44 protein-coding genes, 2 riboswitches and 1 other annotated feature (1 of these 47 only partly in view) are annotated in these 48,708 nt (G+C 47.9%); all 44 genes read right to left on the bottom strand.

The window, feature by feature from the left end; translation table 11 throughout:
- Positions 1 to 98: 98 nt before the first annotated feature.
- Positions 99 to 587: a precorrin-2 dehydrogenase/sirohydrochlorin ferrochelatase family protein gene (locus AC1RRX_RS06805; protein WP_108724978.1), complete on the bottom strand. Its 489-nt coding sequence runs from the start codon at positions 585 to 587 to the stop codon at positions 99 to 101.
- Positions 568 to 1,353: a sirohydrochlorin chelatase gene (locus AC1RRX_RS06800; RefSeq protein WP_144463958.1), complete on the bottom strand. Its 786-nt coding sequence runs from the start codon at positions 1,351 to 1,353 to the stop codon at positions 568 to 570. Before AC1RRX_RS06800 ends, AC1RRX_RS06805 begins: the two co-directional genes overlap by 20 nt.
- Positions 1,354 to 2,127 (bottom strand): uroporphyrinogen-III C-methyltransferase, encoded by a 774-nt coding sequence (gene cobA / locus AC1RRX_RS06795; RefSeq protein WP_007409740.1) that lies wholly within the window; start codon positions 2,125 to 2,127, stop codon positions 1,354 to 1,356.
- A gap of 124 nt (positions 2,128 to 2,251) precedes the next feature.
- On the bottom strand, positions 2,252 to 2,845 hold the full coding sequence (cysC, locus tag AC1RRX_RS06790; protein ID WP_007611313.1) for an adenylyl-sulfate kinase: 594 nt from the start codon (positions 2,843 to 2,845) through the stop codon (positions 2,252 to 2,254).
- Positions 2,846 to 2,858: 13 nt separating this feature from the next.
- Positions 2,859 to 4,007, bottom strand: a complete 1,149-nt coding sequence (gene sat, locus AC1RRX_RS06785) for a sulfate adenylyltransferase (protein ID WP_144463959.1) — start codon at positions 4,005 to 4,007, stop codon at positions 2,859 to 2,861.
- 48 nt (positions 4,008 to 4,055) lie between these two features.
- Positions 4,056 to 5,120, bottom strand: coding sequence for a sulfate permease (gene cysP / locus AC1RRX_RS06780; protein ID WP_045207385.1), 1,065 nt, complete (start codon positions 5,118 to 5,120; stop codon positions 4,056 to 4,058).
- A 12-nt stretch (positions 5,121 to 5,132) separates the two neighbouring features.
- Positions 5,133 to 5,834 carry a phosphoadenylyl-sulfate reductase gene (locus AC1RRX_RS06775; RefSeq protein ID WP_003154369.1) on the bottom strand — a complete coding sequence of 234 codons (702 nt, stop codon included), beginning with the start codon at positions 5,832 to 5,834 and terminating at the stop codon, positions 5,133 to 5,135.
- 127 nt (positions 5,835 to 5,961) lie between these two features.
- Positions 5,962 to 6,066: riboswitch (SAM riboswitch) on the bottom strand.
- Positions 6,067 to 6,167: 101 nt separating this feature from the next.
- Positions 6,168 to 6,800, bottom strand: a complete 633-nt coding sequence (pyrE, locus tag AC1RRX_RS06770) for an orotate phosphoribosyltransferase (RefSeq protein WP_007409735.1) — start codon at positions 6,798 to 6,800, stop codon at positions 6,168 to 6,170.
- Complete coding sequence (gene pyrF, locus AC1RRX_RS06765) at positions 6,797 to 7,516, bottom strand: orotidine-5'-phosphate decarboxylase (protein WP_007409734.1); 720 nt, start codon at positions 7,514 to 7,516, stop codon at positions 6,797 to 6,799. The genes pyrE and pyrF overlap by 4 nt, the downstream gene beginning before the upstream one ends.
- Entirely contained in the window at positions 7,485 to 8,420 is a 936-nt protein-coding gene (locus AC1RRX_RS06760; protein ID WP_007409733.1) for a dihydroorotate dehydrogenase, read from the bottom strand. Before AC1RRX_RS06760 ends, pyrF begins: the two co-directional genes overlap by 32 nt.
- A complete protein-coding gene (locus AC1RRX_RS06755) occupies positions 8,420 to 9,190 on the bottom strand; it encodes a dihydroorotate dehydrogenase electron transfer subunit (RefSeq protein ID WP_020955796.1) in 771 nt (256 codons plus the stop codon). The genes AC1RRX_RS06760 and AC1RRX_RS06755 overlap by 1 nt, the downstream gene beginning before the upstream one ends.
- The gene (gene carB, locus AC1RRX_RS06750) at positions 9,187 to 12,402 is read right to left on the bottom strand and encodes a carbamoyl-phosphate synthase (glutamine-hydrolyzing) large subunit (protein WP_144463960.1); all 3,216 of its coding nucleotides are present in this window, start codon (positions 12,400 to 12,402) and stop codon (positions 9,187 to 9,189) included. The genes AC1RRX_RS06755 and carB overlap by 4 nt, the downstream gene beginning before the upstream one ends.
- Positions 12,387 to 13,481, bottom strand: a complete 1,095-nt coding sequence (locus AC1RRX_RS06745; protein WP_094032421.1) for a carbamoyl phosphate synthase small subunit — start codon at positions 13,479 to 13,481, stop codon at positions 12,387 to 12,389. Before AC1RRX_RS06745 ends, carB begins: the two co-directional genes overlap by 16 nt.
- Positions 13,478 to 14,764, bottom strand: coding sequence for a dihydroorotase (gene pyrC, locus AC1RRX_RS06740; protein ID WP_007409729.1), 1,287 nt, complete (start codon positions 14,762 to 14,764; stop codon positions 13,478 to 13,480). Before pyrC ends, AC1RRX_RS06745 begins: the two co-directional genes overlap by 4 nt.
- Complete coding sequence (locus AC1RRX_RS06735) at positions 14,748 to 15,662, bottom strand: aspartate carbamoyltransferase catalytic subunit (RefSeq protein WP_061890587.1); 915 nt, start codon at positions 15,660 to 15,662, stop codon at positions 14,748 to 14,750. Before AC1RRX_RS06735 ends, pyrC begins: the two co-directional genes overlap by 17 nt.
- A 142-nt stretch (positions 15,663 to 15,804) precedes the next feature.
- Positions 15,805 to 17,115 carry a uracil permease PyrP gene (pyrP, locus tag AC1RRX_RS06730; protein ID WP_007409727.1) on the bottom strand — a complete coding sequence of 437 codons (1,311 nt, stop codon included), beginning with the start codon at positions 17,113 to 17,115 and terminating at the stop codon, positions 15,805 to 15,807.
- A gap of 154 nt (positions 17,116 to 17,269) precedes the next feature.
- On the bottom strand, positions 17,270 to 17,815 hold the full coding sequence (pyrR, locus tag AC1RRX_RS06725; RefSeq protein WP_003154392.1) for a bifunctional pyrimidine operon transcriptional regulator/uracil phosphoribosyltransferase: 546 nt from the start codon (positions 17,813 to 17,815) through the stop codon (positions 17,270 to 17,272).
- Between the two features lie 188 nt (positions 17,816 to 18,003).
- Positions 18,004 to 18,918 carry an RluA family pseudouridine synthase gene (locus AC1RRX_RS06720; protein WP_020955794.1) on the bottom strand — a complete coding sequence of 305 codons (915 nt, stop codon included), beginning with the start codon at positions 18,916 to 18,918 and terminating at the stop codon, positions 18,004 to 18,006.
- A gap of 1 nt (position 18,919) precedes the next feature.
- Positions 18,920 to 19,381, bottom strand: coding sequence for a signal peptidase II (gene lspA / locus AC1RRX_RS06715; RefSeq protein ID WP_144463961.1), 462 nt, complete (start codon positions 19,379 to 19,381; stop codon positions 18,920 to 18,922).
- A gap of 101 nt (positions 19,382 to 19,482) precedes the next feature.
- A complete protein-coding gene (locus tag AC1RRX_RS06710; protein ID WP_007409725.1) occupies positions 19,483 to 19,854 on the bottom strand; it encodes a TraR/DksA family transcriptional regulator in 372 nt (123 codons plus the stop codon).
- 149 nt (positions 19,855 to 20,003) lie between these two features.
- Positions 20,004 to 22,769: an isoleucine--tRNA ligase gene (ileS, locus tag AC1RRX_RS06705; protein WP_144463962.1), complete on the bottom strand. Its 2,766-nt coding sequence runs from the start codon at positions 22,767 to 22,769 to the stop codon at positions 20,004 to 20,006.
- A gap of 52 nt (positions 22,770 to 22,821) precedes the next feature.
- Positions 22,822 to 23,050: a binding site (T-box leader), on the bottom strand.
- A gap of 61 nt (positions 23,051 to 23,111) precedes the next feature.
- A complete protein-coding gene (gene divIVA / locus AC1RRX_RS06700) occupies positions 23,112 to 23,606 on the bottom strand; it encodes a septum site-determining protein DivIVA (protein ID WP_003154406.1) in 495 nt (164 codons plus the stop codon).
- A gap of 94 nt (positions 23,607 to 23,700) precedes the next feature.
- Positions 23,701 to 24,471 carry a YlmH family RNA-binding protein gene (locus AC1RRX_RS06695; protein WP_007409722.1) on the bottom strand — a complete coding sequence of 257 codons (771 nt, stop codon included), beginning with the start codon at positions 24,469 to 24,471 and terminating at the stop codon, positions 23,701 to 23,703.
- 61 nt (positions 24,472 to 24,532) lie between these two features.
- Positions 24,533 to 24,811 (bottom strand): YggT family protein, encoded by a 279-nt coding sequence (locus AC1RRX_RS06690; RefSeq protein ID WP_003154408.1) that lies wholly within the window; start codon positions 24,809 to 24,811, stop codon positions 24,533 to 24,535.
- Positions 24,812 to 24,817: 6 nt separating this feature from the next.
- A complete protein-coding gene (gene sepF / locus AC1RRX_RS06685; protein WP_007409719.1) occupies positions 24,818 to 25,276 on the bottom strand; it encodes a cell division protein SepF in 459 nt (152 codons plus the stop codon).
- Positions 25,273 to 25,965 (bottom strand): YggS family pyridoxal phosphate-dependent enzyme, encoded by a 693-nt coding sequence (locus AC1RRX_RS06680; protein WP_012117511.1) that lies wholly within the window; start codon positions 25,963 to 25,965, stop codon positions 25,273 to 25,275. Before AC1RRX_RS06680 ends, sepF begins: the two co-directional genes overlap by 4 nt.
- 4 nt (positions 25,966 to 25,969) lie before the next feature.
- Positions 25,970 to 26,806 (bottom strand): peptidoglycan editing factor PgeF, encoded by an 837-nt coding sequence (gene pgeF / locus AC1RRX_RS06675; RefSeq protein WP_260854630.1) that lies wholly within the window; start codon positions 26,804 to 26,806, stop codon positions 25,970 to 25,972.
- Positions 26,807 to 26,960: 154 nt separating this feature from the next.
- Complete coding sequence (locus AC1RRX_RS06670; RefSeq protein WP_003154415.1) at positions 26,961 to 27,212, bottom strand: YlmC/YmxH family sporulation protein; 252 nt, start codon at positions 27,210 to 27,212, stop codon at positions 26,961 to 26,963.
- A gap of 60 nt (positions 27,213 to 27,272) precedes the next feature.
- A complete protein-coding gene (locus tag AC1RRX_RS06665) occupies positions 27,273 to 28,553 on the bottom strand; it encodes an acetylornithine deacetylase (RefSeq protein ID WP_144463963.1) in 1,281 nt (426 codons plus the stop codon).
- 76 nt (positions 28,554 to 28,629) lie between these two features.
- A riboswitch (TPP riboswitch) is annotated at positions 28,630 to 28,734 on the bottom strand.
- Between the two features lie 4 nt (positions 28,735 to 28,738).
- Positions 28,739 to 29,536: an ABC transporter ATP-binding protein gene (locus AC1RRX_RS06660; RefSeq protein ID WP_021493715.1), complete on the bottom strand. Its 798-nt coding sequence runs from the start codon at positions 29,534 to 29,536 to the stop codon at positions 28,739 to 28,741.
- A gap of 128 nt (positions 29,537 to 29,664) precedes the next feature.
- The gene (gene sigG, locus AC1RRX_RS06655; protein ID WP_003154420.1) at positions 29,665 to 30,447 is read right to left on the bottom strand and encodes an RNA polymerase sporulation sigma factor SigG; all 783 of its coding nucleotides are present in this window, start codon (positions 30,445 to 30,447) and stop codon (positions 29,665 to 29,667) included.
- A gap of 140 nt (positions 30,448 to 30,587) precedes the next feature.
- Positions 30,588 to 31,307 carry an RNA polymerase sporulation sigma factor SigE gene (gene sigE / locus AC1RRX_RS06650; protein WP_007409714.1) on the bottom strand — a complete coding sequence of 240 codons (720 nt, stop codon included), beginning with the start codon at positions 31,305 to 31,307 and terminating at the stop codon, positions 30,588 to 30,590.
- Between the two features lie 57 nt (positions 31,308 to 31,364).
- Positions 31,365 to 32,294, bottom strand: a complete 930-nt coding sequence (gene spoIIGA / locus AC1RRX_RS06645) for a sigma-E processing peptidase SpoIIGA (protein WP_042635174.1) — start codon at positions 32,292 to 32,294, stop codon at positions 31,365 to 31,367.
- A 216-nt stretch (positions 32,295 to 32,510) separates the two neighbouring features.
- A complete protein-coding gene (locus AC1RRX_RS06640; RefSeq protein ID WP_144463964.1) occupies positions 32,511 to 36,806 on the bottom strand; it encodes a S8 family peptidase in 4,296 nt (1,431 codons plus the stop codon).
- 273 nt (positions 36,807 to 37,079) lie between these two features.
- Positions 37,080 to 38,228, bottom strand: a complete 1,149-nt coding sequence (gene ftsZ, locus AC1RRX_RS06635) for a cell division protein FtsZ (RefSeq protein WP_003154424.1) — start codon at positions 38,226 to 38,228, stop codon at positions 37,080 to 37,082.
- A gap of 35 nt (positions 38,229 to 38,263) precedes the next feature.
- On the bottom strand, positions 38,264 to 39,577 hold the full coding sequence (gene ftsA / locus AC1RRX_RS06630; protein ID WP_003154425.1) for a cell division protein FtsA: 1,314 nt from the start codon (positions 39,575 to 39,577) through the stop codon (positions 38,264 to 38,266).
- Between the two features lie 549 nt (positions 39,578 to 40,126).
- Positions 40,127 to 40,915 (bottom strand): cell division protein FtsQ/DivIB, encoded by a 789-nt coding sequence (locus tag AC1RRX_RS06625; RefSeq protein WP_020955788.1) that lies wholly within the window; start codon positions 40,913 to 40,915, stop codon positions 40,127 to 40,129.
- A 128-nt stretch (positions 40,916 to 41,043) separates the two neighbouring features.
- Positions 41,044 to 41,955 carry a UDP-N-acetylmuramate dehydrogenase gene (gene murB / locus AC1RRX_RS06620; protein ID WP_007409709.1) on the bottom strand — a complete coding sequence of 304 codons (912 nt, stop codon included), beginning with the start codon at positions 41,953 to 41,955 and terminating at the stop codon, positions 41,044 to 41,046.
- A gap of 25 nt (positions 41,956 to 41,980) precedes the next feature.
- A complete protein-coding gene (gene murG / locus AC1RRX_RS06615; protein ID WP_144463965.1) occupies positions 41,981 to 43,072 on the bottom strand; it encodes an undecaprenyldiphospho-muramoylpentapeptide beta-N-acetylglucosaminyltransferase in 1,092 nt (363 codons plus the stop codon).
- Positions 43,073 to 43,188: 116 nt separating this feature from the next.
- Entirely contained in the window at positions 43,189 to 44,289 is a 1,101-nt protein-coding gene (spoVE, locus tag AC1RRX_RS06610) for a stage V sporulation protein E (RefSeq protein WP_003154430.1), read from the bottom strand.
- A 58-nt stretch (positions 44,290 to 44,347) separates the two neighbouring features.
- The gene (gene murD, locus AC1RRX_RS06605) at positions 44,348 to 45,703 is read right to left on the bottom strand and encodes a UDP-N-acetylmuramoyl-L-alanine--D-glutamate ligase (protein WP_044801393.1); all 1,356 of its coding nucleotides are present in this window, start codon (positions 45,701 to 45,703) and stop codon (positions 44,348 to 44,350) included.
- Positions 45,704 to 46,678, bottom strand: coding sequence for a phospho-N-acetylmuramoyl-pentapeptide-transferase (mraY, locus tag AC1RRX_RS06600; RefSeq protein WP_007409707.1), 975 nt, complete (start codon positions 46,676 to 46,678; stop codon positions 45,704 to 45,706).
- Positions 46,679 to 46,785: 107 nt separating this feature from the next.
- A complete protein-coding gene (locus AC1RRX_RS06595; protein WP_003154436.1) occupies positions 46,786 to 48,258 on the bottom strand; it encodes a UDP-N-acetylmuramoyl-L-alanyl-D-glutamate--2,6-diaminopimelate ligase in 1,473 nt (490 codons plus the stop codon).
- 195 nt (positions 48,259 to 48,453) lie between these two features.
- A protein-coding gene (locus AC1RRX_RS06590; RefSeq protein ID WP_007409706.1) for a stage V sporulation protein D crosses the window boundary here: on the bottom strand, positions 48,454 to 48,708 show its 3' end. It continues 1,665 nt past the right edge of the window; only the last 255 of its 1,920 coding nucleotides appear in the window; its start codon lies off the right edge, out of view; it ends in the stop codon at positions 48,454 to 48,456.

Raw genomic sequence — 48,708 nt, 5'->3', positions numbered from 1 at the left:
GTCTAATTTCGGATAACAATCATCCGTATTCAAACTTGAAGGTGTTTTTATTTGTCTCATCTTATGGGGTCAGTCCCTGATGACAGACAAGGTGTTTTTTATGGTCTTCTTCTTTTCTCAAATAATCGATCCACTTCTTCAGCCAAATCAGCAGTAATGAGATGCTCTATGTCCTCAGCCAGTCTTTTCGTATGTGCCGGGCTTGCGCCGCTTGTTGATACGGATACTTGAATGCGCCCTTTGCGGATGATCTTCGGCATATACACGCTGCCCTGTTCAGCATCGCTTACACAATTGACCAGCTGCGTTTCAGAAGCGCTCGCGGCTATCTCCTGATTCACGTTGCGGTCATTTGTCGCGGCAATGATGAAAAAAGCGGGCGCGAGATCCTTCATTTCAATTTTACGGGAAACCCAGCGGATGCGTCCTTCATCCGCCAGCTGTTTAATTTCGGGCAGGGCATCGGGACTGATTACAGTAATATCCGCGCCTTCCGGAAGCACCGTTTTGAGCCTTCTAAAGGCAACATTGCCTCCGCCCGCGATGATAATTCTTTTTCCGCTTAAATTAATGTGCAGAGGCAGCATACTGTCCCCCCTTAAAATCAAACTGACCGCCGGGGTTTCGAACAGCTTCTGACACAAGGTTCAAAAACGCCTGCTTAATATGCGGGTGAAAACCTAAGTATGAAGCGAGATGAACATTTTGATTGACCGTTTGAAGCTTTTGAACTTCCCGTTCAATCTCAGTCATTAAAAGCCCGGTAAACAGAAGATATGGAACGATAAAAACGGGTGCTCCGTCATCCTCTTCAAGGCCGGCAAACACTTCTTTATAGTGCGGATCACATGCTGTTAAAAAACAAGGGATGACTTCTTTAACAGGTGTAATCGCCTCAAGTTTTCCGGCAATCTCACTGACTGCGTTCTTAACTGCCGGATCTGTGCTTCCTCTTCCGATCAGCACCACTTTCGCCTGCTCAATGGGCACTCCGGTATCTTCAATGCGATGATGCACCGCTTTTACGACTTCATCGTCCACTCCGATCGGAACACCATATGTCACTTTTATATCGGGATGCAGGGCCGCCGCACGGGCGATTTCAGTCGGAATGTCATGTTTTGCGTGGGCAGCGGTCAACAGCAGTAAAGGCACGGCCGCAATATGAGTGGCGCCTTGTCTGACACATGCTTCAAATCCCGCTTCAATAGACGGTTCCTGCAGTTCTAAAAAACAAATTTCCTGAATGGGAGCGTCAGCGTGCGGCATGCACCCTTTTAAAAACGCCGCCGACTCTGTCTGCGCTTTTTTCAGCCTGCTTCCGTGCCCGATGTATAAAATCGCCTGCTTCATTTACAACGCCTCGCTCAAATCCAGATTTTTCTGTTCAGATGCATACCAGTCCAGTTTGCAGTGATAATTGACGACATCGCCGATAACAATTAAGCTCGGGTTTTTGATTTCTTCTTTTATCACTGTGTCTGAAAGCGTGCCGACGGTGCAGACGACTGTTTTTTGCCTGTCCGTCGTTCCCCAATGAATAAAGGCTGCCGGGGTGCCGGCGTCTCTGCCGTTTTCCAGCAGCATTCTTTCAATCTGCCGGATATTTTTAATTCCCATATAAATCACCAGCGTATCAATGCCCGTCGCCAGCGCTTTCCATTTTTCTTCAAAGTCGTCTTCTTGTTTATAATGTCCCGTAACGAATGCGACATTGGAGCTCGCCTCTCTGTGCGTCACGGGAATGCCGGCATAAGCAGCAGCCGCGATTCCTGATGTAATGCCGGGAACGATCTCAAACGGAATGGCGTTTTGTGCGAGAGCCTCCGCTTCTTCGCCTCCGCGGCCGAAAACAAACGGGTCGCCCCCCTTGAGCCTTACAACGGTTTTCCCCTTTTTCGCATACTTCACAAGGAAACGGTTGATCGTATCCTGTTTCATAATGTGAAAATCCGGGAGCTTGCCGCAGTAAATCAGATCCGCTTCTTCTCCGGCATACTGTAAAATCTCTTTGCTTACCAATCTGTCATATAATATAACGTCCGCTTTCTGTATGGCTTTCATTGCCTTCACCGTTAATAAGTCCGGATCTCCCGGACCGGCTCCAACGATAAATACTTTCCCCATAGCATGTCTCCCCGATCCGTTTTGAAATCTTCCCAGAACAGCCGCGAGGCCGCACTTCAGCTATTTTACCATATCCCGCCATTGCGGGGGATATCCGGCTGATTGCGCGGCCTTTTTGGACCTATTATGCTAAGCTGTTTTTCACAAAGTCAACCAGTCTTCCGGTGCATTCTTCGCGTTCACATTTCCCTGAATCAAGTACGAGCTCAGGCGCTTTCGGCTCTTCATACGGCGAGTCGATCCCCGTAAAGAACGGAATTTCACCATTTCTTGCTTTTTTATATAAACCTTTCGGATCGCGCTTTTCACATATATCGAGATCGCATTTCACGTAGATTTCATTAAATTCGCCCTCTGCCACAAGCTCTCTCACCTGATCTCTGTCCTCACGGAACGGAGAAATAAAAGCCGTGATGACGATGGTTCCCTGCTGAACGAAAAGCTTCGCCACTTCCCCGATGCGGCGTATATTTTCCTTGCGGTCATCATCGGAAAAACCTAAGTCCTTGTTTAAGCCGTGGCGGATGTTATCACCATCAAGCACGATGACTTGATAGCCTTGTTCAAACAGCTCGCGCGCTGCGGCGTTTGCAATCGTGGATTTTCCTGAACCGCTTAAGCCCGTCAGCCAGAGGATAGAGCTTTTATGCTTGTTTTTCTGCTGGTATTCTTCTTTCGTTATTGAGGCTTCATGCCACACGATATCACGATTTGTCACTCTATTTTCCTCCTTAAGAAACGCCTGCTTCTTCTTTCGTTTTCAGCCCTTTAATCAACACCTCGACAACTTCAGGACGGCTGAATTCCGCCGGCGGCATGACGCCGCTTCGCAGCATTTCTCTGACCTTTGTTCCTGACAGAATGACGTGGTCTTCTCTGTCATGCGGGCATGTTTTGGCCGTTCCCATGTTGCCGCATTTCTGGCAGAAGAAGCTGTGCTCGAATTTCATCGGTGTAATCCCGAGTTCATCCGCTGTAAATTGATCAAACAGCTCTTGCGCTTCATATGTGCCGTAGTAATCACCGACGCCGGCATGATCGCGGCCGACGATAAAATGCGTGCAGCCGTAGTTTTTGCGGACAAGCGCGTGGAAAATGGCTTCTCTCGGCCCCGCATACCGCATAGCCGCCAAAAATACGCCGAGGAACACGCGGTCTTTCGGATAATAATGATCGAGCAGCACCTGGTAGCTTTCCATTCTGACATCCGCCGGAATGTCATCTGATTTTGTTTCACCGACGAGCGGGTTCAAAAACAGGCCGTCAACCGTCTCAAGCGCGGTTTTTTGGATATATTCGTGGGCGCGGTGAACCGGATTTCTCGTTTGGAAACCGACGATGGTTTTCCAGCCCTTTTCTTCGAAGCTTCGTCTTGTATCGGCAGGTTCAAATGTAAACTCGGGAAACTGCTTTGACGCTTTTTTAACTAATGTGATCGGCCCGCCGACATACGTATCGCCGCGTGAAAATAATTTTTTCACGCCCGGATGCGCGGCATCATCGGTTTTATATACGTGAACGGCTTCTTTTTGTTTATCCGGCGTATAAATATCTTCGATGTCGACTACGCCGTATGTTTCTCCGCCGTAAGTCAGTTTCACCGTGTCGCCGACGGCAAGCTCAGCCGCTTTATCTGAATCGACCGGAAGCGTGATCGGCAGGGACCAGACAACCCCGGATGCCAGACGCATATTTTCAACGACTGACACGTAATCTTTTTCTGTGAAAAATCCTTCAATCGGGCTGTACCCCCCGATCCCGATCAGCTCTAAATCAGCGAACGAAATCAAATCAAGCTCAATTTCTTTTTGGACGGATGTAAGATCATACTGCTCATTTACCCGATTAATTAATGTTCCTCCGTGCGGTGCTAAACTCATAATACATGATTCCTCCCAGTTAACAGATAAATAAACTCAGATTAATAGTTAAATGCCTCCGCCTTGTTCATGGACAGAGCGTTTCTCTTTTCGGATGGCTTTCATCAGACTGGCGGCTCCGCCAGCTGCCAAAAGCACGCTGGCCATCATAAAGATGGAATAGTAATCTCCTTTTAACAGCAGGGAGACAAGCAAATACGAAATCGACAGTGACAAAAACGGTGAAACGACCCATACTTTGAGCATCGTTTTCACGACTTCTTTATGAAAAACGTTCGGCCCGTTTTTGGCCATTCCGATACCGATAATTGATGATGATGTGACTTGCGCCAATGGGACCGGCAGACCGAAGACGGAACTGATAATGACAAGCCCCGCGCCGGTTCCTGAAAGCAGTATGCCTTCTCCGGCTGAAAATCTCGTAATCTTTTTCCCGTTGGTTTCAAGCACTTTGCGTCCTAAAAGCAGAGCGCCGAGAGCGACAAAGATGCCTCCGTACAGCGTTCCTTTGGACACGCTGAGCACGCCCGCAGCAACCAAAGGGCCCACCGCATTTGCGACATTGTTCATTCCGGCTGAAAAAGCTTCCCAAAACCCCGCAATCAGCAGCACAATCCCTAAAATCTTCTGTTTCCGACTCGAAATGACTCGAATATTCAGAGAACTGAATACCTTCGAGACGAGAAACGTGAAACAGAACGCGACGAACGGTACGAGCACCCAAAAACTCACGATGACTAAAAGATGCTGTAAAAACAATACTTTGTACGCGACGCCGACACCGACAATCGCCCCGACAGTGACCTCACTCGTCGACAGCGGAATGCCGAGCACATTCGCCGTGAATAATGATAGCGCCGCCGATCCGATAATAATGCAGACAATGGTGAGCGTAATGGTTTGTTCGGGAATGATTCCGCCGCTGATCGTCTTAACGACTTCACCGCCGCCGATAACCGCCCCTGACAGGACTCCGGCCGCGCAGATGATCAGCGCATACGTTTTCTTTTTAACTGCGCCGGACCCGTAAGCGACTCCCATTGAAGCCGCGGCTCCGCTGGCTCCGATATTCATGGCAAAAAACAGGCAGAATAAAATAGCGGCTAATTCCATCGGGCAGCTCCTTTATTCATGCAGTCCGCATTCTGTTTTCGCCATGCCGTTCCATCTGCCGCTCCGCAAATCTTCCGCGGTAAACGCAGGTGAAGTGCACGGTTCACAGCCGATGCTCGGATACCCCTGATCGTGGAGGATATTGTAATCCAGCTCATGCTTGGAAGTATATCTCCAGATGTCTTTCCATGTCCAATGGATCAGCGGGCATACTTTAATCGATTGAAACTTGTCGTCTTTATTCAGGAAATTCGTATTCGCCCGGCTCGGCCCTTGATCCCGGCGAAGGCCGGACAGCCATGCCGGATGCCCTGCGAGCGCTTCTCTTAACGGCAGAATTTTTCTGATGTAGCAGCACTGGTTCGGTTCTCTTTCCCACAGTTTATCTCCGTGCGCCTCGGCCTGTTCTTCAAGAGTAAGGCTGGGCTTTTTCAGGATAATGTTCAGTCCCGGGTAACGCTCTTTCACTTTTTCGATCGTTTCATATGTTTCTTTAAAGTGAAGACCCGTATCGAGAAACACGATTTCCGCGTCTTTCTTTACTTTAGAAATTAAATCGATCAGGACGATGCCTTCAATCCCGAAGCTGCACGCGTAAACAAGCTGGTCTCCGTAGTGGCCGTATGCCCATTTTAAAACGGACAGCGCGCCTTTATAGGAATCGTCTTCCGGAAATGTAATCGCCGGCTCTTCCCATGTGTCATACGTTAGCATTTTTCCTTTCCTCCTCCCGGAGACAATCAAACAGCTGTTGTTTTCTGCCGGTTGTCTTATCCCTCAATCTTTTTTTCATATAAAAAACTTTCAATCCAGCGGAATGAAAGACAGTGACCCGGTATAGCCCTTATCTTCAAAATGCTGTGCATTTTTCTGGATGCGGCACCTTGCATGACACGCAGGTTGCCGGGCGTCATCGGTCCAGTCCCTCAGCCGCTCTTGATAAGCTTTTTAGATTTGTACTAAATTTTAGCACAATTCTAACAGAAGTCAACCCGAGTTTTTTGATAGGAATAATAAAACAGGCCCTGAGGCCTGTTTTTATTGTCATTATTTTTTAAACCAATCTTTTGACTCGGGATTCTGTTTCCATGATTTCAGTTTCTCAATGTCATCTGAATGAATCGTTCCGTTTTCAAGCGCGACTTCAATCAGCGTGTCATAATCCGTTAACGAGTAATAAGGAAGACCCGCTTTTTTAAAGGCTTCTTTTGCTTTCGGCAGTCCGTATGTAAAAATGGAAATGACGCCGAGGACTTCCGCGCCCTCTCTTTGAAGGGCCGCTGCAGCTTCAAGCACGCTGCCCCCGGTAGAAATCAAGTCTTCAATCACGACTGTTTTTTGTCCTTTCTTAATGGCGCCTTCTATTTGATTTCCTTTGCCGTGCGCTTTCGGTTTGCTTCTGACGTAGCACATCGGTGCGCCTGCACGGTCTGCGAGAAGCGCAGCATGCGGAATGCCCGCCGTTGCAGTGCCCGCGATCATCTCCGCCTCGGGAAAATGCTCTTTCAGCAGTTTGCCGAGCCCGTCCGCCACATCATTTCTCACTTTTGGATACGACAATGTCAGACGGTTGTCACAATAGATCGGTGATAAAATGCCGCTCGCCCACGTAAACGGCTCATTCGGGCGTAAAAAGACAGCTTCAATGTGTAATAGATGTTTTGCGATAGCCTGTTTCATCGGCGAACGCCCTCCCATTCCAGTTTAATTGCTTCATATGCTTCAACGGGGTTTTCCGCTTTTGTAATTGAGCGGCCCACGACAATGGCTGACGAACCGTTTTCTTTCGCAAATAACGGAGTCGCCGTCCGGACTTGATCGTCAGCTGCGTCACTGGCCGTGCGGATGCCCGGTGTGACTGTCAGAAATGAAGGCCGGACCGCTTCATAAATGGCTTTTGTTTCATGCACCGAACATACCACTCCGTCCAGCCCGCACTCTTCCGCCATTTTGCCGTAATGCACGACCGTTTCTAACAGCGGCTTATGCAGCAGAAGCTCTTCCTTCGCCACCTGCTCTGAAGTGCTGGTCAGCTGAGTCACCGCGATTAAAGACGGGCGTTTTCTGCCTGCCGGCGTGCCTTCTTCAAGCCCCTCAAGGGCCGCGCGCATCATGCGTGCGCCCCCTGCCGCATGCACATTGACGAGATCAACGCCGAGGCCGGCCAGCCGCTTCATCGCTTTATTGACCGTAGTCGGGATATCATGAAGCTTTAAATCTAAAAATATATCACAGTTCCGTTCTTTTAATTGGTGAATGATGGCGGGGCCTTCCTGATAAAAAAGTTCCATCCCGGTTTTGACAAAAAGCCTTTCCTTTTCAAACAAGTCTAAAAACGTTAAAGTCTCTTCCCCTGATGCAAAATCAAGCGCGATGATGGGCAGGTTGTTTTTCATGTTTCCAGCTCCTTCCGATGCATTCACTTACAGATTGAAAGCCGTGTTGGCTCAGTACACGGGGGAGCTGTTCTATGATTTCCGGGCAGACGAACGGATTGACGAAGTTTGCCGTGCCGACGGCAACCGCACTCGCTCCCGCAAGAAGAAATTCTAATGCATCCTCTGCGGTCTGAACGCCTCCCATCCCGATAATCGGGATTTGAACGGCCTGGCTGACTTCGTATACCATCCGGATGGCGACCGGTTTGATCGCCGGGCCTGACAGTCCGCCCGTTTTATTTGCTAAGATCGGCCGTCCCGTCTTGAGATCGAGCCTCATCCCGATGAGTGTATTAATCATCGTCAGACCGTCAGCACCGGCCGCTTCAATCGCTTTAGCAATTTCGGTTATGTTTGCGACATTAGGCGAAAGCTTCACATACACAGGCACTGCGGAAACTTCTTTCACCGCTTTTGTCAGTTCGGCCGCCATGACGGGATCAGTACCAAAAGCAATCCCCCCCGTTTTGACATTCGGACATGAAATGTTAAGCTCAAGCGCATGCACATTCGGCGCTTGGCTGATGTGCTCGGCCACTTCTTTATAGTCGTCCACCTGAGAACCGGCGACATTTGCGATAATCGGCGTGTCAAATTGTTCGAGCCAAGGCAGCTCATGATTGAGCACATGCTCAAGGCCGGGATTTTGCAGACCGATGGCATTCAGCATTCCCGCGCTTGTCTCCGCCACTCTCGGCGTCGGATTTCCGAAGCGGGCTTCGTTCGTCGTTGCTTTAATCATAATGCCTCCGAGGCATGATAAATCGTAAAATCCGGCATATTCTTTCCCGAAACCGAAACATCCGGAAGCGGGGATGATCGGGTTTTTCAATTGGAGACCCGGCAGATTCACCTCTAACATTACAGCGCCACCTCCTCAGCTTTAAATACCGGCCCGTCAAGGCAGACCTTTACATAGGATGTATCGCTTTCACCCGTACGGCACACGCAGGCGAAGCAGGCTCCGATGCCGCAGCCCATCCGCTCTTCCATCGAAAGATAAACCTCTTTATGGCCGTACTGCTGCTTCAGAGCTTTCAGCATCGGTGTCGGTCCGCAGCTTAGCAGGACATCGAATTCGAGCTGCTTTTCACGGATGACATCGGTGACAAACCCTTTCTCTCCATATGTACCGTCAGCCGTTGCCACATAGGTGTCTCCGTACGCACGACATTCCTGTTCGTAAAAAACATCCTTTGCTGATTGAAATCCAAGCACATGAATGACGTTTACGCCTTTTTCCGTCAGGCGCTTTGACAGTTCCTGCAAAGGCGGAACCCCGACTCCGCCTCCGACTAACAGCGCGGTTTTGCCGGGTTCAATCCGCCGGACGGGGAACCCGTTGCCGAGAGGGCCGAGAACGTCTATCCTGCCGCCCTCTTTTTTCCCGGACAAAAGACGCGTTCCCTCACCGTCAGCTCTGTAGATAACGGATACTTCATCCGCTTCGAAATCGACGTCCGCAATGCTGAGCGGTCTTCTTAATAGCGGCGTGACCGCGTCACTCACCTTCAGATGTAGAAATTGACCCGGCTCGGTAAGGTGCCGGACAAGCTCTCCTTTCAGCACCATCTTATAAATCCGGTCGGCAATTTCTAAGTTGGATTGAACAGTCAAATGCGCTTTCTTCATATCGTGGCTGCCGCCTTTTGATTGGTTTCGGATGCAGGCATATGATCCGCCCGGAATGTCATGCTTTCCAGTACCCGCAAAATGGCTTCGGCCGTATCTAAAGATGTCAGGCAGGCGACTCCGTTCTCAACGGATTCGCGGCGGATTCTGAAGCCGTCTCTGGCCGGCTGTTTGCCCTTTGTCAGCGTATTGATGACAAATTGCGCTTCGCCGTTTCTGATCACATCGAGCAGATTTTTCCCTTCTTCGCCGATTTTTCCAACGACTTGAGCCGGAATCTGAGCGTCTTTCAAATAAGCCGCCGTTCCTTCCGTCGCCAAGATTTTATAGCCGATGGCGTGGAACCGCTTCGCGATCAGCAGTCCTTCTTCTTTATCTTTATCGGCAACAGTCAACAGCACTGAGCCGTAGTTCGGGATTTGAATGCCAGAAGCAATCAGCGCTTTATAGAGCGCTTTTTCCAGGGTTGAATCTTTGCCCATGACCTCTCCCGTCGACTTCATTTCAGGGCCTAACGTAATATCTACTCTTCTCAGCTTCGCGAATGAGAAGACAGGCGCTTTCACGAATACCCCCTGCTGTTCAGGCTGCAGCCCCTCTTGATAGCCGAAATCAGCAAGCTTTTGGCCGAGAATGACCTTTGTCGCCAGATTCGCCATCGGAATCTTTGTGATTTTGCTTAAGAACGGCACGGTTCTGCTTGACCGCGGATTTACCTCAAGCACATACACTTCACCTTGCGACAGTACGAACTGGATGTTCAGCAACCCGATGATGTTAAGGCCTTTTGCCAAGGCTACAGTGTATTGTTCGATTTTTTTCTTAATGTCTTCGCTTAAAGACTGAGGCGGATAGACGGCGATTGAATCCCCTGAATGGACGCCGGCCCGCTCGATATGCTCCATAATTCCCGGAATAACGACTGTTTCGCCGTCAGATACGGCATCGACTTCGATTTCTTTCCCCGTCAGATAACGGTCGATTAACACCGGATGCTGCGGGTTGATTTTGACCGCATTTTTCATATAGTGAAGCAGCTCTTCTTCGTGATAGACGATTTCCATCGCCCGGCCGCCGAGCACATACGAAGGGCGGACAAGTACCGGATAGCCGATGGATGCGGCAATTTTGACCGCTTCGTTCACCGACACAGCGGTTTTTCCGAGCGGCTGCGGCACATTCAGCGCCTCAAGCGCCTGCTCAAACTTATCCCGGTCTTCCGCACGGTCTAAATCTTCAAGTGATGTGCCGAGGATTTTGACGCCGCGGGCGCTCAATTCTTCCGCAAGATTGATCGCCGTCTGGCCGCCGAATTGGACGACAACGCCTTCCGGCTGTTCCAAATCGATGATGTGCATGACATCTTCTACCGTCAGCGGTTCAAAATACAGTTTGTCTGATATGCTGAAATCAGTGGACACCGTCTCAGGGTTGTTGTTGATAATAATCGCTTCATAGCCTGCCTGCTTGATCGCCCAGACAGAATGAACGGTCGCATAGTCAAATTCGACGCCCTGTCCGATACGGATCGGGCCGGAACCGAGGACGACGACGCTTTTTCTTGATGTAACCTCAGACTCGTTCTCTTCCTCATATGTGCTGTAAAAGTACGGGGTTTCTGATTCGAATTCCGCCGCACATGTATCCACCATTTTATATACAGGCTTGATGTCTGCTTCTTTTCGCATTTGATACAGCTCTTGTTCCGGCATATTCCATTCCCGGCTGATATATTTGTCGGAGAAACCGAGTTCCTTCGCTGTCTGAAGGACGGCGAGGCTGCCTTTTTCCGCTTTCAGCTCTGTTTCAAAAGCGACCAGCTTACAGAGCTTGTGCAAAAAGAATACGTCAATTGCGGAAAACTCATGAAGCTGCTCCACTGTATAGCCTCTTCTGAACGCTTCAGCAAGATAAAACAGGCGTTCATCCCCGGCTTTTCTGATCCGTTTTTCCAAAAGTCCGTCAGAAATCTCTTCCGCATCCTTCAGTTCCAGGTGATAGACATCGGCTTCAAGTGAGCGGACCGCCTTTAACAGCGATTCTTCAAGGGTGCGCCCGATGGCCATGACCTCTCCGGTGGCTTTCATTTGCGTCCCGAGCCTGCGGTTTGCCGACTCAAATTTGTCGAACGGCCAGCGCGGGATTTTAGAAACGACATAGTCAAGCGCGGGCTCAAAAGCCGCATATGTTTTTCCCGTTACGGGATTCATCATTTCATCAAGAGAAAGCCCGACTGCGATTTTCGCCGCAAGCTTTGCGATCGGGTAACCCGTCGCTTTTGAAGCGAGGGCAGATGAGCGGCTCACCCGCGGATTCACTTCGATAATGTAATATTGGAAGCTGTCGGGATCGAGCGCGAGCTGAACATTACAGCCGCCTTCAATGCCGAGCGCGCGGATCAGCTTTAATGAAACATTGCGCAAAAGCTGATATTCCCGGTCGCTCAAAGTCTGGCTCGGGGCAACGACGATGCTGTCGCCCGTATGGATGCCGACCGGATCGATATTTTCCATGTTGCAGACGACGATCGCGTGATCTCTGCTGTCTCTCATGACTTCATATTCGATCTCTTTGTAACCGGCAATGCTTTTTTCCAGAAGGCACTGATGGACGGGGCTGAGTTTTAATCCGTTTTCGACGATCTCTTTCAGTTCTGCTTCATTCGAGCAGATGCCGCCGCCCGTTCCGCCTAATGTGTAAGCGGGGCGCACAATAACCGGAAACCCGATCCGGCCGACAAATTCGTCGGCTTCCTGTAAAGTGCGGATGATCTCACTTTCCGGCACCGGTTCATTCAGCTCATTCATCAGCGTACGGAATAAGTCGCGGTCTTCCGCCTGCTGGATGGCGGACAGCTTTGTGCCGAGCACTTCCACCCCGCATTCCTCAAGAACCCCGAGTTCAGACAGCTCAACGGCAAGATTCAGTCCGGTCTGGCCTCCCAGAGTCGGCAGGATGGCGTCCGGCCGTTCTTTTCTGATAATACGAGTGAGAAACTCCGGCGTCAGCGGTTCTATGTATACCCGATCAGCCATTTCCGTATCCGTCATAATCGTTGCCGGATTCGAGTTGACGAGAATGACTTCATAGCCTTCTTCCTTCAAAGCGAGACACGCCTGTGTGCCCGCATAATCAAATTCCGCCGCCTGTCCGATAATAATCGGGCCTGATCCGATCACTAAAATCTTTTTAATATCTACGCGTTTTGGCATACCGCTTCCCCTTCTTTCTCAGTTGTTTCGATCAAGTCAATGAATCTGTCAAATAAATGATTGGCGTCTTCCGGCCCCGGTGAAGCTTCAGGGTGGTACTGAACCGTAAATGCCGGCAATGTTTTATGCTTGAGTCCTTCGATCGTTTGATCATTGATCGCAATGTGCGTCACTTCAAGCTCTGTCTCATCTATTGAAGAAACTGTATATCCGTGGTTTTGGGCGGTTAAAGCGACTTTCCCTGTCGCAAGCTCTTTAACCGGATGATTGGAACCCCTGTGTCCGAATTTCATTTTTTCCGTTTCCGCTCCGGATGCCAGTGCAAATAATTGGTGGCCGAGGCAGATTCCGAATAACGGCACCTTCCCGAGTATGCCTTTTATCATTTCAATGGCTTCCGGCACATCTTTCGGATCTCCGGGTCCGTTAGAAAGCATGATGCCGTCCGGCTTGAGCTGAAGCACTTCTTCCGCCGTTACATTGTACGGCACAACGATGACATCGCATTTTCTTTTGTTTAACTCTCTTAAAATGCCGTGCTTCATACCGAAATCGACGAGTACGATGCGTTTGCCGCGGCCCGGACTCGGATATGCCGTTTTCGCAGATACTTGAGCGACTTGATTTCTCGGCAGTTCCGTTTCTTTCAGCCTTGCAAGAACCTCTCCGACATTCTCCTCACTTGAAGCAAACGTTCCTTTTAATGCGCCGGCCGTGCGGATCATTCTTGTGAGCTTTCTCGTGTCAATCCCTTGTAAGCCGGGGATATTTTTCATTTTCAAATACTCGTCAAGCGTGTAAGCCGAACGCCAGTTGGAAGGCAGCTCGCACATTTCTTTTACGATCAGCCCTTTTACAAAAGGAGTGATGGATTCAAAGTCATCTCTGTTAATTCCGTAGTTGCCGATCAGAGGATACGTCAGCGTCACGATCTGCCCGCAGTAAGAAGGGTCTGATAAAATTTCCTGATAACCGGTCATTCCCGTGTTGAATACGACTTCACCCGCGGTATGCTCCAGGCTCCCGAATGCTTCACCCTCAAATACCGCTCCATTTTCCAGCACTAGTCTTCTTTTCATTTGACGAGTCTCCCTTCTTCGTATGCAAGCTTACCGGCAGCCATCGTTGCAACAGGCCAGCCGAAGCACTTCATCTTGTTGAATGGCGTATTTTTTCCTTTAGATAAAAATGTATCTTTGTCAATGGCTGCTTCTTTTTCCAGATCAATCAGGGTGATGTCAGCCGGCGCCCCCGGTGCAAGCGTTCCGTACGGAAGATCAAATGCCTCGCAAGGTTTTACCGTCATGAAATCAACCAGCTGCTTCAGCGTCCACGCCCCGTTTTTCACAAAATGTGTGTACAGAAGCGGAAAGGCTGTTTCTAAACCGACGATCCCGAAAGGTGCAAGCTTCATATCCGTGTTTTTCTCTTCTTCTGTATGCGGCGCATGGTCAGTGGCGATGAAATCAATCGTACCGTCTAAAAGCCCTTCAATCAGCGCCTCTCTGTCCTCTTTGCTGCGAAGCGGCGGATTCATTTTAAAATTGGTATCAAGTCCCGGGATATCTTCGTCACAAAGAAGCAGGTGGTGCGGCGACACTTCCGCCGTCACGCAAATTCCCGCTTTTTTTGCGTCTCTTACGGCTCTGACCGATTCTTTCGTGCTGATATGACACACGTGGTAATGGCAGCCCGCCGCTTCCGCCAGCAGGACGTCACGGGCGATATGTACCGCTTCACAAATGGAAGGTATGCCGTTCAGGCCGTTCGCTTTTGAAAAAGAACCTTCATGCACGCTCCCTCCGTAAATAAGTGAGTTATCCTCACAATGAGCGACAATCGCTTTATTCATTGAAGCCGCCCGTTTCATGGCTTCATACATCATTCCGGCCGTCTGAACGCCGACGCCGTCATCGGTGAAGGCGAATGCTCCGGCTTCATGAAGCGCCTTAAAATCTGTCATTTCTTCGCCGGTTTGCCTGATCGTAATGGATGCGTAAGGAAGAACCCTGACAGATGAGGTTTCTTTGATCCGGTTTTGCAGCCATTCCATCTGCTCTTTCGTATCCGGCACCGGTCTTGTATTCGGCATGGCTGCGACTGTGGTAAAGCCGCCTCGCGCCGCGGCTTTAGAGCCCGTCTCAATGGTTTCTTTTTTCTCGCCGCCCGGTTCTCTGAAGTGAACATGAAGGTCTACGAGTCCCGGTGAAACGAACAGTCCGTCAGCGTCGATCACCGTTTCTCCGTCTTTCGCTGTCAGAAGCCCGGTTTCCGAAATGAATTCACCCGTTACCCGGATATCCTGTGCCACTTTTTCTCCCTGTTCATTTAACATCCAGCCGTTCCTAATGAGATAAGACATAAGCCGCTTCTCCCCTTTTCACATTGGTTTGCAGTGCTCTTTTTAAGACTGCCATTCTGATATACACGCCATTTTCCATTTGTTTAAAGATTCTTGATTTTCCGCATTCCACTAATGTTGTGTCAATTTCGACTCCTCTGTTCACCGGTGCGGGATGCATGATGATGGCATGCCGCTTCATGCTCTCCGCCCGCTTTGCGGTCAGCCCGTATGCTTCCAGGTAGCCTTTTTGGTCGGCTTCTGTCTGATGCCTTTCATTTTGGATGCGGAGCAGCATGACGACATCTGAAGCTTGTATGGCTTCATCCGTCTGTACACAGGTGCCGAAGGCGTTTTTCTCATCCTGCCATTGCGGCGGACCAGAAAACAGCACGCGTGCGCCGAGCCTTGTCAGCACCTCGGCATTTGACCTTGCCACCCTGCTGTGTTTGATATCGCCATGAATGGAAACTGTCAGGCCCTGAAAGGTCTCAAATTCCTCTTGAATCGTCATTAAATCGAGCAATGACTGAGTCGGGTGCTGGCCGCAGCCGTCGCCGGCGTTTAAGATCGGAATATTGACTCTGCCGGTCAGATCTTTGTAATATTCATCCGTGCTGTGCCTGATGACGCAGGCGTCCGCTCCGATTGATTCCAGAGTTTTGACCGTGTCGTATAAGGACTCGCCTTTTTGAACGCTTGTGCTCGTGCCGTCTAAGCTGAGCACGTTCATCCCGAGTTTCTTTTCCGCCACTTCAAAGCTGAACCGCGTTCTCGTGCTCGGTTCAAAAAACAGATTCGCAACAAATTTTCCCGCGAGATCGGGGCGGACTGTTCCCTCTTTTATCGCTTTTGCCTCACGCAGCAGTTCTGTAATTTCAGCCGCGCTCAGTTCAGACATCGCCGTTAAATGATTCATGTTTTTCTCCTCCGTTTCCGCTTGAAGGCCGTAAAAAAACACCCCGGTCTATAGACTCGGGGTGCGGTTAAAGAGAGAAGCAGCGTACAGCTTCTTCCCGTTATAACCCTTCCAAGCCTCTCTGGACTTTCTTTAAAAGGTTTTACATATGATTTTGTTTTTCTGATGCAATCGCGTCTTCTTCATTTGCATGCGGCAGGATAAGGTTCAGGATGACTCCGACGATTGCCGCAAGCGCCATGCCGGATATTTGGAACCCGCCTTTTGATACTTGAATAAAAGCCCCTCCGACGCCGATCACGAGGATGACGGATGTGATAATCAAATTTCTCTTGTTTTCATAATCAATGTTGTTGTCAATCAGCATTCTTAAGCCGCTGGAGGCGATAATTCCGAAGAGCAGGAAGGAAACGCCTCCCATAACCGCGGACGGAACAGAGCTGATCAGCGCCGAAACTTTTCCGATAAATCCGAAGCACAGCGCAATCACTCCCGCGCCGCCGATGACAAAGACGCTGAAAACTCTCGTAATTGCCAGTACACCGATGTTTTCGCCATATGTTGTCGTCGGCGGGCCGCCGATTAACGAAGCAATGATCGTCGCAACACTGTCCCCCATTATGGAGCGGTGCAGTCCCGGCTTTTTAATGAAATCCTGTCCGACGACTTTACTCAGCACCATTTGATGGCCGATATGTTCTGACATCGTCACGAAAGCGACCGGCACCATCGCAGCCGCAATGCCCAATGTCACTGACGGCGTATAGTCTTTGAAAGGGATGATAAATTCAGGAACGGCGAACCACTTTGCATCAATGACCGGCTGAAAATTGACGATGCCCTGTGTCAGCGCAAACAGATAGCCGCCTATAATGCCGATCAATACCGGAATCAGGCTTAAAAATCCCCGTAAAAAGATGGCGCAAATAATGGTGATGGCCAAAGTGACGCCGGCTACACTGAAATGTTTCAAGCTGTAGACGAGTTCCTTTGCATTCGGATCGGCATACATTGCCATATTGACGGCTGTGCTTGCCAGTCCGAGGCCGATGACGATGATGACCGGCCCAACGACCACCGGGGGCAGCAGCTTCATCAGCCACCCCGTTCCAAGCTGCCTGATGAGCAATGCGATCAGGCCGTACACAATTCCCGCCAGGAAAGCGCCGACCATGGCAGCCCCCGGCCCTCCCGTCGCCTTAACCAAGATAATCGGTGATATAAAGGCGAATGATGAGCCGAGATAAGCGGGAATCTGGCCTTTTGTCACCAAGAGATAGGCGAGTGTCCCGATTCCGCTCGTGACAAGCGCCACTGCCGGGCTCATTCCGACCAGTTTCGGCACGAGTATGGTTGAACCGAACATGGCGAATAAATGCTGCAGGCTGAATGACAGCCAGGACAATGGATTGGGGACGTCCCTGACTCCCAGGTTTACTTTTTTCTTACTCATGGCGTTTTCCTCCCGGTTGACTTTCAAATGGTATAAAAAAACCTCTTTGCTTTTTGCGCAAAGAGGCATACAAAACCCGGCCGCGTCGATCCGCCCGGCTTTGTGTTTTAAAATCCTCTTTGCAAACTCTCTGGAATGCATTTAAAAAGGGTGATTATTCATTTTCGTAAATGGCGACCATATCAGTCTGATCAACTTCGCTCAGCTGAACCATCACTTTTTCAGCTTTTGAGGTCGGAATGTTTTTCCCGATATAGTCCGCTCTGATCGGCAGCTCCCGGTGCCCTCTGTCGACAAGCACGGCAAGCTGTATCGATGACGGCCGTCCGACATCAACGAGGGCATCCATCGCCGCTCTCACCGTCCGGCCGGTATAAAGCACATCATCAACCACAATGACCTTTTGGTCTGTAATATCGGCCGGAATGTCCGCGCCTTTTACAAGCGGCTCTTCATTGCTCGTTTTTTTCGTCAGGTCGTCACGGTAAAGGGTGATATCGATTTCCCCGACGGTGACCGGATTCCCTTCAATCTGTTCGATCCGCTCGGCCAGCCGCTTCGCTAAATAAATGCCTCTTGTTTTAATCCCTACAAGAATGCAGTCATTCATTCCTTTATTCCGTTCGATCATTTCATGGGCTATCCTTGTCAGCGCCCGCCTGATCGCCTGTTCGTCGAGAATAACAGCTTTTTGATTCACTCGTGACACCTCTCCATTCGTATATAAGAAGAAAAAACCCCTCCTGCCAGAGCATAGAGGGGTTCCTTTCCAAGACGAAGACACATGCGTATCTCTTCTGTCCTATCCGTTATCCTTCTCAGCCTCTCTGGACTGTGTTAAAGAATCTATTCAGCTTGTTTTTATTATTTCAGAAAAGAAAGTCGCTGTCAATGGCTATTTCTTAAATCTTCAATGAGTTTTTTCATATCTTCAGGAAGGGGCGCTTCAAACTCCATGTATTCTCCCGTCCGCGGATGATCAAAACCTAATATTCCGGCATGAAGCGCCTGACCATTGAAATCAATGGTTTTTCTCGGTCCGTACTTCGGATCGCCTGCCAAAGGAAACCCGATATATTTCATATGAACACGGATCTGATGCGTTCTTCCGGTCTCAAGACGGCACTCTACGAGCGTGAAGTCTTGAAACCGCTCAAGCACGTGGAAATGCGTGACGGCGTTTTTGCTGCTTTCTCTTGTTACGGTCATGCTTTGACGGTCTTTTTTATCTCTACCGATCGGAGCGTCAATTGTTCCGTCATCATGTGAAATCACCCCGTGGACAACCGCTTTGTACTTTCTGGTCACGGTTTTATTGACGAGCTGATTAACGAGTGATTCATGCGCCATATCGTTTTTAGCGACCATTAACAGACCGGAAGTATCTTTATCAATACGGTGGACGATTCCCGGGCGCATGACGCCGTTAATGCCGGAAAGGTCGTTGCAGTGAGCCATCAGTCCGTTTACAAGCGTCCCTGTCACATGGCCGGGCGCCGGGTGTACAACCATGCCCCGCGGTTTGTTCACAACCAAGACGTCCTGATCCTCATAGTAAATGTCCAAATCCATCGGCTCTGCAAGCACGTCCAATTCTTCCGGTTCAGGAATGGTGACGTTTACCTGATCGCCAGGCTGCATTTTATAATTCGCTTTTACGGATTTGCCGTTAACAGATACCAATCCCTCTTTTACCCATTGCTGCACTTGAGTGCGTGACCAGTTTTCTCCCGTTGAAGCCAAAAATTTATCAATCCGTTCGCTCTTTTGTTCAGGCTGAACGGTTATCTCAAATTGATTCATGTTATTGCTCCTTCTTTTTCCCGCTGTCAAACAGCATATGAATAAATAAAAGTATTACACCGACGCACAGTGAGGAGTCCGCGATATTAAAAATCGGATAGTGATAATCCACGATGATGACATGAATAAAATCAACCACTTCCTGGCGCGCCGCCCGGTCAATAAAGTTTCCGGCCGCACCGCCCAGCATTAAGCCGAGAGAAATTCCGAGTAACATCTGCCCTTTTGCATAACGCTGTATGTAATAAACGATTCCGATAATCACGGCGATGGTAATGACGTAGAAAAACCACATTTGGCCGGCTAAAATCCCCCACGCCGCTCCCGTGTTGCGATGAGATGTGATATAAAGCACCTGGTCGATGACAGGTATGCTTTGTCCCAATTCCAAATGGCTGACGACAAGCCATTTGGTCAATTGGTCGGCAATAATAATAAAAAGAGCGATAAGATAATAAAGCACACACGTTCCTCCAGTATACAGTTACTTTTATCCTTTATGAATTTTATCAGTAAAAGGTGCCAGAGTAAAGGCAGATCATAAGCGCATGCAAACAGACGCTGTCACTCATACAGCGCCTGATCATATGCATAATCTCCGGGTTCCCAATATGGAAGGGTTTTCTTTTCAAATTGAGCGGGATAATAGAAATCATCAGCGGTTCTGGCCGTCGGCAGCACCGCAAGTTTTTCAATCGGAATGGGGTCGCCAGTTTTTTCACAATAACCGTACGTATTGTTTTCAAACTTAGACAGGGCAAGAAGAACGTCCTGAAGTTCTTCTTTTATATGATAGATCAGAGTTGCTTCTTGGTCGTTCATTGAAGGTTCAACAGATGCTGACATTTGAAAGCAAGAATATTCGAATAATCTTGATTGAAGTTCTTCTTTCATCATGAGAAGCTCCGTGTGGATTGCGGTCAGTTGATCATTCATTCATCACAACTCCTGCTCTTGATGTTATGGCTTTATTGTTGCCCCCAGAGCGCCATTTGAAGCCCATAAGATTTTTCCTGTCGTTCTAATCGATGACATTAGTGGCATGTAAAAAAGCGCCCGGCTGTCACCGGGCGCTTTCTCATTCATTATTTTTGATAATATTTTTCAACGATTTCCGCATTGCGCAGTGATAATGTCGGATATTTCGGATTGGCTCCGACATCTTTAGAAATTACGCGGGAACGTTCACACATCTGGCCTTCCGCTTTTTCTACGGTCATTTTTCCTGTTGTGAAGCTTTGCGCGTTTTCCGGTGCTTCACTTTCGTCTTTTACTGTCAGTTCTGAGACGATAAACAGCTGCGCGATATTTTCTTTAATGGATGACAAGAGGTCGCGGTTTTCTTTGTTCGGATACAAAGTCAGGCTCGCTTCCAATGATCTTCCGATAATTTTTTCGTTACGGGCTGTTTCCAAAGCTTTCAGCACGTCGTTTCGAAGCTCCATGAAGCGGTCGAACTTTTCTTCTGTCGCTTGACTGTCCGGAACAGCAATGGTTTCCGGCATATCTGTCAGCTGCACGCTTGCTTCTTCAACAAATGATAAGTGAGACCACATTTCATCTGCCGTGTGCGGGAGAATCGGCGCCGTCAGCTTCACTAACGCCAGCAGCGTTTCATAGAAGACGGTCTGCATGCTGCGGCGGTCCGGATGATCCGCATGCTCGATGTACACAACATCTTTTGCAAAATCAAGATAGAAGGAGCTGAGCTCGATCGTACAGAAATTGTGAATGCTGTGATAAACAACCGCAAATTCATATTCATCGTACGCTTTTTTCACCTTATCGATCAGCTTATTCAGCTTGATCAGCATATATTGATCCACTTCGCGGAGATCTTTTACATCAACGGCATTGACGCTTGGATTGAAATCGAACAGGTTGCCATGAAGGAAGCGGAACGTGTTGCGGACTTTCCGGTATACTTCCGCGACCTGCTTCAGAATATCTTCAGAAACCGGGTGATCGGCCTGATAGTTTACGGAAGATACCCATAAACGCAGAATTTCAGCTCCAAGCTGTTTTGCGATTTTTGTCGGGTCAATCGTATTGCCGAGTGATTTACTCATTTTACGGCCGTTTGCATCAAGTGTAAATCCGTGGCTTAATACGCCTTTATACGGTGCTTTGCCGGTGACTGCAACAGCGGTGGAAAGAGATGAGTTAAACCAGCCGCGGTATTGGTCAGAGCCTTCAAGGTATAAATCAGCCGGACGGACAAGATCATCACGTTCTTCAAGAACAGCCTGATGGGAAGAACCTGAATCAAACCACACATCCATAATGTCTTGCTCTTTCGTGAAGATTCCGTTCGGGCTTCCCGGATGTGTAAATCCTTCCGGCAGAAGGTCTTTTGCCTCTCTTTCAAACCAGACGTTTGAGCCGTGCTGTTTGAACAGCTCAGACACGTGTTCAATCGTTTCGTCAGTGATGATCGGCTCACCGTTTTCTGCATAAAATACCGGGATCGGAACGCCCCAGACGCGCTGTCTTGAGATACACCAGTCACCGCGGTCGCGCACCATGTTGTAAAGGCGCTGTTCGCCCCACTCCGGCACCCACTTCGTTTGTTTGATGGCATCAAGCAGATCGGATCTGAAATCTTTAATTGACGCAAACCATTGCGCTGTCGCTCTGAAGATGGTCGGTTTTTTCGTTCTCCAGTCATGCGGATAGGAGTGTGTAATAAACTCGAGTTTCAAGAGCGCGCCGTTTTCTTCAAGCTTCTCCGTGATCGGTTTATTGGCTTTATCGTAAAACATTCCTTCAAAGCCCGGCGCTTCGTCGGTCATGTTTCCTTTTTCATCAACAGGGCACAGTACTTCTAAGCCGTACTTTTGGCCGACGATAAAGTCATCTTCCCCGTGGCCCGGGGCAGTATGAACACAGCCTGTTCCGGCATCGGTTGTGACGTGGTCACCGAGCATGACGAGTGAATCTCTGCCGTACAGCGGATGTTCTGCAGTGATGTATTCTAATTCTCTGCCTTTATATGATGCGACAACTTCGGGATTTTCAAAGCCGCATGCCTCCACTACGTTTTCGATCAGTTCAGCTGCCACTACATAACGCTTGTCTCCAACCTTGATGACATTGTATTCAAGATCAGGATGAACGGAAATTCCGAGGTTGGCAGGCATCGTCCACGGCGTCGTCGTCCAGATGATGAAGCTTTCTCCGTTTTCCAGAACGCCTTTACCGTCTTTCACCTTAAACGCAACATAAATAGACGCGGAACGTTTGTCCTGATATTCAATTTCCGCTTCTGCTAAGGCAGATTCACTGGAAGGCGACCAGTTGACCGGCTTCAGACCTTTATAAATATAGCCTCTTTTCGCCATCTCGCCGAAAACGCGGATCTGCTGCGCTTCAAATTCAGGCTGAAGCGTAACATACGGGTTTTCCCAATCGCCTCTGACGCCGAGACGCTTGAATTGTTCGCGCTGTCTTTCGATCTGCTGCCATGCATAATCTTCGCAAAGCTTGCGGAAATCAGCGACGGACATTTCTTTCCGGTTTACTTTTTTGTTTTTCGTCAGCGCCGTTTCAATCGGCAGTCCGTGCGTATCCCAGCCCGGCACGTACGGTGCGTTGTAGCCGCTCATTGATTTATAGCGGACGATGAAGTCTTTCAGGATTTTGTTCAGGGCATGGCCCATGTGGATGTCTCCGTTTGCATAAGGAGGTCCGTCATGCAGCACGAATTTCGGGCGGTCTTTCGTCCGTTCTTGAACAAGACGGTAAATGTCCTGCTCCTCCCAGTCTTTTTGCATGTCCGGCTCACGATTCGGCAGATTTCCGCGCATCGGAAAATCTGTTTTCGGCATTAACAGCGTATCTTTGTAATCCATTTTCATTCCTCCACAACATTTTTCAGAAAATAAAAAAAAGCCCTCTCATCCCATAAGGGACGAGAAAGCTTATCTCGCGGTACCACCCTTTTAGAAAAAACGGATCATCCGTCTTTTCCTCTCGAACATCGTAACGTGATGGAACGTCCTTTCCTACTCTCGGTTCAGAAAGGAAACTAAAGGGCTGATCTGCATGATTCCGGCCATCCCGGGCTTTCACCTTCCCCGGGTCGCTTTATAGCCTGTTTTGAGTCATGCCGGTCCCTTTCAATCGTCTTTTCATCTGAATTTATGAACGTATTATATTCGAACGGGCCGGAGAATGTCAAGAAAATCAGAAAATTATTCTTTTTCCTCAAATACCGCGTCGACTTCGTATTCCAGCAGATGATCCCAATCATCGTTCTTCAGCAGATCGAGCTGCGCTTCAATCAGCATTTGGAAACGTGTTCTGAAGACTTTAGACTGTTTTTTCAGCTCTTCAATTTCCATTGCGATTTTTCTTGATTTGGAAAGCGACTCATTGATGATGCGATCAGCATTTTTTTCTGCTTCACGGACGATCAGCTTCGCTTCTTTCTGCGAGTTGCGCTTTACGTCTTCTGCGGCTTCCTGGGCTACGAGAATTGATTTATTCAGCGTTTCTTCGATATTGGCAAAGTGGCCGATTTTTTCGTCCAGCTCGTTCACTTTCGCCTCAAGCTCCGTTTTTTTACGGAGTGCGATTTCGTAATCTTTTCTGACCTGCATTAAAAATTCATTTACTTCATCTTCATCATATCCGCGAAAACCTTTTGTAAACGTTTTGTTATGGATATCATTCGGCGTTAATGGCATATTGCCACCTCCATTTTTACATTTCAGTACGGTTATCTAGTTCACATTATAAAACAAATACGGCACAGATGGAGAAAAAAACTGAAAAAACGACTCATTTTTGCCGTTCAAATGTAACTTTCCATTTGTCTTTTTTCGTTTTTCCGTCAACTTTTGCCAAACTGCATCGTCCGAAGCCGCGAATCGAGAGCATGTCCCCTTCAGCAACCTGATAAGACGGATCTTCAATGGCTTTCCAATTCACCTTAACGAGCCCGTTTTTCACAAGCGCCTGCGCTTTCTGCCGGGATTGCCTGCTCATTGAAGCGCAGACGGCGTCGAGACGCAATGAAGAAACCGTGTCATCCCTTATTTCGACATCTGAAGCGGGAATGTGAAGAGCGGAAAGCTCGATTTTCTCAAGCTTTACCGGCGCTTTGCCCGCCTTGGTCAGCTGAGTGCTGACAAAATCGGCGATTTCACCGGAGACGATCAGCTGCACGGCTTCCTCTGAGAAAATCAGATCGCCGTATTTCTGCCGCTTTAAGCCGATCCCCATTAATGATCCGAGAAGAGAGCGGTGGTCAATGCTGACGAATTTTTCAGCGTATTGAACGTCAAAAGCCCGAAGCTCAAAATCATCCTGTTCAGGTTCCATATATTCAGGGTATAAAATCGCGCGTTTGCGCTCAGCTCTGTCATATCCTCCGAAAAACGCAAGACCGCAGGCGTCGCCGATAACGGCCTTTACAATGACCTGTTCTCTGGGATCTAAGAAATCAGTCAGCTTCATCCGATACTGGTCCAGGACAATCTGTTTCCATTCAAGCGCCTGATCAATAAAAGGCCGCTCGTCTTGTCTGAAGTGCTGGTAAATATCGCTCATGTTCTTTCCTTTCTATGTAAAGAGGCTTGGCTGGTGCCAAGCCCGTATCAAACTGTCGCATTCAAGTATACATTGCGATCATGCGGTATAGGCCCCAAAGTCCCGTCGTGGCAAACCGAAGCACGATAATCGCTACAATCGGGGATATATCCAGCATGGCAATGGGCGGAATGATCCTTCTGAACGGCTCTAAATACGGTTCGCAAATCGCTGCGAGAAACCGTCCGACCGCCGTTTCTCTCGTACTCGGCACCCATGACATAAAGATATAGATGATCAAGGCAAACGAGTAGATGTAAATTAAATAACTCAGAACGGAAAAAATTTGATAAAGAATCATCCTGCTTTACCACCTCTGATGTTCGTCTTCATTTATAAGCTCCGAAATCGTGCCGGAAACGTCGACATTATCAGGCGTGCACAGAAAAATATCTGAACCGATTCTCTGAATGTCGCCGCCGATGGCGTAGACGGTACCGCTTAAAAAGTCGACGATTCTTTTCGCCTGATCATGCTGGATGCGCTGCAGATTGACGACAACCGCCCGCCTGTTCTTTAAATGATCGGCGATTTCCTGCGCTTCCGCATATACACGCGGTTCACTCAACACCACTTTAGAGGATTTCTGAACACTTTGCAAGCTTACTACGTTCTGCTTGCCCTGCGGCTTCTGAGCGTAAGCAGGCTGTTTATCTTTCTGCTGTTCATGCTCTTCCGGATGATCCTGCTCCGTTTCAATGTATTCGTACTCGTACTCCTCCTCATCCATTGAGAAAAAGTTTTTCAGTTTATTTTTCATGCTCATTTGTTTACACCCCCCGGTTCATTTCCGACTAATGAAGAGCCGATTCTGATAAAAGTTGCGCCCTCTTCAACAGCGATTTCATAATCATTTGACATGCCCATTGACAGTTCCCGGCACGGTGCGTTTGTCTGATTCAGTTTTTGCACCTGATCCCTCAGATCACGCAATTGCCGGAAGCAGGCTCTGATCGTTTCTGTATCGTCTGTCAGGGGAGCCATCGTCATCAGGCCCTCTACAGAAATGTTTCTAAACTCAGAAAGCTCTCTGATAAAGGGGATGACCTCCTCTGTTTTCAAACCGTGCTTAGACGGCTCAAGCGAAGTATTCACCTGCACAAAACAGCGAACCGCATGCTGCGCCCGTTTTTCAATCTCTTTTGCCAATGACAGTCTGTCTAAGGAATGAATATAAGATACACGGTCAACGACGGCCTTCACCTTTCTGGACTGAAGACTGCCGATAAAGTGCCACTCCGGGCTGCCTTTGATGACTTCCTGCTTATGGATAAGCTCGGCATCCCGGTTTTCTCCCAGACTTGTAATACCGGCATCAACGGCCTCTTGAGCCCTTTCAGCTGATACGTATTTTGTAACCGCGATGACGGTAACATCTTCGGGGCTTCGGCCCGATCTGTTACATGCTTCGTTTATTCTTTCGTTTATATGTCGTAATTGATCAGCAACACGCAAGATCTTACGCCTCCTTCATTCCGATAAAGGACATCATGCGTCCCGTTTTCCCTTTGTCGCGGCGGTGTGAAAAGAATAGTTCACGCTCTCGTTCGGTGCATAAACCGCTGACTGAAATGTTTTCTTCCGGAATGCCGCAATGTATCAGAAGAAGACGGTTGACCTCTTTTAAATCAAGCTGATACTGGCCTTTTTCCGTTTCGCATATGGCGGATTCAGCCGTAAAAGGCAGCGCCCGCACTTCATTGATGACGCGGTCGTTGACTGTATAGCTTCCCGCGCTGATGGACGGACCGATGACAGCCTGAATATCTGTTAAACGGGAGCCTTCTTCGTTTACCCAGCGTTCCGTCATGATGCGTCCGATTTGTTTGACCGTCCCCTTCCATCCGGCATGGGCAGCGCCGATAATGGATTTCACCGGGTCATAAAAATACAAGGGCACACAGTCCGCAAAACAAAGGGCCAAAAAAAGATTCGCATCTTTCGTGTAGAGCCCGTCCGTCCCGCGGAATGCGGAAGAATAGTCTCTCGCTCCTTTTCCTTTATCCCCGGCTGTCACGCGCCGGACGCGGTTTTCATGTGTCTGGTCGGCGAACACCCAGGAATCCAGATCAGTACCGCATAAGGACGCTATGACTTCACGGTTTGTCACAACATCATGAGCTTCGTCCCGGACGTGCAATCCGGTATTTAATGACTCATACGGAGGATTGCTGACCCCGCCGTTTTTCGTCGTGAATCCGGCGATGACCTTTGTGTTAAGCTGATTCACACAGTTCCAGTCTTCTATCATGAGTGCCGAGGGGGTGGTAAGACTAAACGGGTGATATGTATTCATGGAGATCCAACCTTTCGACAAACATTAAAAAAGCGTAATTTCCCACTCATTTTAACACAATTTTAAGCATACGTTTAGCGGCTGATTGAAAAATGAGATAAATAAATGTGCCGGAAACATTGAGATTTCCGGCTTTTTACAAGTAAAGGGAGGATTACGCTCCCCCCTTTGGTTCGTTTACACGCACTAAGATGACATCTTCCCCAATTTTAACTATATTTCGCCAAGGAATGATCATTTCCTCTTCTTTTCCGAAAAAACCGAGAACTTTTCCGCTGCCGCCTAAAATAATCGCCTGAATTTTTCCCGTTGTCACGTTAATATCAATATCACCGATGCTCCCGAGTTTTTTTCCGTTCGACACGTTTACCACATCTTTTATTTGAAATTCAGATATGCTGATCATCCGTATCACGCCCTTTGCCCGTTCTTTTTCCTATTATATGAACGGCCGGGCTGAACCTTGTCACATCGGGCAATCTTTTTTGCGGCTGCACCAGCCGAGGATAAATCTCAGCATAATTTTCGTATAGTCCATAAGCTCATCAACGGACACTTCCTCGTTTACGGAGTGGGCGTTTTTTAAATCGCCGGGACCGTATATGACGCTCGGAATCCCGGCATGATAAAGCCACCCTCCGTCAGTTACGGTTTGGGAAACATCAATGACGGGCTCCTGTTTTCTGACGGCTGAGTGTGATGCAGCCAAGACAGAAACTGCCGGATGATCCGGGTCGATTTCCAGCGCCGGGAACACCTCTCCTCTGTCTTCAATCATCGAAGATCCGCCCCATTTGAACACCGGCCTGTTTTCTTTGAGCCACAGATCACTGTCAGCGACACGATTAATATAGTCTTCGATTTCTGCGGCTGCTTGTTCGTGCGTTTCGTTCGGATAAAAGTGGACGGTGATCCATAACCGGCATTCATCGGCGACAAACGCTGCGTGTCTTCCGCCTTCAATGACGGCAGGGTTGATCGTATTGGTGCCGGGCGCAAAGCCGGGGTAGCTTTTCGTTACCGCCCAGTGGCGCTCCAGCTCTCCCAAGGCAGTGATGATTTTCGCCATTTTTTCGATGGCGCTCGCTCCGAATGTGCCTCCGCCCGCATGAATCATATTGCGCCTCATGCCGTCATGAAATGTTTGTTTGCTTTTCAATTCTATCCAGCCGGTGATGACTCCGCCCTGCCCTTGAATATGCAGGCTGCTCGTATCCGCGACAACGGCAAAATCCGCGTGATAGCCGCGTTTGCAGCATTCCAGCGTCCCCGCCTCACCGACTTCTTCTCCGATTACAGACTGTACAATGAGGTCGCCCGGAAGCTCAATGCCGGCATCATGGATCAGCTTCAGAGAGAAAAGAACACACGCCAACCCCCCTTTCATATCAGCGGCGCCCCTTCCGATCAGCATGCCGTCTTTTACGATCGGCTGAAACGGGTCAGAGTGCCAGTCTTCGCCCCCGGCTTCTGCCACATCAATGTGTCCGTTTAAAATCAGGCTTTGATGCCTGCTTGAATCTGTCCCTTTTAAAACACCGACTACATTCGGATCTTCCGGATACACATCCCACATATCGACCGAGCAGCCCGTTTCTTTTAAAAAGCCGGCCACCCACTTTTGGGCTTCTGCCGTATTTCTTGCTGGCGGGGCCGGAGTCGGAAAGGCTATCAACCTTTCAGCAATATGTATGAAGTCATTCCGCCGTTTTTCCGCCTGGTGTAACAGCATATCAATCTGATGCATTAGAAATCTCCCCTTTGGCTGTATCAAAAAAACCGTTTCATTCATGAAATGAAACGGGTAAAAAACGGATCTTCCTCCGCTTTTTTCACCGCTTCCCTCCGCCGGCATGATCCGGATCAGGTCCTTTAAGGGTTGAGACAACGTCTCTCTCAGCCGCATGGCAGCACCCCCAGGGTGAATTTATGTTATTTTACGGATGATGCCTCTTTTGCACGTGTTAAAAACGGGCGGCCATTGTTCCATAAGACATTGACAGGCATATCGAAAAACGCTGTAAGCCGCTCGTCAGAAAGCATGTCCCTGATTTTCCCGGAGGCGAACACCTCGCCCTGTTTTAAAAGCAGCGCCTGATCAAATACCGGCAGAATTTCTTCAGCGTGATGGGTGACATAAAGGATGGACGGCGCATTTTCTTTTTCGGCGATCGACGTAATCGTGTCCAGCAGCTGCTCCCTTGCCATAAAATCAAGACCCGTCACGGGTTCGTCCAAAATCAGCAGTTCCGGATCAGCCATAAGCGCCCGCGCAATCAGCGCTCTTTGTCTTTCCCCTTGTGATAATGTTTCATAGCGTCTGTCGGCGTAACTGATGGCGCCCAAATCCTTCAGAAGACCGATCGCTTTTTCCCTTACCTGCTCACTTGGAGTTTCGTACAGCCCGATTGAGGCGTACGCGCCGCTGAGGGCGATTTCAAAAGCGGAGTCCGCGGCATATAATTTGTGCTGAAGACCTGCCGAAACAAGGCCGATTTTCCTTCTGAGCCTGTCACCGAGCTCAGTTTTGCCGAATTGATGGCCGAGCACCTGCATCTCTCCTGAAGTGGGGAAGTAATAAGAGCATAACATATTCAGCAAAGCCGTTTTTCCGGCTCCGTTTAATCCGTACAGCACCCAATTTTCGTTTTTCTCGACGCGCCAGTTAATATCTTTCAAAATCCATTTCCCGTTTCTTTTTAATGACACACTGTCCAGCTGTAAAATCATTGCAGTTTCCCCCGTTTACTTTATTTAAATTTTCTAAAAACTTTTACACATTAGAATACATCACTTTTTTGCAAACGTAAACCATCGCATGAAAAAAGCCTTTAAACAAGGTTTAAAGGCTTTTTCCGTTATTGATGGATATTCTTATTCATTTGTTTAATGGCTGCCTTTTCAAGCCTTGAGACCTGAGCTTGGGATATGCCGATTTCTTCAGCGACTTCCATTTGGGTTTTCCCTTGGAAAAAGCGCTTTCGCAAAATCATTTTTTCCCGTTCGTTCAGTCTTCTCATGCCTTCTTTCAGAGCCAGCTCCTCAATCCATTGTGTATCCTTATTGCGCTCATCGCTGATCTGGTCCATCACGTAAATCGGATCGCCGCCGTCATTATAAATCGGCTCAAACAGTGAAACCGGATCCTGGATGGCGTCAAGGGCAAACACAATTTCTTCATGGGGCACTTCAAGAACTTTGGCGATTTCCTCTGCTGTCGGCTCCCTGCTTGTCTCACTGATTAACCGCTCTCTTACTTGAAGCGCTTTATATGCGATATCGCGAAGCGACCTCGAGACGCGGATCGGATTGTTATCCCGCAAATATCTGCGGATTTCTCCGATGATCATCGGTACAGCGTATGTTGAAAACTTAACATTATGGCTTAGGTCAAAATTATCAATGGATTTCATTAGTCCGATGCAGCCGACCTGAAATAAGTCATCAACATACTCTCCTCTGTTGTTAAACCTCTGAATGACGCTTAAGACAAGGCGCAGATTGCCGTTTACAAGCTTTTCCCTCGCTGAATCATCGCCCTCATCCTGTAATTGCCTAAACAGCTTTCTCATCTCTTCATTCTTGAGCACCGGTAATTTGGAGGTATCCACCCCGCAAATTTCGACTTTATTTCTTGACACGTTTTTCCCTCCCACTAGGAGCTGCTGTACAACGTTAAGTATCTCCTCGGGTGGGAAAAATATGCACCGCCATTTTACAGAAATAAACATCCGGCGACGGCAATCCTTGCGGCAGTAAGGGCTGTCAGATGGAAAAAATTTTACACCATTTTGTTAAACTCTTTTCTCAGTCTTTTGATAATCCGCTTTTCGAGCCGGGAGATATAAGATTGTGAAATCCCCATCATGTCGGCTACATCTTTTTGAGTTTTTTCTTCTTCTCCGACAAGCCCGAAACGCAGTTCCATAATCTGCTTTTCTCTTTCGTTTAATTGCTCAAGCGCTTTTTTCAAAAGTTTTTTATCCACATTGGCTTCAATGTCTTTTGTAATAATATCATCATCTGTGCCGAGCACATCCGAAAGCAGCAGCTCGTTTCCGTCCCAATCAATATTCAGCGGTTCATCAAAGGACACCTCTGAACGGATTTTATTGTTTCGGCGCAAGTACATTAAAATTTCGTTTTCGATACATCGCGACGCGTAGGTGGCGAGTTTGATTTTCTTTTCCGGATTAAAAGTGTTTACCGCTTTGATCAAACCGATGGTGCCGATGCTGATTAAGTCCTCGATGTTGATGCCGGTATTTTCGAATTTGCGGGCAATGTAAACGACAAGACGTAAGTTTCTCTCAATCAGGATGGCCCGCGCCGCCTGATCCCCGCTCGGCAGCTTTAATAAGAGCACCTGCTCCTCTTCTTTAGACAAAGGCGGCGGCAGCGCCTCGCTTCCTCCTATGTAATACACTTCATCGCTTTTCAGTCCGAGTTTCATCAGCCATTTATACCACAAATATGTCAGACGCAGCTTAAGTTTTTTCATCTTCCTCCCCCTTCTAAATACAACGCGTTTTGAGTATGATGAATAACAGACTTTTCGTCAGGAAACATGTTTTACAGCCTTCCCTGTCAGCATCTTCGGATGAACGATTCCGTCAAATTCACCGTCCGCGGATAATGGTTTCGTGCTGATGCCGATCAGGCATTTTTCACAAGCGATCATTTCGTCTTTTGTTAAAATCGTGACGTAATCCGGCTTTAAACAGAGTAAAAATTGATTGTCCTGGCCGACGCCCCTGTATGGAATCAGCCTCAGCTTATCCGCATGGCGGAACGAATCATCAAGCTGCTCTATCACTTCAAGCGGGCTGGCGGATTTGATGAGGTCCGTTTCCTTTTCGCTGAGAATCAGAGCGAATTTGTCAATGTGAAGGATCATGACCGGCGTTTTCGTCAGCGGATCATACAGCTGATTCCCGGAATCCACCAATCCTTTCGCGCGGATTGTCTGTCCGCTGAATTCCGCCTGCACCATGACAAGTTCATCGTACTGAATGGACTTCGTCTCGATGTCTTCAATTCTCTTTTTCGAGAAAAACCATATGGCCGGAAATCCGATAACTACAAACATCCAGCTGATCGGGTCGCCGAATCCGGTCTGGCTTGTGACCATTACCCCTTGCTGCACAATTGATTCTGTCTGCAGCAGGGAATGTACGCCGATCATTCCCCCGCCGACGAGAAAAGTCGCGAAATAAAAGGCGAACAAATTTTGAAAAAAGTATCGGAACCGTTTAAAGCCAAAAGCCGCAAGCACGATGACTACTGAAAACGCCATTTTTCCCGCCGGATGCTCCACAAAGGGAGAAACAGGCGTAAACATCAGAAGCACAATGGCTGACCCGATGAAACCGCCGGCGGCCACTCTTCTTTTTTTCACCTGGCGTTTTAAAATAAAGGCGGTCAATAAAAGCAAAAGAGAATCAAAACAAAAGTTCAACAGCCAAATGACATCCAGATAGATTTTCACATCTGACCCCTTTCCTCTTTTGTCTTACTTATCTGTTTCTCTCTCTTGTTTCATAAGTATAAAGCAAGCTCTGTGGGAAAGTCTGTCAATTAATGTTGAGGGTAAAGTACAATTTTTAAGGGATAACCGTTTTATTTGTCGAGGGCCGAAAGGGTTGCTTTCCTATTGTCCGTTTCAACTAAAAAAGCGCTGCCGTGATCTGGCAGCGCTCTGTTTTTACTCATTGATATAAAGTTTCCCTTTAGCCGTCTGTCTCGTTTCATTTCCGTAGTCATCTCTTGCGATAACGTCAATTTTTGCTCCGCTTGCTTTGATGGAAGAGGTCGCCGTCCAGTAACCCTCATATCGTCCCGGAGAAATTTCTCTCAGCGGAAGCTCTGTTGCGTTTTGGCTCCCAGCCCGGGCGTTTGTCAGAGGCAGACGGATAACGAAGGAAGCGTCTAATTTCTTTCCGCTTGAAAAAGCGATTTTCACTGATTCTCCGGCTTTTAATTCCTTATCCGCTCCGGGAACCAATCCGGAAATGACGGGAGCATTGTAATTGACATCGATTACCGTCTTTTTCGTTGTTTTGTTACCCGCTTCATCTGAGGCCGTGACCTTGATCTCATTGCTGCCGTTTTCCAGAAGGGTTCTCGCTTGATAAGAACCGTTATTTACTTCAGCTTTTTTTCCGTTCACCTTTACCCATTCTAAATGGGCGTCGTGCACTTTTCCTTTTACGGTCACTGCTTCTTTATTTGTTTTATCACCGTTTGCCGGACTGTCAATCGTCACATCCGGCTTATCCTCATCCAGTATGACCGTGACAGGGCGTGACTCATCGGTTGACCCGCTGTCTGTCACAGATGCCGCCGTCAGCCGATTGGCATCTTCAGTGAGTGTGACGCCGGCCTGGAAATTGCCGTCTGCATCTGCTTTCGTTTCTGCGGCGGTTTTACCGTTATTGGTAAGACGGACAGCGGTTTTTGGTGAAGCCGTTCCTTTCACCGTGATTGACCTCTTGTTTGTAAATGACCGGTCTTCAGGCGACGTTATGTCAGGCACAGAAGCTTCGTAGTCGACCAAAGCCCTGATCATAAAGTTTCCGTCTGATTTATCGGTTTTAGACCAGCGGCCGTCGAGGTATTGCCAGTTTCTGTTCGAGTACGGACTGCCGTCATCAGATGACAGGGCAGGTGTATAAGGATCGGGTTTCGTCTGGCGGAACACAAGATAAAAATCCTTTCCGACCGCGATTCCTTTTGAGCTGAGATCCACTTTGGTCCATTCGCCGTTTCGAAGCGCTTCAGCTTGGAACGGGCCGGCAATTTTGCTGCCCGGAGCTCCATCAGGGCCGGATGCATCATATACTTCTGCTTGAAATTCGGTACCGCCCGGATCAGGCCAGTCGGCGCCCCAAAATTTAAAAAGGCCTCCCGTCAGCATACCGTGTTCTTTTCCGTCTTTGAGCGTCATCTTAACGGCAGATTTGCTGCCGGCTTTAAAATATGACAGCGCGGCTTCTTCCGTTCCGTTATCATAGGCAATTTCCCCTTCATAACCGATATACGGCTTAAGCTTGACGTTTTTTTCAGCATCTCCTTTGATGTCAACGGAAAATTCGCTATTGTAAAAGCCTTTTGCCGCTACTTTGATTGTGTAGGAGCCTTCGTACGCCTTAAGCGAATATTCCCCTTTATCGTTTGTCACCGCCGGTTCAATTGCGGCATCCTCGGCCACATAAAGCGCAGCCCCTTTTACCGGTTCGCCTGTTGACTGATTGGTGATGGTTCCTTTTAGCGTGCCGGACGGCATTTGCTCCAGTGTAAAGTCTGCCTGTGCGGTTTTGTCTGATTGAATAGAAACTTGTTTCGAAGCGGACTTAAATCCGTAAGCCTCGGCTTTCAGCGTATAGCTTCCCGCCTTATGCGACAGGCTGTAGCTTCCGCTAACAGGGTCGGAATATACGGATTTCCCCGTCTCGGCGACACTGATTTGCGCTCTGAGAGGGAGGAGGTTTGTTTCACGTTTTACTCTTTTTCCGGGTGATTTCACTGCCGGTTTGGCCTGTTTCGGACTGACTGCTTTTTTCTTCAGGTGGCCGGGAGGTGTTTGTCTATTGTGTTTACTTTTTTTAGCCGCCTTGCCGAGAGGGCTGCTTGAAAGCCGGACATCATCGATATACCATCCGTCTTCATTGAGTACTTCGTCTGACTGCATATTAAACATGAGCTTTATGTTTTGGCCTTTATACGCAGATAAATCTGCCTCTTCATCGTTCCATCCTGCGGAGTCACCATTGTAAACGGCCGCCTGCTCCCAATTTGATTTTCCTTCCGGAAGAACGAACACATACCCGTAATCAAAAAATTCTTCGAGCTTGTGCCAGCTTTTAAATTGCAAAAACAGCCGTCCTGTTTCCGGAACTTGAATCGGAGGCATCACCAAATTCATGTTGGCTGAATCGGCATAAGGGCCGGACAGATTCGTCGCATACACTTTATCTCCGGAAAATGCGGCGCCGGGCCCTGAACTCGGGATACCCCATTCCCATTGGTCGTGTGTCCCGTAACTGGACCAGCCCGCCGGCTGTGATTCAAAATCCTCTTTGTATCCCGCCGTAATGCTCGGTTTCACGTCAGCCCGGTACGTATCAGATTCTACAGAATGACCTCCGAAATCTTTTATGGTCCATTTATAACTTACCTTGCTTCCCGTTACATCCGGAATCTCCGCCTGGTATGTTCCCTTTTTTTCATCACCGCTTTTTTGAACGGCGGCTGTCGTTTTCCACTTTCCTTCATCAAACTGATAGGAAAGGCTGACTTCAGTTACACTTACATCGTCTTCTGCTGTAACCGTTAACGGAAGGTTTGCCCCTTTGTAAGCCGCTGAGACCGGTTCATGGTGAAAGCTGGGCGGATTGTGATCTTCGCCCGCAGAAGAGACCTTGCCTTCTACGCCTCCGATTCCGTCCGTTACGGCAGAAACGGCATCAAAAGCGTTAACGAGACCGTGGCCGTAACCGTTATTCGGTGATTCCGGAAAAACGGAATCTGTCAGCTTTTCGGCGGTGCGCGTCAAAACGTCTTCCATTTCATCGACCGTAATAGAGGCGTTCGCCTGCCTTAACAAAGCCGCCGTCGCCGCCACATGCGGCCCGGCCATTGAAGTTCCGTCCCAGCCGCCTTCGTATGTTCCTCCAGGAATCGAAGAACGGATATTCACTCCCGGAGCCGAAATGTCCGGTTTTGTTTCATGATACGGTGAGGGGCCTTGAAGTGAGAAATCAGCGAGTTTCTTGTCGATGTCAGTCGCACCTGTCGCAAATGCTTCAGGATAATTGGCCGGGTTTGCGATTGAACCCGGTCCTCCCGGTGTAAATAAGTCTTCATTTCCCGCAGAGAATTCCGGAAAAATCCCTGCCGCTCTCCACGCATTCACCATATCGCGGTACCACTCGTCCATTCCCGAACCGCCTGCCCAGGAATTATTGACAACATCCGGCGCCATCTCGGGATGCGGCGTGCCGTTTTTATCTTTAGGCGCGAGCACCCATTCACCGGCATCCAAAATATCGGCATCAGTTCCTCCGTCATCTGAAAATGCTTTTACTGCGATCCATTTTGCCCCCGGAGCCACACCGATTTGATTTGAGCCGTCAGGTTCTGAACCCGTCATGGTCCCTGTTACATGAGTGCCGTGTTCAAGATCATCGTAGGGAGCGTCTTTATGGGACACGGCATCATACCAGTTCATTTCATGATTCGGCGCTGCGGGATTTTCAGGATCGTAACCCCGGTATTTTTCTTTAAGCGCCGGATGATCCCACTGAACTCCCGTATCAATGGAAGCGACAACCGTGCCGGTTCCGTCGTATCCTGAAGCCCAGGCCTGCGGCGCATCAATTTGGCTGATATTCCATTCGATGCCTTCCTTTGCTTTGATCTCTTTTTGTTTTTTCTTCATTTGAAAAGGAGCTTTTGATTGTCGTTGAGTAAGCTGACGTTTTTCATTCGGAAGAACTTTTTCTACTTCAGGAAATGAGGCGGCTTTTTCCATTACCTCTTTCGAAGCAGTGACTGCCATTCCGTTAACAATATAATAGGAATGGATGTGATCAGCCTTGCCTTTCTTTTTTTGTTTTTCCAAATATGTTTTCAGATTCTGCTGCGCATCATGAGCCGCCAGTTTTAAAGAAGAAACGACGGCTGACCGCTTTTGATATTCGGTTTTTGCTGCGGAAAGCGATTGAGACTTGGCGTTTTTTTCTGCTTCTTTGACCGCTTTTTTCGTATTGGCTTTCTCTTTAAATTTGATAAGAAACGTGACTTTATCATTTTTTTCAAAACGCTTCTTGACTGAATCGGAAATCTTATGCTGAATGCTCTTAGAGGAAGAAAGATCTTTGGTGAAAGAAACTGCCCCCGGTGTGCTGTTCGCTCCGGCTGCACCCGGAAACAACAGGGAACTGACGACAATCGCGCTTAAAACGGAGCCTGTCCATCTGTTTCTTGTTTTTTTCTTCAATCGTATCCCCCCTTATTTGGTAACGCCCTATAAAATGTGTATCCCTCCTTCATAATTGGAATCGTTTGTCATTTCGATGCTGTACGTTAAATGTAGACAATCTTCCATCCAGATATTGTCGCATTCTGTAGAAAGCCGTATGAAACTAAAAAACAATCAATTCGTCATAGGTATAAAGTTTCTTTTTTCACTGTATAGATCATGGGGATAGGAAGGAAGACTGTACACAAAAAAGAAAAAGGACAAAACCATGTGGTCTTGTCCTTTTTTACATCAGCCGCGTTTGTTGCGGTTTCTTAAAAATGTAGGAATGTCGAGGGCATCATCCGCCGGCTGTGATGTATGGCGGTTCACCGTGTTTTGATGCTGTGTTTCTTCTCGTTTCGGCTCACGTTTCGCAGCGTTTTGGCTTTGAGACTTCAATCCTTGGTTTAAAGTCGGACGCTGCGGTTTTGAGTCATCTTTTTCCTGTTCGATAAAACCGGTCGCAATAACGGTGACGACGATTTCATCTTTCAGATTTTCATTGATAACTGAACCGAAAATCATGTTGACATCAGGGTCGGATGCAGAAGCGACGATGTCGGCTGCTTCCTGCACTTCGTAGAGGCTCAGGTTTGTACCTCCCGTAATGTTCATCAAAACACCTTGCGCTCCGTCGATTGCCGCTTCCAGTAACGGACTGGAGATCGCCTTTTTGGCGGCTTCAGCAGCACGGCTTTCGCCCGTAGCGATCCCGATACCCATCAATGCTGAACCTTTGTTGGACATGATGGTTTTGACATCGGCAAAGTCCAAGTTGATTAAACCAGGCGTCGCGATGAGGTCAGAGATACCTTGCACCCCTTGGCGAAGCACGTTATCAGCTTCACGGAATGCTTCAAGCATCGGTGTGTTTTTATCGACGATTTCAAGAATGCGGTCATTCGGAATAACGATCAGTGTGTCAACGGCTTCTTTCATTGCCGTGATACCGCCTGCAGCCTGCAGCTGACGTTTTCTTCCTTCAAATGTAAACGGTCTTGTTACGACACCGACAGTCAAAGCGCCTAAGTCCTTTGCGATTTGCGCGATAACCGGTGCGGCTCCCGTTCCGGTACCGCCTCCCATTCCGGCTGTAACGAACACCATGTCAGCACCTTTTAGCGCTTCTTCGATTTGTTCCTTACTTTCTTCAGCGGCTTTTTTGCCGACTTCCGGATTCGCTCCCGCTCCGAGACCGCGGGTCAGCTTTTCCCCGATCTGCATTTTCACTTCCGCTTTTGACAGGTTAAGAGCTTGCGCGTCCGTGTTTACCGCAATGTACTCTACACCCTGCACTTCATTTTCAATCATTCGGTTGACCGCGTTATTACCGCCGCCTCCTACTCCGATTACTTTAATTGATGCTAAGCCGTCTATGTTTGTTTCGAAATCCAACATGCTAAATCCTCCTAATCTGCCGAATGACTATCAATCTATTCCCAAAACATGCTTAATAGTTTTTTCATTTTGCTCGGTTTGTTGTGTTCGGCTTGTGTTTTTTGTTTTGCTTTTGGACGCTGCTGCGCCTCTGGCCGCTGATGATGTTCTTCTTCGTGAGAGACCGCGATTTCCTGCACGGCTTCTTCCGGCATATGAAAGCCTATTTTTCTTCCCTGAATTCTGGCATTTCGGCAGGCAAATTGTATCAAGCCGACACCCGTCATATACTGAGGGTCCCTTACACCGATATAATTCGGGCTTGCGACCCTTACATTGTGCCTCAGCACTTCCTGTGCCAATGAAAGCACTCCGGGCATTGCGGCCTGTCCGCCGGTCAGCACAAAGCCGCCGGGCAGATCTGTAATTCCCATATGCTCAATTTCGGCTGCGGCAATCTCAAGAATCTCTTCCACTCTTGCTTCAATAATATTGGCAATTTCCTGCTGTGTAAAAGATTGCTTTTGATTCGTTCCTATGACGGTGACTTCAAATACTTCATCTTCTGAAGCCTCATCGTAGAATGCATGTCCGAATTGTTTTTTTACTCTTTCAGCCTCTTCGGTGGAAGTGCGCAATCCGATCGATACATCTTTCGTGATGTTTTCGCCTCCGAGCGGAATGACGGCTGTCTCCTTCAGGTGCCCCTGTTCAAATACCGCCACCGTCGTCGAGCCGCCGCCGATATCAATCATGGCGACTCCGAGGTTTTTTTCGTCTTTTGACAAAGCCGCCGAACCGGCCGCAAGCGGCTGCAGGCAAATATCAGTAATTTCAACGCCCGCTCTCTCCACACAGCGAAGTAAATTATGTAAGATCGTTTTGGAGCCGGTAATCAGCGTGCCTTCTACTTCCAGGCGCACGCCGAGCATTTTTTTCGGATCGGTAATTTCGTCTCTTCCGTCAACGATAAACTGTTTCGGAACGACGTCTACGATCAGCTGCTCATGCGGAACTGACACGACCTGTGCCGCTTCCATTACCCTGCGGACGTCTTCAACGTGAATTTCTTTGTTTTCACTGGAAACAGCGACAACGCCGTTCGTATCTTGAATATGAATATAATTTCCATTAACGCCGACAATGGCTTTTTTCAGCGGAAAACCTACCATTCTTTCAGCTTGGTCAAACGCTTTTCTTATAGAATGAACGGTTTCATCTATATCAACGATTGAGCCTTTTTTCAACCCTTCAGACGGTACATTTCCCACTCCGATAATGTTAAGGGAATCATCTGTCATTTCTCCGACGATCACTTTTGTATTGGACGTACCGATGTCAAGACTGACGTAAAGTTCATTGTTGTTCATTCTATGGCACCTCCTCACATTTCGATCAAATTCTATTCTATTATTTGCGGAACAACAATACAATGAATGTGGCTTTACAAGTGTGTAACAAAAACAACAGCATCAACAAATTCTTATCTGATTTCTCACAATTTATGTTTAATGAAACTATTCGTTATATTCTATGTATATCCTCTTTTATATCGTATTTTTTTTATTTTTTTTAGAGACGGCCCACCTTACCGTAAGATTTCCTGTCACGGTGCCATACTGTGCAAACCAGATGCAAATATACCCGCTTTCCATTAGTCTACACTAAGATGAACCTCCAGAAAAGCTATAGATATTGCCAGAAACATCCGAAAAAAGAAGAAACAGGAGGAAAATTCCAAATGCAATGCTCATTGCAGAAGACACGCCCATTGCATTGAGAATTTTCCGCTTGTCCGGCAGCCATATCCCGGGCAAAAACAAACATAGTCATAATGATTCCGCTATCGGTTATATCGGCTGCCCCGCTGATTGTAATAGATTCTTTTGAATCACCTTGAAATTAGTTCTTTAGAACTATTAATCATTTTCTTTTTTCTTGCCGGATTTACCTTTGTTAAATTCTTCAAAATACGTAGCGACTTCTAAGTGGATAATCCCCTTTTTCCCGCCGTCCAGCTGGGAAACGATAGATGGATAGGTCTTCATCCGGCCGGCAAACGTTTTAATAGAAGCGGTAACTACATACCCGTCGTTCATATACAGCTTGATCCGGTCCTGATCCATTTTTACCGGTGTATAATAGATTTCAGAAATCGACTGCTTAAGCGAACCGGAAAGCTTATCAAGCTGCTCCGCCATTTTGACCCGCTTTTTCGCGTTTGTCCAGTCAACCAAAATCGGGCCCGCGTCATCCGGCGTGACTTCGTTCGGCAGCACAGTGCCGTTTTCGAGCACTTCATAATACACATCATGCCGCTGCAGATACGCGATCGTCTTGTATTCTTCAATGTGAATGCTGACTTTGTTAGGAAATACTTTTGAAAGTTCCGCCTTTTTCACCAGCTTATTCTGCTCAATCTTTTCTTCTGTTTTTTTCTTGTTCAGACTCCAGAACTCGGTTTGTCCGTTATGTATATCAGAAAGCGCGTTGATCTCTTTTACAGACACGTTTTCGTTTCCGGAAACGGTGACAGAAGACACTTTGCTGATCGGCATCTGCAAGTACACGATGATCAGCACCATCATAAAAAAGAGCACAATGAATGAAATCAGCCGGCGGTTTGCTTTTTGCTTCCGCTGCTCTTTGATTTTCGGAATCCGCTCTTCAATATTTACAATTTTTTCTCTTTCATGATTTGGGTTCACTGCCTGTCCACCTCACTAAGAATGAAACAGCTTGACATTCGTCTGATTGAAAAACAAACGGCATGCTGTGATGCCGTTTGACATTTGTTAAAAGTATATCACATGAGCTCACGTAATCAGAGAACCTTTTAACGATTCCCTCCGATGATTTCAACTTCTGTATGCATGTCAACATCATACTGCTCACGGATTGTCTTTTTCACATATTCAATCAGGTCGAGAACGTCCTTGGCAGTCGCTCCGCCGGCATTGACGATAAAATTCCCGTGCATTTCGGACACTTTTGCTCCGCCGATCTGATGTCCTTTTAATCCCGCTTTTTCAACGAGGTTTCCGGCATGATCCGGCAGCGGATTTCTGAATATGCTCCCGGCGCATGGGCTTGAATACGGCTGAGTGTTTTTTCTGTAATCTTTGTTCTGCTGCATTTGCGCCGTAATGGCTTCCCGTTCCTTTTGCTCAAGCTGAAGAACTGCCTCGAGACAGACGCCGGGGCGTTTTTTCTGCAAAACAGACGTTCTGTAGCTGAAATCCATCTCTTCGTTTGTCAGCCATTCGATTGTGCCGTCTTCAAATAAGATACGGGCTTTCACAAGAATCTCACTCATATCAGATCCGTGCGCCCCGGCATTCATATAGACGGCTCCGCCGATTGATCCAGGAATGCCCGCTGCAAATTCGAGACCGGACATTCCTTTTTTACTCATGGAAGTCGCAAGCCGGACGACCGAATAGCCGCCTCCGACCGTCACCTGATCACCGTCAATCTCCAAATGATCCAGACCCGCTCCCAGCTTGATGACAACTCCTCTTATGCCTTCATCAAGCACGAGCAGATTTGAACCGCGTCCGATAACCGTCCATGGCAGATCATGTTTCTTCACAATATCCATAATATCTTTGACCGCTTCCACACGGTTGGGGATGATTAAAATGTCCGCCGGACCGCCGATTTTCATCGTTGTATGGTTCGCGAGCGGTTCTTGTTCCAGCACTTTGCCGACTTCGCGGTCTCTTAATTCCTGAATTACGTTCTCCATCATAAACCTCCGCATTCCATTTGCTCTATTTTTTTATGTCTTCCATGATACTGTACAGTCTGGCTGCCGCATCCGGAACACCGAGTGATTTTGTCCGCTCACTCATGTCTTTTAAGGTTTCTTCATTCATGACGATTTTGTCCAGCGCAACGATCAGTTTTTCTCCGGTGAGCTCGGTTTCCTTCAGTACGATTGCAGCGTCATGCTGGCTGAGCGCCTTCGCATTGACTTCCTGGTGATTGGCTGTCACATACGGGCTCGGAATAAGCACGCTCGGAATGCCGAGAGCGGTGATTTCCGCAATCGTCGTCGCTCCGGCTCTGGCCACAATGACATCAATTGATTGTAAGTACTCCGGCATTTGGTGCAAAAACGGTTTTGTCACCATATTATCAGCGGCTTTTCCGCCTTTCAGCTCAGCCGTTACCTTCTCGTAATGCACTTCCCCGGTAATATAAAGCACTTGGTAAGGTCTCGTTTTCAATTCTTCCTGCATATCTATAACGGCACGGTTAATGGGAGCCGCGCCTCTGCTTCCGCCGAAAATGAGCACCGTTTTTTGATTGTCTTTCAGCCCGAACTCAGTTAATGAGCGGCCTGTCTTAATTGAGACGACTTCAGAGGCTCTCGGGTTTCCCGTAAACACAACTTTTTCAGCAGGAAAATGCGATTTTGCCTCTTCAAAGCAAATTGCTACCTTATTAACATATTTCGAGAGAAACTTATTTGTGATGCCGGGCAGGCTGTTTTGCTCATGAATGATCGTCGGAATTCCCATTTTTGCCGCCGCGTATACAACCGGACCGCATACATAGCCGCCTGTACCGATAACGGCATCCGGTTTAAACTCTTTTAAATATGATTTGCTTTTCTTCACGCCTTTTAAGAAACGCATGACGGTTTTTACATTTTCAAAAGAAAGTTTTCGTTTGAAACCTGTAATTTCAATGGCGCGGAACGGGATATTTTCCCGTTCAACAATTTTTTTCTCAAGACCGTTCTCTGTTCCGATATACAAAAATTCCACATCCGGATGCCGGCGCTGAACTTCTTTAATAAAGGCCAGGGCCGGATAAATATGTCCTCCGGTTCCGCCTCCGCTTACTGCAATACGCATTCGTATGTCCCCCTTAATCACATAGCGATAACCCTGTTTTTTAGGACAGGGTTATTGATGTTGTCTGTTTTTTTATAGATAACGAATAAATCATGAGTGATGAGGCAAGATACAGATCAATACCTCGAGTACCGACTGACATTTAAAAGTACGCCGACCGCTGCGAGCATCAGCGTCAGTGATGAGCCTCCGTAGCTTAAAAACGGCAGCGTAATTCCTGTTACCGGGATCAGCCCCGTCACAACGCCGATATTAATCATGACTTGAATAGCTATCATAGAAATAATACCGATGGCGACAAAGCTTCCGTATAAATCCGGCGCGCCGAGGGCAATCCTGACGCCCCGCCATAATAAAATACTGAACAGCAGCAATATGAGCGAACCGCCGATAAAGCCGAGTTCCTCAGATAAAATAGCAAAAATGAAATCGGTTTGCGGCTCCGGCAGGTAAAAAAACTTTTGCCGGCTTTGACCGAGCCCCATCCCGAACAGACCGCCCGGACCTACGGCATAGAGCGACTGAATGATCTGAAATCCGCTTCCAAGCGGATCCTCCCACGGGTTTAAGTAAGAGGTAATCCGTTTAATCCGATAAGGAGCGGACAGAACTAGTGCCGCAAATCCGCTTAAACCGATGAGTCCGAGGAACGCAAAATGAGCGATTCGCGCACCGGAAACAAAAATCATCACGATGCACGTGCCCACCATTACCGTCCCCGTTCCCAGGTCTGGCTGGCACATAATAATAATAAATGCAGAAAACACGATTCCGAGCGCGGGAACGAATCCGCGTCTGAATGACGTAATATTCTTCTGTTTTTCAGAAAGAAATTTAGCCAGAAACGCAATCATCGCGAGTTTCATAAACTCCGAAGGCTGAATGCTGAACGCTCCCACTCCGATCCAGCTTCTTGAACCGTTCCGCACCATTCCGACTCCCGGAATCAGCACAAGCACAAGCAGAAAAAAACAAATGATCAGAAGCAGCTTCGACCATGTGCGCCATGTCCAATAATCCACATTCATAATGAAAAACATGGCAATGACGCCGATCCCCGCAAACAGCAGCTGCCGTTTCGCGAAGAAAAACGAGTCGTCAAATTTATAATCCGCCCATACCGCACTTGCACTGTAGACCATAATTAATCCTATTGTTAAAAGCAATAACGTAATGATAACTAATAACAAATCAGGCGCTGTTTTTTTAGTAGTCAAAGCAATCGACACCCCAAGCATAAGTCATTTAGGGCTGCCGATGAACAGAGACAAGCCCTTACTTAAGCATATGCACGGCATCTATAAACATGTCACCGCGTTCTTCAAATGTTTTGAACTGATCCCAGCTTGCACACGCGGGTGACAAGAGGATGACGTCTCCTTCATTTGAGAGCGCAAACGCCGCAGATACTGCTTGTTCAACATTATCGACACGTTTGACATGTTGTATTCCCAGCTCATTGCCCAGTTTTTCTATCTTCGGCGCTGTCTGTCCGAACGTCAGGACCGCTTTGACATTGTCCATATACGGTTTCAGGTCGTCAAAACCGTTGCCGCGGTCCAGTCCGCCTGCAAGCAGAATAACCGGTGCTTTGAACGCCGAGAGCGCTTTGCTTGTGGCCAAAATATTCGTCGCTTTGCTGTCATTATAAAATTTACGATTCTGGATCGCAGTTACATACTGCAGACGGTGTTTGACACCGGTAAAGCTTGTCAGCACCTTCTGAATCGCTTTATTAGACGCGCCCGCCGTTTTTGCCGCGGCTACAGCGGCTAAAATATTTTCTAAATTGTGCGCGCCCGGCAGTACGATGTCATCAACAGGCAGAATCGCTTCATCGCCGAACATCAGCATTCCGTCTTTAATGAATGCGCCGCTTGACAGTTCCTGGTGGACTGAAAACGGAACGGTGCCGGCTTTTCCGCTTTCGGCAAGCCGCACGACTGTTTCATCGCTTTGATTGACGATGGCCGTATCACTCTCAAGCTGATGAAGATACACGTTCTGCTTGGCTTTTTCATAGTTTTCACGGCTGTGATGGTAATCCAAATGAGCGTCGAACACATTTAAAATCAGGCCGATTTCAGGTCTGAACGCATGAGTCCCCATAAGCTGGAACGAAGAAAGCTCTGTGACGATCCATTCATCACCGTCAGCATGATAAGCCACTTCACTGGCGACAGTGCCGATATTCCCTGCGATCAGCGCCTTTATCGAATCAGCTTTCAGCATTTCATAAATCAGGGTCGTCGTTGTTGTTTTCCCGTTTGAACCTGTAATGCCGATGAATTTTGCATTGGTGATATAATACGCAAGCTCGATTTCCGTCCAGACCGGGATGCCTCTTCTTTGCGCTTCCTCCACCATGATATTTTCATACGGGATTCCGGGATTTTTGATCAGAATGGTAATGTGATGCTGATCAAAAAGTGACGTCGGATGCTCACCGCAGATGACTTCAATTCCTCTTTCTGCAAGCCTTTGGGCAGGTTCGTTCTCTTCAAAGGCTTTTTGATCATTCACGACGACGTTAATGCCTTTTTCATGAAGAATCGACGCAGCCGCATATCCGCTTTTCGCCAGTCCGAGGACCAGAAAGTTTTGTTTTTGCAAAAAAAGTTCGTTTTCCACTTATAACCACACCTCGATGTAAATTCCTAAAACGGCAAGCAGCAGTCCCGCAGTCCAGAATGTGACGACAACTCTCCATTCAGACCATCCGACCAATTCGTAATGGTGGTGAAGCGGACTCATCTTAAAGATTCGTTTTCCTGTCGTTTTAAAGCTGATGACTTGTAAGATAACAGATAAGGTCTCAATAACAAATACTCCGCCGATAATGACGAGCAGAATTTCAAGCTTCGTCAGAATGGCAACGGTCACGATCGCTCCTCCGAGCGCAAGCGAACCGGTATCCCCCATAAATACCTTGGCGGGATGGGCGTTGAATACAAGAAAACCGAGAACGGCGCCGACAACGGCAACCGAGAAAATCGCAACGTCATATTGTGACTGGTTCCACGCAAGGATGGCGAAAGCGCCGAATGCGATAGCCGCGGTACCGGACAAGAGACCGTCCAGACCGTCTGTCAGGTTGACGGCATTTGAACCTCCGACAAGCATAAAGAGAACGAGGATAAAGTATCCCCAGCCGAGATCGATTGACAGATGTGTGCCCGGCACCCTGATGCCGGTTGAAAAATGGCAATAATGATATACTCCGTAAAATACAATGGCAATAATGATCTGGCCGATCAATTTCTGCTTCGACGTCAATCCGAGATTCCGTTTCATTACTACTTTAATATAGTCATCCAGAAAGCCGAGCAGGCCGTATCCGATCGTGACAAACAGCAGAAGAAACATTTCCGCGCTCAGATGCGAAAATTTCTGCGTCATGACAATCGCCGTAATGGCGATGGATACAATAATCATGACCCCGCCCATCGTCGGCGTCCCTGATTTTTTCATATGTGATTTCGGCCCCTCTTCCCTGATACTTTGGCCGAATTTTAAACGTCTTAAAAACGGGATAAGAATCGGAGATATCAGAACACTGATTAAAAATCCCATTATTATTGTAAATAAAATCACTTGCTCAAGCATTGCTCTTTTCTCCTCCCGTTTCGTTCAAACGACATACGTATTTATCATATTCACATTGTGTCCCCGTAATTCTTTTCATTTCCCTCATTCTAACACTCTTTCCTGTTTTACTTTTTATTCAGCTCAACAATAGCTCTTCCCGCTACTTCGGCGTCATCAAAGTCGAATGTTTCATTGCCGATCTGCTGATAGGTTTCATGCCCTTTCCCGGCAATCAGAACCACATCTCCCTTTTTCGCGTTGGCAATGGCAAAAAAGATAGCCTGCTCGCGGTTTGCGATACTGTGATAGTAAGTGCCTTCTACCCCTCTTTCCATATCTCTTAATATGGCCAGCGGGTCCTCGCTTCTCGGGTTATCTGAAGTGAAAATCGGTTCGTCGGCAATCCGCACCGCAATTTCCGCCATTTTCGGGCGTTTCGTTTTGTCCCGGTCTCCGCCGCAGCCGACGACGACGAAAAGCTTGCCCTCTGTCATGTCTTTACATGTATTCAGGACGTTTTCCAGACTGTCAGGCGTGTGCGCGTAATCGACAACCACAGGAAACGGCTGATTGTGATTCACCAGTTCAAACCGGCCTCTGACACCTTGCAGCTCTTCAAGAGCGCTTGTGATCGTATCAAACGGCAGACCCGCTGCGATCGCTGTCGCCGCTGCAGCCAGTACGTTATACACGTTGAAGCGGCCGACGAGTGAAACTGTGATCTGCTTTGTTCCTTTTGGCGTAACGAGTTCAAAGCTTGTGCCTTGCGCAGAGATCTCGATTTGTTTCGCCATGACATCGGCATCATTCTCGATTCCGTATGTAAGGATGTGCGCCGCCGTCACTTTTTCAAAATAAGCACTGGCTTTGTCATCTGCGTTTAAAACGGCCCGCTTCGGCTTTTCGTGGTTAAAGGAGCCGCCCAGCTGGGAAAACAGGAGGCTTTTAGCCTGTCTGTAGTCTTCCATCGTCTTGTGATAATCTAAATGGTCCTGCGTCAGGTTCGTGAATACGGCGATATCATAATCGCAGCCGTGAACCCTGCCGAGTGACAGAGCGTGAGAAGACACTTCCATAATAGCTGTGTCAACATGCTCATCATTCATTTTCTTGAACGTTTTTTGCAGTGTGACGCTTTCGGGCGTTGTATTTTTGACCGGGAATGTCTCATCCCCGATTTTAATGTACATCGTTCCGATTAAACCGGTCTGTCTTCCCGCTTTTTTGAAAATCTCATCAACCATGTGCGTCGTTGATGTTTTGCCGTTTGTGCCGGTGATGCCGATAAGCTGAAGCTGCTTTGTCGGCTGCCCGTAAAACGCGTCAGAAAGAACGCTGAGCGCCCGCTGTGACCGGCGGACAATAATGACAGGAACATCGACGTCAAGCTCTTTCTCGGCAACGATGGCCGCTGCGCCGTTTTCTGCGGCTTTTTGGGCAAAATCATGTCCGTCTACCGTATACCCTTTTATACACACAAAAAGACTCCCTTTTCTCACTTCCCTGGAGTCCATCTCAATTGAAGTTATGTCAGGGTCATGAAAGTCATTTTGAACAGGTTCGGCCATTAAATATGTAAGCAGCTTTGTAAGTTTCATTGTATCAAACCTCTCAGAAATTCTATTCATTCTTTTATCATGATAACCGTTTATAAAAGTCAGAATGGCTTTTAAACATACAGTTCATATTTTAGCGTAAATAAAAGGATACATCCAGTTAATCTTAAAAGTTATCTTCTTTTTTTCTCTTTATGATAAGAGGCAGCCGAAAACAATCGGCTGCCTCAAAAAGACTCATTCTTCACTCAAGTAAACACGGATCTTTGAGCCTTCTTTTACTTTCGTTCCGGCTGCAGGTGATTGTTTCACAATTTTGCTTCCTTTTCCTGAGGAGTCAATATTCAAATTGACAAGCAGCGACTCAAGATCAGAGACAGACATCCCTACAACATTCGGAACCTCTATTGTTTTTGTGTCGTTCCATTGATATTTTTTCTCGATTTGATTTTTTCGCGGTTTCACGCCGAGCTCAGGCAGACTGTCTCTCAT

Source organism: Bacillus sp. GW821-FHT11D08, from assembly GCF_058808515.1.
Note: the sequence above shows the minus strand (reverse complement) of the source record. Positions and strands in the feature narration are given on the sequence as shown.

Bases quoted from the DNA above. Each gene is read 5' to 3' on its own strand.
- AC1RRX_RS06805 (WP_108724978.1), bottom strand. From the start codon at position 587: ATGCTGCCTCTGCACATTAATTTAAGCGGAAAAAGAATTATCATCGCG.
- AC1RRX_RS06800 (WP_144463958.1), bottom strand. From the start codon at position 1,353: ATGAAGCAGGCGATTTTATACATCGGGCACGGAAGCAGGCTGAAAAAA.
- cobA (WP_007409740.1), bottom strand. From the start codon at position 2,127: ATGGGGAAAGTATTTATCGTTGGAGCCGGTCCGGGAGATCCGGACTTA.
- sat (WP_144463959.1), bottom strand. From the start codon at position 4,007: ATGAGTTTAGCACCGCACGGAGGAACATTAATTAATCGGGTAAATGAG.
- cysP (WP_045207385.1), bottom strand. From the start codon at position 5,120: ATGGAATTAGCCGCTATTTTATTCTGCCTGTTTTTTGCCATGAATATC.
- AC1RRX_RS06775 (WP_003154369.1), bottom strand. From the start codon at position 5,834: ATGCTAACGTATGACACATGGGAAGAGCCGGCGATTACATTTCCGGAA.
- pyrE (WP_007409735.1), bottom strand. From the start codon at position 6,800: ATGAAACAGGCTATCGCAAAACATCTATTACACATTGAAGCTGTCTTT.
- pyrF (WP_007409734.1), bottom strand. From the start codon at position 7,516: ATGAAAAACAACCTGCCCATCATCGCGCTTGATTTTGCATCAGGGGAA.
- AC1RRX_RS06760 (WP_007409733.1), bottom strand. From the start codon at position 8,420: ATGTTAGAGGTGAATCTGCCGGGTCTCCAATTGAAAAACCCGATCATC.
- AC1RRX_RS06755 (WP_020955796.1), bottom strand. From the start codon at position 9,190: ATGAAGAAAGCGCATTTGACTGTTCAATCCAACTTAGAAATTGCCGAC.
- carB (WP_144463960.1), bottom strand. From the start codon at position 12,402: ATGCCAAAACGCGTAGATATTAAAAAGATTTTAGTGATCGGATCAGGC.
- AC1RRX_RS06745 (WP_094032421.1), bottom strand. From the start codon at position 13,481: ATGAAAAGAAGACTAGTGCTGGAAAATGGAGCGGTATTTGAGGGTGAA.
- pyrC (WP_007409729.1), bottom strand. From the start codon at position 14,764: ATGTCTTATCTCATTAGGAACGGCTGGATGTTAAATGAACAGGGAGAA.
- AC1RRX_RS06735 (WP_061890587.1), bottom strand. From the start codon at position 15,662: ATGAATCATTTAACGGCGATGTCTGAACTGAGCGCGGCTGAAATTACA.
- pyrP (WP_007409727.1), bottom strand. From the start codon at position 17,115: ATGAGTAAGAAAAAAGTAAACCTGGGAGTCAGGGACGTCCCCAATCCA.
- AC1RRX_RS06720 (WP_020955794.1), bottom strand. From the start codon at position 18,918: ATGAATCAATTTGAGATAACCGTTCAGCCTGAACAAAAGAGCGAACGG.
- AC1RRX_RS06710 (WP_007409725.1), bottom strand. From the start codon at position 19,854: ATGAATGATCAACTGACCGCAATCCACACGGAGCTTCTCATGATGAAA.
- ileS (WP_144463962.1), bottom strand. From the start codon at position 22,769: ATGGATTACAAAGATACGCTGTTAATGCCGAAAACAGATTTTCCGATG.
- divIVA (WP_003154406.1), bottom strand. From the start codon at position 23,606: ATGCCATTAACGCCGAATGATATCCATAACAAAACGTTTACAAAAGGT.
- AC1RRX_RS06695 (WP_007409722.1), bottom strand. From the start codon at position 24,471: ATGAGCGATATTTACCAGCACTTCAGACAAGACGAGCGGCCTTTTATT.
- AC1RRX_RS06690 (WP_003154408.1), bottom strand. From the start codon at position 24,811: ATGATTCTTTATCAAATTTTTTCCGTTCTGAGTTATTTAATTTACATC.
- sepF (WP_007409719.1), bottom strand. From the start codon at position 25,276: ATGAGCATGAAAAATAAACTGAAAAACTTTTTCTCAATGGATGAGGAG.
- pgeF (WP_260854630.1), bottom strand. From the start codon at position 26,806: ATGAATACATATCACCCGTTTAGTCTTACCACCCCCTCGGCACTCATG.
- AC1RRX_RS06670 (WP_003154415.1), bottom strand. From the start codon at position 27,212: ATGATCAGCATATCTGAATTTCAAATAAAAGATGTGGTAAACGTGTCG.
- AC1RRX_RS06665 (WP_144463963.1), bottom strand. From the start codon at position 28,553: ATGCATCAGATTGATATGCTGTTACACCAGGCGGAAAAACGGCGGAAT.
- AC1RRX_RS06660 (WP_021493715.1), bottom strand. From the start codon at position 29,536: ATGATTTTACAGCTGGACAGTGTGTCATTAAAAAGAAACGGGAAATGG.
- sigE (WP_007409714.1), bottom strand. From the start codon at position 31,307: ATGAAAAAACTTAAGCTGCGTCTGACATATTTGTGGTATAAATGGCTG.
- ftsZ (WP_003154424.1), bottom strand. From the start codon at position 38,228: ATGTTGGATTTCGAAACAAACATAGACGGCTTAGCATCAATTAAAGTA.
- ftsA (WP_003154425.1), bottom strand. From the start codon at position 39,577: ATGAACAACAATGAACTTTACGTCAGTCTTGACATCGGTACGTCCAAT.
- murB (WP_007409709.1), bottom strand. From the start codon at position 41,955: ATGGAGAACGTAATTCAGGAATTAAGAGACCGCGAAGTCGGCAAAGTG.
- murG (WP_144463965.1), bottom strand. From the start codon at position 43,072: ATGCGTATTGCAGTAAGCGGAGGCGGAACCGGAGGACATATTTATCCG.
- mraY (WP_007409707.1), bottom strand. From the start codon at position 46,678: ATGCTTGAGCAAGTGATTTTATTTACAATAATAATGGGATTTTTAATC.
- AC1RRX_RS06595 (WP_003154436.1), bottom strand. From the start codon at position 48,258: ATGAAACTTACAAAGCTGCTTACATATTTAATGGCCGAACCTGTTCAA.